The organism is Sinomonas atrocyanea (assembly GCF_030811715.1).
Lineage (GTDB): Bacteria > Actinomycetota > Actinomycetes > Actinomycetales > Micrococcaceae > Sinomonas > Sinomonas atrocyanea_A.
In genome coordinates, this window is the sequence record NZ_JAUSRH010000005.1 from 225,473 (window position 1) to 281,219 (window position 55,747).

The following is a 55,747-nucleotide window of genomic DNA, read 5'->3' on the forward strand; positions in this document are numbered from 1 at the left end:
CCCAGGGATCTCTGTGGTCATGAGGAGATCGCCACCACCTTGGGCTGGGTCATGTCCTCGTAGGCGAAGCGGACGCCCTCGCGGCCCATGCTGCCGTACTTGGATCCGCCGAAGGGCATCGCATCGAACCTGTAGTCGGAGGAGTCGTTGATCATGACGCCGCCGGCGTCGATGGCCCGCGCGGCGCGGAGGGCGCGGTCCAGGTCACGGGTGAAGAGGCCGGCCTGGAGGGCGTACTCGCAGTCGTTGGCCGCCTGGATTGCCTCCTCCTCGGTCGCGAAGGGCTCGAGGAGGACGATGGGGGCAAAGGCCTCCTCGCTCCAGAGGGCGCAGTGGTGGGGGACGTCGGTGAGGACCGCGGGCGTCAGGACGGGCCCGTGCAGCTCACCGCCGGCGAGGAGGGCCGCGCCGGCGGCCACGGCGTCGTCGATCCTCCGCTTTGCGGCTGCCGCGGAGGCGGTGCTGATCATCGGGCCGACATCGGTTGCCATGCTGTCGGGGTTGCCGACGACGAGGGCCTCGGTGGCGGCCACGAAGGCCTGCCTGAAGTCCTCGTAGACATGCTCCTGGATAAGGATCCGCTGGGTTCCGATGCAGTTCTGCCCGGCGGCCCAGAAGGCGCCAGAGACGCAGGAGGCGACGGCGGCGTCGAGGTCGGCGTCGTCGAAGACGATCACCGGGGCGTTCCCGCCCAGTTCCATGGCGAGCCGCTTGATGCCGGCGTTCGCTGCGATGGCCCGGCCGGTGGCGAAGCCGCCGGTGAAGGAGACCATCCGCACCAGCCGGGACGAGATGATCGTCTGGGCCACGTTCCGGTCGCCGAGGACGACCGTGATGACCTCGGCGGGGAGGCCTGCCTCCACGAGGAGGTCCACGAGCATCAGCGCGGTCAGGGGGGTGAGCTGGGAGGGCTTGAGGATCACGGGGTTGCCGCCCGCGATGGCCGGACCCAGCTTGTGGGCCACGAGGTTGAGCGGGTCGTTGTAGGGGGTGATGGCGGCGATCAGTCCCAGCGGTTCGCGGGTGAACCAGCCGTGACGGTTCTCGGAGCCTGCGAACGCGTCGAACGGGATCACTTCCCCGTGGCTGCGCCGGGCCTCGGCCGCGGAGAGGCGGAGGGTGTTGACCGCACGGGCGACTTCCTTCCGCGCCTGGCGGAGGGTCTTGCCGGCCTCGGAGACGATGAGCCCGGCAGCCTTCTCCGCTCGTGCTTCGAGGAGCTCGGCAGCCTTGTCGAGGATCCGGCCGCGCTCGTGCCGGGGCAGGGCCGCGGCCGTCCCGGCGGCAGCGGCGGCGTGCTCGACCTCCATGAGCGCCTCCGCGGGGGTGCGCTGGGCAAGCGAGGCGAGCAGGGCCCCGGTGTACTTGTCGGTGACCCGCAGCTCGGCGGTCGAGGAGGTGGCAACGGCATCGAGGGTCATGGGCTCAGGCATGGACGGACCCCTTCGTGGAAGCGTCGACGGCGATGATGTCGGACAGGAGGGCATAGGCGGTCTCGGTGCGGCCGGCGCCGGGCCCGGAGACGGTGACGGGGCCCAGGAGGTCTGTGTCGAAGGCGACGGCATTGGTGGCGCCTGAGATGCCGGCCAGCGGGTGCCCGGCGGGCAGCGCGAGCGGGGAGACGGTGGCCTCGACGGAGCCGTCCTCGAGCCGGGTGGCCTGGCCGATGAGCTTCCAGCGCCTGCCCTCGCCGAGGGCGCGCACGACGTCGTCCGGGGTGATGTCCTGGATGCCCGTGGTCGTGACGTCTTCAGGCTTGAGGTCGGCACCGAGCACCTCGTTGGCGAGGATGGCGACCTTCAGGCGCACGTCGGAGCCGCCGATGTCCGCCGTAGGATCGGCTTCGGCGTAGCCGAGCTCCTGCGCGTCGGCGACGGCCTGGCCCAGGGAGAGGCCCGTCTCCATCTGCCCCAGGACGTAGTTGCTCGTGCCGTTCAGGATCCCCTGGACTCCCTTCACCTCAAGCCCTGCGAGCATCTGCCGGGCCAGGCGCAGCACCGGGGTGCCGCTCATGACCGCGCCCTCGAATTCGAAGCGCACCCCATGCTTCCGGGCCAGCGACGAGAGCTCCTCGCCGTAGAGGGCGGCCGGGCCCTTGTTGGTGGTCACGACGTGCTTTCCAGCCTCGAGCGCCCAGCGCACATGGGACACGGCGGGCTCGCCGTCGACGGGGCTGGTGAACGTTGCCTCGACGACGATGTCGGCGGTGCTGTTCCGGATGACCTCCTCGTTCCGGGGCTCGGCGCTCCCGCCCGGCATGCCCTCGAAGGACGCGCCCCGCGGCAGCGCGAGGACATGGGCCAGATCGATGCCCTCGGCCTGCACGAGCGAGCCGAGGCCGAGGTCGGTGATCGCGACGACCTTCAGGTCGAAGCCGAGGGCCTCGAATCGGCCGCTGTGGTCGCGGATGAGCTCGGCGAGGGCTCGATTGACGCCGCCGAACCCGATGAGGGCGAGGCTGTAGGTGGTCACTGGGTCTCCTTCAGGTGTGGCCGGTTGAGGGTGCTTCCAGCCTCGCCTGCAGGAATGTCAGCGTTCCATGGGCCATCTGCCCATTCGGGATGTCGGAACGCCCAAAAGACCGCTCCCGACGAACAGGGCGCCCGATGTCCGGCTCAGGAGTGGATTCGGGGGCCGGGCGCGGGTGACTCCAGCAGCTCGCCCAGCGTCCGCGCGGCGGATTTCAAGGACTGGCGAATGGCCTCTTCCTGCGGTACCACGTCCTGCTGCCTTCCCAGGACTGCTATCGCTCCCCAGATACGGGAATGCGAGTCCCGAATGGGCGCGGCGTACTCAGTGATCCCGTGCTCGAACTCGTCGTGGGCGGCGGTCATCCCCTGAGGACGGTCGCGTTCGTTGGCAGCCACCAGTTCGTCTGCTGAGTGGGCAGCGTTGGGGCCACCGACCCCGATCAGCTCGTAGCCATCGAGCACCGAGAGGACGTCTTCGAGGCTGTGGTCGAGGAGAAGGGCGCGACCGGCGCCGGTGCACCAGCACGGCGTCACGAGACTCGCCGCCGCGGGGCGTTGCTCGGCGGCGGATTCAGTGCGCAGGGCACGCACGAGCACCCCGTCGAGCACGGACAGGCGAGCGCTCGCCCCGAACGCGACAGCGAGGCGTCGCAGGATCGGCCGGCTCTGGGCGAGGACGCCGTGCGCCAGCGATGCCGGCAGGGCGAAGAATCCGCGGGACACGCGCAGGGTGGAGTCATCGCTGCGCTCGAGGAAGCCGCGGTCGCAGAGTTCCTGGCTCATCCTCGAGGCCTTGCTGCGCTCGATTCCGACTTCGTCAGCGAGCCTTGCGACGTTGAAGCCTGAGCGTCCGGACATCTCACGGTGGAGGACCGTGTTGATGATCTGCAGTCCGGTCCTCAGTGAGGAAGCGCCCAGAGCCCTCGGAGGATGTGCCGTCACGTCTTCGAATATAGCGAGCAGGGAGGGCCCTACCGAGCATCGGCCCGCGGTGCGGACCCGCTCAGGTGGAGGACTGACGGTTGCTGCTGCGGTTGACAACCTGGGCGAGCGTCAGTGCGGTGACGGTATCCCTGACGCCGGGCATCTGGGCGATCTGTTCCCAGATGGCCCGGACCCGATCGAGGGAGGGCGCCTCGATCCGAACCATGAGATCGAGTTCGCCGCTGAGCACGTCGCACAGGACGATCTCGGGGATGCCCTTGAGCGCGGCAAGGACCTCGCCGCCGCGCATCCGGTCCCTCCGGTGGACGAGGACGAGGGCAGAGGCGAGGTTGTTCTCGGCCTTGCCTTCGCCAGCTCGGATGATGGTGTAGCCCTGGATATGGCCATCCCGTTCGAGGCGGTCGATCCGTTGTCGGACGGCATTTCGCGAGAGCATGACGCGGCTCGCAAGCTCGGCGTGCGGCAGCCGCGCATTGCGGGCAAGCTCACTGATGATCTTCTCGTCGATAGCGTCGAGGCGCTCTGGCCGGTGCATGCGTTCCTTCGTCGTGATGTTCAGAGGGTGTCCCCGGCAGCTGCCCCACCGGGGACACCCTTGACCCGGTCAGCGGGCAGGGCAGATGGCAATCACCCGGGCCGGGAAGCCCGATCCTCCCCGCGGCTTGGGCCACGTGGCGATGAGCAGCGCGCCTGCTTCCGGCACCTCCTGCAGGTTTGCCATGAGTTCGATCTGCCATCGGTCGCGTTCGAGCACGTAGCGCTCCAGGCTGTAGTCGCCTTGCGAGGTGGCTGCGCCCGGATCGGTATCCGTCTGCTCGTGGCCGATCGCCGTCGCCCCTGCTTCCTCGAGGAGGTACTGCAGCACCTCGGCCGACCAGCCCGGACAATGGCTCACGCCCGCCTGGTCCACGTTCGCCATCGCGGCACGATCCGGCCATCGCAGACCCCATCCAGTCCGGAGCGCCACGAAGGCGCCTCGCGGGATCTGCCCATGGCGTTCCTCCCACGCTGCCACGTCGGCCAGCGTCGGTGTCGCGTCCGGATCGGCGACCGCACGCTCCGAGATGTCGAGGACGACCAGAGGCAGGATCATCTCCTCGACCGGAATCTCGTCCACGGTCCTGGCACCCTCGATGAAGTGCACGGGAGGGTCCACGTGGGTTCCCCATTGGCCGACGATCGTGTACTGGTGCACGTTGAATCCGGCACCGGCGCTCATGTCGAAGAGCATCTCCCGATGTTCGTCAGGGAAGGCAGGAAAGTGGGGCTGACCCGGATGGAAGGCGTGGGTGAGGTCGACGAATCGGGCGTTCGCTGCCAGGTCCCGGCAGACGGACCACAGGGCGTGTTCAGTAAGGCTCTCCATGACGTCTCGTCCTCTCTTTCGTTTCAGGCGGTGGCACTCGTGGACGCCAGCAGAAGGGCTGCCAGCTCTGAGGGGCTGCGTACGGAAGTGGCCGCACCGACTGCCTCGATCGGTGACCCGTATCCCCACTGCACGTAGACGGTGGGGAGTTGTTCAGCCGCCGCGCTCGCGACGTCATAGGCCCGGTCACCGACCATGACGGGACGAGCCACGTCGACGCCGCTGCCGGAGAGGCGGGCGAGGCACTCTCGGATCACCGACCTCTTGGACGTGCGGCCTGCCTCATCCGAGGTGCCGCAGACAGTGGTGATCAGGTCTCCGAGACCGTGGTGCCGGATCATCCGCACCGCCTGGTCTTCGACCTTGGAGGTGGCGACCGCCATGGGCATCCGAGCCGCATCGAGGGTCTCGATTGCCTCTCGTATTCCGGCGAAGAGGGCGCTGTTCACGGCACCTGCCCGAGCGTACTCAGCCCTGTAGGCCTCCAGAGCCGTCCTTGCGGTGGGTTCGTCCAGGCCGAGGACCTCTCGGAAGGACTGGTACATGGGCGGTCCGACGAACGTGCGCAGGACTCCTTCGTCGGGGACCACGGCCCCGACACGGATCAGCGCGGTGCGCGCGCTGGCGATGATCCCGGGGGCCGAGGCCACCAGGGTTCCATCGAGGTCGAGCAGGACGCAGGTGGGGTTCATCGCCCAGCCTTCGCCCGGCGCCCGTGGCGGAGGTAGAAGTACAGGTAGCAGGCCCCCACGAAGGGAACCCCGAAGTAGAGGGCAGTGACCTGGGTGGGGTCCGTGGCGACACCGACGAGTGAGAGCAGGCACAGCCCGAAGGCGAGGACGGGGACCACGGGGTAGAACGGCGTCCTGTAGAGCAGGGCGCGAACGTCCCCGCCGCCGCGGACGAACGCCCGCCGGTGGAAGAACTGGGAGGCAGCGATGGACATCCAGACGGCGACGACGGCGAATCCGGCGATGGAGACGAGCACCAGATAGACGGTCTCCGCGGAGACCACGCTGCTGAGCAGGGAAGCCAGGCCCCCGAGCATGCTCACCACGAGGGCGACCATCGGGACTCCGCGCCTGTTCAGACGGCCCAGGGCCTTCGGCGCGTGGCCCTCTTCTGCCAGGGAGAAGAGCATCCTGGCGCAGGAGAAGAGCCCACTGTTCCCGGCCGAGAGCAGGGCCGTGATGATGACGAAGTTCATGATGTCCGCCGCGTAGGGGATGCCGAGGGCGGAGAGCACCGTCACGAAGGGGCTCTGGTCGAGACCGACCTGGTCGAACGGGATGATCGCCGCGATCACGGTGATCGATCCGACGAAGAAGATCAGCAGCCGCAGCACCGTGATGCGCAGGGCCTTGGGTATTGCCGTCTCCGGGCTGGCGGTCTCACCCGCGGCGACGCCGATGAGCTCCGAACCGGAGAAGGCGTAGAACGCCGCCAGGACAGTCGCGAGGACGCCCGTGACTCCGCCGGGGAAGAGCCCCTGCGGCGTGGTGAAGTTCGCGAAGAGGACCGGGAAGGATTGGCTGCTGCTCGCCAGAGGGTGGAACCCCACGAGGGCGGCGCCGCCCAGGACGATGAGCACGACAACAGCGCTGACCTTGATGAGCGAGAACCAGTACTCGGTCTCGCCGAAGACTCTGGATGAGATGGCATTGACGGTGAAGACAACTGCGACAAAGACCGCCGCCCACACCCAGACGGGGACGTCGGGGAACCATCGCTGCATGAGGATCCCGGACGCGGTGAACTCTGATCCGAGCGCCACCGCCCAGCACAGCCAGTAGAGCCAGGCTGTAGTGAACCCCGTGGCCGGGTTGATCGAGCGGGAGGCGTAGATGTGGAAGGCGCCCGAGACCGGGTAGGCGACGGCGAGCTCACCGAGGCAGGCCATCACCAGATAGACCACGAGGGCACCGACGACATAGGAGATGACCGCCCCGAGGGGACCGGCCTGCGAAATCGTGTATCCGGTGCTGAGGAACAGACCGGATCCGATGACGCCGCCCATGGCGATCATCACGAGGTGGCGGGTGGTCATGGCACGACGGAGCGTGCCGTGCTTCTCGGCCACCTCGGGAGTGGGCGGCTCGTCGTACCGGGAAGTTGTGGGCATGGACATGCTGCGTCCTTTGGGAAGGAGGGCTGTTGGGGGTCAGAACGGCATGATGGCGCGCGCCTTGGGGGCAGGCCCGGCCGTGGATGTCCGGCGAGGCCGTTCGGTAGCGAGGGTCTTGGGGATCACCCGGCGGTGATGAGGTCAAAGGGGGCTGTGAGTTCCAGGACGGGAACCTCCCAGGGGTGCGCCGCCAGAATCTGGCCGAGGACCTGGGAGATCTCGTCTTCGGGGACGGAGTGGTCCACGTGGACGGTCACCGTCAGCGTCGGGGAAAGAGTCCTCTCCCCGATGGCGCCCAGCGCAGGGGTGGCCCCGCTCCGGGTCGTGAATCCCTCGGCGCCGAGTCCGACCTCATAGACGTCGCCGTAGACCCCGAAGTCCCCCACGCAGGAGGAGGACTCGAGCACGTCGATGAAAGCGCCGAAGGAGTCGTCGCTGCGAAGCGCGCCGAGGTCGCCGGCAGAGACGCGAGCCAGCGTGCTGTGTGAAACCGGCCAGTACACCTTGATGGCCCGGACCTTCCGACGGGTGATCGGGCCGTCGGCGATCTTTGCGTCACGGTGGTGCATCCGGGGGCTCGCAGTCATGGGCTCGTCTTCCTCTTGGCGCCCGAAGGGGCTCGCGTGATGGGTGCGCCACACCGTGGGTGTCGCGCAAGTCACAGCCTAACCGTGCGTTATCCGCATGACAAGATGCTTTTAGTGCACCTTTCCCGGTTCGATCGTGTCCCTTAGGGTTCAAGGAGGGCAAAGGAGACCCCCTCCGGCGGGCCCTCGGGAGAAGAGAGCGCGGTGGCATGGATTCGAGCATGGGCAGGGGACTCGACATTCTCGAGGCTCTCGCGCAGACGACGGCGGGCGGCCTCCTGGGGACCTCTCCTGCTGGCCTGTCCAAGCACATGGGACGCGACCGCAGCCAGATCTCGCGGAGCCTCGCAGTCATGGCAGAGGAGGGCTACGTCCTTCGAGCATCGCGGAACGCCTCTTTGAACTGGCGGCTCTATGCCGATGCCCAGGAGCTGACCGCCCATCGCCTCCGCACTGACGGACAGACCGCCCTGGAAGGCATGGTCGAGGACACGGGCGAAAGCTGCTATCTCGGAGTCCTCATCGGCGACACCACCGTGACGATCGCTGAGCGCGTGCCGCCCGGGAGCAATCAGGTCGGCTCCTGGATCGGAAGGCCCTACCCGGCCTACTGCAGCGACTGCGGCCAAGCTCTCCTCAGCGACGCCGACGATGCGGAAGTGGCGGCAGTCCTCGCCCGGACCGACTTCGCCCCTCACGGCCCGAACACCCCAGCCGACCTGGATGACTTCCTGCGACGGCTCGAGGGGACGCGTCGGCGAGGCTATTCGATCGTCGACGAGGAGGCCGAGCCCGGCCTCTACTCCGTCGCGGCCCCGGTGAGGGACTTCAGGGGGGAGGTCGTCTCTGCCCTCCAAGTCGTCGGGCCCAAGGCACGCATTGCCCCCATGCTCGAGACCTGTGCGGGCGCGGCACTCCGATGGGCGCGCTGGCTCGAGGGATGTCTCCAAGCACCACCCGGCGCAGCATCCGGGCCCGCGCGGGCATAAGCTACGCTCCTGGCTTGCTGTTTCGTCTGGCCCATGGCCCAGGTGGGTACAGTCACCGCATGGATGCAGCACGGATACGAACAGAGGCATGACTTGGCAGGGAACGCGACCTTCCGCCACAGCAACACTGCGCTGCTCTCGGTGAGCAGCGTCGAGGCTCCGAGGATCGTGAGCTCCACGGACTTCGACCGGAGGCTCGCCTCCACGCTGCGGCGGCTGAAGTTCCCCCCGCGGCTGCTGGAGCGCGTTGCCGGCGTGACGCACCGCCGCTGGTGGGCCGCCGGGACGTCGTTCGACGACGCCGCCATGGAGGCGGGCGCCAAGGCGCTGGCGGAGGCAGGCGTCGAGGCGTCCGAGGTCGGGCTGCTGATCAACACCTCGGTGACCCGGCGCAACCTCGAGCCCTCCGTCGCGGTGAAGATCCACCACGGGCTCGGCCTGCCCTCGTCGGCGATGAACTTCGATCTGGCCAACGCCTGCCTCGGATTCGTCAACGGCGTCATCCTCGCGGCCAACATGATCGACTCCGGCCAGATCAGGTACGCAGTCATCGTCAACGGCGAGGACGCGCAGGCCACCCAGGAGGCCACGCTGGCTCGGCTGCAGCGGCCCGAGACCACCCGTGAGGACTTCAGCCGCGAGTTCGCCACGCTCACGCTCGGGTCCGGGGCGGCCGCCGCCGTCCTCGGCCCCGCGGACGAGCACCCCGGCGCGCACCGCCTCGTCGGCGGGGTGATGCGCGCCGGCACCGAGCACCACGAGCTGTGCGTGGGCGGCGTCGACGGCATGACCACGGACACGAAGGGCCTGCTCGACGGCGGGCTCCGGCTCGTGGTGGACGCCTGGCACGAGGCCCAGCCGGAGTGGGACTGGGCTGCCATGGACCGCTACGTCACCCATCAGGTCAGCAACGCCTACACCCAGGCGATCATCAGGGCCATCGACCTGGATCCGGACAGGGTCCCGATCACGTTCCCGCACTGGGGCAACGTGGGCCCCGCTTCCCTCCCCATGACCCTTGCCGCCGAGGCGCAGTCCCTCACCGCCGGGGACCGGGTCCTCTGCATGGGGGTCGGCTCCGGGCTCAACACGGCCATGATGGAAATCGTCTGGTGACTCCGCAGTGGCCCGGGGTGGACCCGGACTGGTCCCGCACCGTCTCCGTGAAGTCCACCTCGGCCGTCGACGCGCCGGGCACGGTGCGCCGCTGGCACCTGCTGGACAACGCGGCCGAGCTCTCCCGCCGGGGCCTGGTCCCGGCGGGCACCCTGCTGTGCGTCCACGGCAACCCGACGTGGTCGTACCTGTGGCGCACGCTGCTGGCCGCCGGGTCAGACCCGGCCCATCCGTGGCGCGTGGTGGCGGTGGACCAGCTGGACATGGGCTACTCGGAGCGCACCGGCACCTTCCGGCGTCTGGCAGACCGGATCAACGACCTCGGCGACCTCACCGACGCGCTGGACCTGGACGGGCCCGTCGTCACGGTAGGCCACGACTGGGGCGGGGCGGTCAGCCTCGGCTGGGCCCTCGCGCACCCGCGGGACCTGGCCGCCGTCGTGCTGACCAACACGGCCGTCCACCAGCCGTCCGGCTCGCCGATTCCGCCGGCGCTGCGCCTCGCGCTGCACCCGGCCGTGCACCGCTGGGGCACGACGACCTCGGACGCCTTCCTGCGGGTGACCCACGCCTTGGCCCGGCCTGCGCTGCCGGCCGAGGTCCGCCGGGCCTACATGGCCCCCTACCGCGGCGCCCGCCGGCGCGCCGGGGTCGGGAATTTCGTGGCGGACATCCCCCTCGGCCCCTCCCATCCGAGCTTCGGAATGCTCAGCGCCGTGGCGGAGGGGCTGCGGGACCTGCAGGTTCCGGCCCTGATGCTGTGGGGCCCCCGGGACCCCATCTTCTCCGACCGGTACCTCAAGGACCTCGTCGGCCGGCTTCCGCACGCGGATGTGCACCGCTTCGAGGGCGCGGGCCACCTCCTGGCCGAAGACCGGGACATCGCCGCACCGATCTTCCAGTGGCTCGGCGAACGGAACGTCGCCCGCGCCGGCGAGCCGCCGGCGTCGGACGCCGCGCTGGCCCCCGAGGAGTTCCGCCCGCTGTGGAACCAGCTCGCCGAGCACGCCGCAGGGCCGGCGGCCTCAGATCTGGCGGTGGCGGAGATGTCGCCGGAGGGTGCCGTCAGCCGCTCGCTCAGCTGGAAGCGGCTGGACCGGGACATCACCGAGCTCGCCGCCGGGCTGCGCGAAGCCGGCGTCCGCAGTGGCAGCCGGGTGAGCCTGATGGTTCCGCCCGGCGTGGACCTCACGGTGGCCCTGTACGCGTGCCTGCGGCTGGGCGCCGTGGTCGTGGTGGCCGACGCCGGACTGGGCACCCGCGGCCTGAGCCGCGCCGTGAAGGGCGCAGCCCCCGACTTCCTCATCGGCATCGACAGGGCGCTCGCGGCCGCCGCGGTGCTCGGCTGGCCGGGACGTCGGATCAGCGTGCGCGACCTCCCGGCCGCGCGCCGCCGCCTCCTCGGCGTCGAGACATCCCTCACTGCCCTGGCCCGCCGCGGCGCGGCGCTCGGATCGGACCGGCGGATGTCCCTTCCGGACCCCGAGGCTCCTGCCGCGGTCCTGTTCACGTCCGGCTCCACGGGCCCCGCGAAGGGCGTGGTCTACACGCACCGGCAGCTGGCGGCGATGCGGGACACCGTGGCCCGGACGTTCGGCATCGGTCCCGGTGCCCGGCTGGTGGCCGGGTTCGCCCCGTTCGCCCTGCTGGGGCCGGCGCTCGGCGCCGTGTCGGTGACGCCGGCGATGGACGTCACGGCCCCGCGGACCCTGACCGCCCGTGCGCTGGCTGACGCCGCCGCTGCCATCGACGCCACGGTGGTCTTCGCCTCGCCCGCGGCGCTGCGCAACGTCCTTGCCACCCAGGACGGTCTGGGTGAAGCAGGACGGGAGGCTCTGGAGCGGGTCGAGCTGCTGCTGTCTGCCGGGGCGCCCGTGCCCGGACCGCTCCTGGCCGAGGTGCAGCGGCTCCTGCCGCACGCTTCGCTGCACACCCCGTACGGGATGACGGAGGCGCTGCCGGTCACCGACATCAGCCTCGGACAGATCCAGGCGGCCGACGCCGATGCTGCCGCCGGCACCGTGGCGGGCGCCGGCCACGGCGTGTGCGTCGGGCTGCCCGTCCACGGCGCCCGCGTCGCCGTCGTCCCGCTCGCGGCGGACGGCACGGCCCCCGGGTCCGACCCCGTGACCGAGGCCGGCGTGACGGGCGAGATCCTGGTCAGCGCCCCGCACGTCAAGGACGCCTACGACAGGCTCTGGCTGACCCAGCGGGAGAGCGCCAGCCTGCCCGGGTGGCACCGCACCGGGGACGTGGGGCACTTCGACGCCGCCGGCCGGCTGTGGGTGGAGGGGCGGCTCGCCCACGTCGTGACCGCGCCGGGCGGCGTGGTGACGCCCGTGGGCGCCGAACAGGCGATCGAGCGCCTGGACGGCGTCCGGCTGGCGGCCATCGGCGGGGTCGGGCCCGCGGGCACGCAGGCCGTGGTGGCCGTCGTGGAGACCGTGCCGCCCACGCGCACGGCCGGTCCTGCGGCACCGGGGCTCGCGGGACAAGTCCGCGGCGCGGCCCGCCAGGCCGGCGTCGGGGTCTCCGCCGTGCTCGCGGTCCCCGCGCTGCCGGTGGACATCCGGCACAACGCCAAGATCGACAGGACGCGCCTGTCCCGCTGGGCGGCGCGGGCGCTGGCCGGCGGCCGCCCGGGGACGCCATGAGGGTCCTCGTCACCGGGGCCAGTGGCCTGCTCGGACGGGAGGTGGCCCGGCTCCTCGTCCGCCGGGGGCACGCCGTGACCACGTTCCAGCGCCGCCCGTCGGGGATCGACGGCGTCACGGACGTCCGCGGGTCCGTCACGGACGATGCCGCGGTCCGCTCAGCGGTCGAGGGCGCCGAGGGGATCATCCACCTGGCCGCGAAGGTCTCCTTCACGGGCCGCGCCGCAGAGTTCGACGAGGTGAATGTCGAAGGGACCCGCCGGCTGCTGCGCCTCGCGCGGGAGGCCGGGGTGCGGGACGTGGTGTTCGTGTCCTCCCCGTCGGCCGCCAACTCGGGAGCGGCCATCGCCGGTCTGGGCGCGGAGCCGGCAGACCCGGAGCGTGCGCACGGCGACTACTCCCGCACCAAGGCCGAGGCCGAGCTGCTCGCACTCGCGGCGGACGCCCCGGGGTTCCGGGTCACGGCGGTGCGGCCCCACGTCGTCTGGGGCCCCGGCGACACCCAGCTGGTGGAGCGCGTCCTGCAGCGCGCGGCACGCCACCGCCTGCCCCTGCTCGACGCCGGCGCCGCCCTCATCGACACCACCTACGTGGACAACGCCGCCGCGGCCATCGTCGCCGCGCTGTTCCGCATGGAGCACGTCCACGGCAGGGCCGTCGTGGTGACCAACGGCGAGCCCCGCCCGGTCGGCGAGCTGCTCGCGGGGATCTGCGCCGCCGGCGGCGTGCCCGCACCGGGCTGGGCCGTGCCGGGCACGGTGGCGCGGGCGGCGGGCGCGGTGGTGGAGAAGCTCTGGATCCGGGCAGGGCGGAAGGAGGAGCCCCCCATGACGAGGTTCCTTGCCGAGCAGCTCTCCACGGCCCACTGGTACGACCAGCGCGAGACCCGTGAGCTCCTCGACTGGACGCCTGCTGTCTCCCTCGACGAGGGTCTGGCGCGGCTGGCCGAGTACTACGGCGGCCGCGGCGCTGGCGGGGGCTCCCTCCCGTAGCGGAGGAAGGACCGTTGCCCTTGCGGGCCCGCTACTTCTTGCGGCTCTGCGCCGTCTTCCTGGTGTTGGCCTTCTCCAGCGCCTCGACCAGCTGCTCCTTCGTCATGGTGGAGCGGCCGGGGACGTCGAGCCTCTTGGCGAGGTCGTAGAGGTGCTTCTTCGAGGCATTGGCGTCGACGCCGCCGTGGGTCTCGCGCCGGGTCGAGGCGCCGCCGGCGGCCTGCTCGTCGGACGGGCCCTTGCCCTCCTTGGGCTCCCAGTGGTCGCCCACCTTCTCGTGCGTGTGCTTCAGGGCCGAGTACCCGACGCGGTGGGCCCTCTCCTCGTCGTGGTAGGTCTCCTCGGCCGAGTCGTGGGCCTTCGCGAAGGTCTGCTGGGCCTTGGCGCCGGAGCGCTGGATGGTCGAGGGGAGCTCGTCCTTCCTCGCCTTGCCGCTCTTGTCCGTCTTGGGCATCGTGTCCTCCTCTGACTGGTTCGGCAGAGTCCGCTGTGCACGGTTCTTACCCGCGCCGGGAGAGGTCAGACGAGATCGGGTTCCGCGGACGACGGCGGGTGCCCACCCGCCGTCGTCCGCTCCCCTGCCCGAGGATTTCCGCAGGTTTGCGGCAGGACGGCGCTCCTGTGGCTGGTGGTGCGGTGGACTGGATGAGAGGATTCCCCTCCCCTGCCCACGTTCCGGAAGGCCCGCTCCCCCATGAAGACGACCATCCGCCGCCGTGATGTGCTCCTCGGCGCCTCGCTGGGGGTGGCCGCCGCCGCCCTGGGCGGCACCGCCGCGAGGGCATCCGCCGGGGCCCTCGCGCTCAGTCCGACCTCCGGTCCCACCGGCACGGTCGTCACCGTCACCGGAACGAGCTTCCCGAAGAAGACCAAGGGCAGCGTGACCCTGGGCTCGGCGACGGCCACCGTCACCACGTCCGCGTCCGGCTACTTCCAGACCACCATCACCGTTCCCGGCGGCCTGTCGGGGACGGCGTACGTCGCCGCCACGGTGGGTCCTTCCTCCGCGCAGGCGCCCTTCACCGTCACCGCCGCCACCACGGTCCCGGCACCCAACCTGAACCACCCGCTGCGCTTCGGTGTCGCGACCGCCAGCGGCTACAGCTCCGCCGCAGAGCTGGACCACGTCGCCACGATCGCCGGCGAGGGCCCCTCGATCGTCCAGGCGTACTGCGACTGGACGAGTCCGCTGCCGACGAGCGGCCTGGCCTCGGTGGCCGGCCGCGGCGCGACGCCGCTCCTGACGTGGGAGCCGTGGGACGCCTCGGTGGGTGGAACCGCCCAGCCCGCGTACGCGCTCAGCGCGATCTGGGGCGGGGCCTACGACGCGTACATCGGCCAGTGGGCGAGCGGCCTGAAGGCCTACGGCGCCCCGGTGCTGCTGCGCTTCGCCCACGAGATGAACGGGAACTGGTACCCGTGGTCCGAGCAGGTCAATGGGAACGCCCCAGGCGACTACGCGAGGGCCTTCCGGCACGTGCGGGACCTCTTCACGTCAGCCGGCGTGACGAACGTCCAGTGGGTCTGGTGCCCCAACGTCCCGTACGCCGGCTCGACCGATCTGCCCGGGCTCTACCCGGGCGACGCGTACGCGGACCTCGTGGGCCTCGACGGCTACAACTGGGGCACCACCCAGTCGTGGGGAAGCACGTGGGTGATGCCGGACGCGCTGTTCGGGCAGGGCCTGTCCGAACTGGCTGGTCTGGCCCCGTCCAAGCAGGTGCTGATCGCGGAGACCGCCTCGGCCGAGCAGGGCGGGGACAAGGCCGCGTGGAACCAGTCCCTCATCCAGTACCTCTCCGCGAATCCCGGCATCATGGGCTTCGCCTGGTTCGACCTCAGCAAGGAAGTGGACTGGCGGATCGATTCCTCCTCGTCCTCCGCATCGGCGTTCGCCGCCGCCCTCGCTGCGAGGCCGTGAGCGGCGCGTCTGAGCCGAGAGCCTCCCCAGGGGTTGACGCCGTCGCTGAACCGGTTTAGTTTGGACGGACTAAACCGGTTTTGTGGCAGCGGTCACAGGAAGGGAGGAACTCGCGGTGGCAGTAACCATCAGTGATGTCGCGGCTGCTGCCGGCGTCAGCAAGGGTGCGGTGTCCTTGGCCCTGAACGGGCAGAAGGGCGTCGGAGAGGAGACCCGGAGCCGCATCCTGGCCGTCGCACGAGGGCTGGGCTGGACACCGAGCCTGAGGGCCAAGGGATTGGCCTCTTCGCGGTCCTTCGCCATCGGGCTGATCCTCGAGCGCGACCCGCGGCTGCTCGGAACCGACCCGTTCTTTGCCGGCTTCATCGCCGGGATCGAGACCGTTCTCGCAGCCCATGAGTACACCTTGGTCCTGGCAGTGGCCCATGGGGAGGCTGCGGAGGCGGGCTACCGCAAGCTCGCGGCGGGACGGGTGGACGGCTTCATCCTGACCGACCTCCGCACGGACGATCCCCGAGTGGAACTCCTCAAGGGCTTCGGGCTTCCCGCAGTGACCCTCAATCGACCGGCCATCGCTTCGCCCTTCCCGGCGGTCTGCATGGACGGAAGCGAGAGCGTCAAGGAAGCTGTGCGCCATCTGGTCGGCCTCGGCCACCGGCGCATCGCCCACGTCGGCGGACCGCAGGGGTTCGTGCACGGGCGCGGCCGCCGGCTCGCCTGGACTGAAGCGATGGCCCAGGCAGGTCTCGAGCCTACGTTGTTCCTTGAAGCCGACTTCACCGCTGAGGCAGGCGTCGAAGCCACTGCCCAGCTCCTGGCCCTCGCAGAGCCTCCGACCGCGATCGTGTACGCGAATGACCTCATGGCGACCGCGGGCCAGTCGAAGGCACAGACCCTCGGCTTCTCAGTTCCGGGGGAACTGTCGATCGTGGGCTACGACAACGCCGAGTTTGCGCAGTACCTCAATCCCCCTCTGACCACCATCGCTGCCGATCCCATTCCGTGGGGGCACGAGGCCGCGACCGCGCTCCTCTCGCTCATCCACGGCACCAGTAACGGCGAGGACATCACGATGCCCCCGCCCCGCCTCATCGTGCGGGCCTCCACGGGACCGGCTCCGGTCACCGCAGACGCCTGAACTCTTTCCAAGAACTCCATCCCCACCACTAGGAGACGCAATGGTGCGTGCGATCACGCCTGCTCGAATTCTGTCCGCTGCCGCTGTCGCGGTGCTCGGAGCCAGCCTCGCAGCCTGCGGCGGCGGCTCGTCGGCGCAGTCGGCCGCAGCGACCGCGAAGGGCCCCATCAAAGTCTGGTACTCGAACAACGCCGCCGAAGTGAAGTGGGGCAAGGAAATGGTCTCCGCCTGGAACGCGGCGCACCCCGATCAGCAGGTCGAGGGGCAGGAGATCCCGGCCGGCAAGAGCTCCGAGGAAGTCATCGGTGCGGCGATCTCTGCCGGGAGCGCGCCGTGCCTGGTGTTCAATACCTCGCCCGCAGCGGTCCCACAGTTCCAGAAGCAGGGCGGACTCGTCCCGCTGGACTCCTTCCCGGACGGCGCGCAGTACATCAAGGACCGTACCGGGGCGCTGGCGGACCAGTACAAGTCCGCCGACGGCAAGTTCTACCAGCTGCCGTGGAAGTCGAACCCGGTGGTGCTGTTCTACAACAAGGACCTGTTCAAGAAGGCCGGCCTTGACCCCGACCACCCGCAGCTCGCCACCCAGCAGCAGTTCCTCGACACCGCCCGAGCACTGGTCAAGTCCGGGGCCGTCAAGACCGCCGTCTGGCCTTCCCCCGCCAGCGACTTCTACCAGTCCTGGTTCGACTTCTATCCGTTCTACGCCGCGGCCACCGGCGGCACCCAGCTGGTCAAGGACGGCAAGGCGACCTTCGACGACGACCAGGGCAAGCAGGTCGCGAACCTGTTCCAGACCCTCTACAAGGAGAACCTGGCCTCGAAGGAGACCTACCAGGGCGACTCCTTCGGAGAAGGGAAGTCCGCGATGGCGCTGGCCGGCCCATGGGCGATCGACGCCTACAAGGGCAAGGTCAACTGGGGCGCCGTGCCGATCCCCGCTCCCCAGCAGCAGGACAAGGTCTCGACCTTCTCGGACGCGAAGAACGTTGCCATGTACACCGCCTGCAAGAACCAGGGCACGGCGTGGGAGGTCCTCAAGTTCGCAACCAGCAAGGACGAGGACGGCAAGCTCCTCCAGGAGACCGGCCAGATGCCGATGCGCCAGGGGCTCACCACGGCCTACGCGGACTACTTCGCAAAGAACCCGTCCTACAGCCAGTTCGCGGACCAGGCCTCGCGCACCGTCGAGGTCCCCAATGTCTCCAACTCCGTCCAGGTGTGGCAGACGTTCCGCGACGCCTGGTCGAAGTCCGTGATCTTCGCCAATCAGAGCGTCGACGACGCGTTCAAGGGCGCCTCGGACAAGATCAACCAGCTCGTGTCGCAGAAGTAGCATGATGACCCACCCTCAGACGACATCTCCCGTGCCGCCCGCTGCGGAGGCGAAGCCCGCCTCCGCAGCCCGGCGCGGGGGCGGACGCCCCCGGGCGAGACTGCTCGGCCAGCACCCGCTCGGAATCCTGTTCTCCCTCCCGTACGTGGTGTACGTGATGGGCGTGCTCGCCGTCCCGTTCGGGTTCGCGGTCTACATCTCGGTCCACCAGTACTACTTCACCGCCCCCGGTGTGGACGTTGACCGGCCGTTCGTGGGACTGGACAACTACGTCAGCGTGCTCTCGGACCCGGCTGTCCAGCAGTCGTTCCTGAACATCCTGGTGTTCCTGGTGATCAACGTCCCGCTGACGGTCGGCCTCTCCCTCGTCCTCGCGACCGCCCTGAACCGAGTGCAGTGGCTGCGCACCTTCTTCAGAGTCTGCTACTACGTCCCCTACGTGACCGCCAGCGTCGCCGTCGTCGGTGTGTGGCTGTTCCTGTTCCAGCAGCACGGCCTCGTGAATTCGGTGCTGGGCCCCCTCGCCCCCGAGCCGTCCTGGCTGGTCAACTCGTGGCTCGCCATGCCCACGGTGGCACTCTTCGTCACGTGGAAGCAACTGGGGTTCTTCATCCTGCTCTACCTGGCCGCTCTGCAGAACATCCCGAACGAGCTCTACGAATCCGCTGCCGTGGACGGCGGGGGCAGGTGGGTTCAGTTCTGGAACGTCACCGTGCCGGGCGTGCGATCCGCCAGCGTCCTCGTCGTCATCCTGGCCACCATCACCGGAGCAAACCTCTTCACCGAGCCGTACCTCCTCACCGCGGGCGGCGGCCCGGACGGCGCCTCCTCCTCGCCGGTGTTCCTGATGTACCAGAAGGGAATCCTGCAGGGGAACCCGGACATCGCCGCCGCCCTCGGTGTGGTGCTGGTCGCCGGGATCCTGGTGGTCACGCTCATCCAGAAGAGGCTCGTCGGGGGGAAGGAAGAATGACCATGGGCACCAACACCACCAGCACCGCCGACGCGGCGCCCCGCCGCGCCGCGCGCCGTCGCCTCGGCGCCGGGAGCGTCATCCTGCTCTCCCTCGGGGCCCTGGCGTTCCTGTTCCCCTTCTACTACATGGTGGTCGGGTCGCTGCAGTCGAGCCCGGACACGAGCGTCGCCGGGGCCTTCCCCCATCCGGGAAACCTCACCGGGCAGAACTACGCCAACATCAACGACTCGATCAACCTGCTCCGGGCCCTGGTGAACTCGGGGATCTTCACCGGCGGGGTGATCCTGTGCACGGTCGTCTTCGGCATCCTCGCCGGGTACGCGATGGCACAGATGCGATTCCGTGGGCGCGGGTTCGTGTTCGCCCTCATGCTGCTGGTGCAGATGATCCCGTTCCAGCTCCTGCTCATTCCCCTCTACATCATGATCGTGCGCGACTACGGCCTCGGCGACAGCTACCTCGGAATGATCCTGCCCTTCGCGATCAACTCGACCGCCGTGTTCGTCTTCCGCCAGTACTTCCTCCAGGTTCCGGCATCCCTGTTCGAGGCCGCCCGCATCGACGGCGCCGGCGAGCTGGGCATCCTGTTCAGGATCGCGCTGCCGCTGGTGCGCCCGGCACTGGTCACGGCGGTCCTCCTGACCTTCATCGGTCCGTGGAACGAATTCCTCTGGCCGTTCCTCGTGACCAAGGACGCCTCGATGCAGCCGCTCGCCGTGTCCCTGGCCAACTACATCTCCACCGTCGCTTCGGCCACGTCCAACCCCTTCGGCGCGATCCTGGCGGGCGCCTGCGTGCTCGCCCTGCCCGCCGTGGTGCTGTTCATCGTGTTCCAGAAGCAGTTCACCGCCACAGACCTCGGCTCCAGCATCAAGGGCTGACCCGGAAGGACCCATGCACCCCCTCACCACGGCAGCGCTCCAGGACGGCCTGGCCCGCGCCCTGAGCCACACGAACGCATCCACCGACGCGCTCTCCACTGACCAGTTCTCCGCCGACTGGGACGACCGCCCGGACTGGGCGATCGGGCCCTTCCGGAAGGACGAGGGCCTCACCTTCAAGCCCCAGGGCCAATGGCCGGATCCGACCGGCATCGGCTGGACGAGCGCCTCGATCTTCAATCCGAGCCTGATCGAGCGCGACGGCGTGCTCCACCTCTTCTACCGCGCCTCACCCCGGAAGGAGAGCCTCGAGAGCCGCATCGGCACCGCGGTCCACACCCCGGGCCACGGATGGGCCGAAGGCCAGAACCCGGTCGTCTACCCGACGCTGGACAATGAGCTGCTCGGAGTGGAGGACCCCAAGGTCTACACGGCCGCTGGGCGCTACTACCTCTTCTACAACGGGATCTGGCCACTGGCCGGGACCAGCGAGGCGGAGGCCTACCCCTCCCCGGGATGGCCCCTCGGAGACGTGGGCTGCGACATCAACCTCGCCGTCTCCGACGACCTCGTGCACTGGGAGAAACGCGGACGGATCGTTCCGCATGAGGTCTCCCACCTCTGGGCGAAGGGCGCCGTGATCCCGACCGACGGCACCGGCGAAGCGGTGAAGATCGGGGGCGACTACCTGATGTTCCTCTCGGAGGGATGCGACGGCAGGGCCGTCGTCGGCCGGTCGAAGGACATGGAGCACTGGGACTTCGCCGAGCAGCCGTACCTGGACATCTCCGCCCTCGGCTCCCTCCACGAAGTCGCCTGCGCCGTGGTCACCGAGGGCAACCTCGTCCTGGACTTCTTCTACGGCGACCACGACGGGAACTTCGCGGCAGCCCAGGCGCTCTACTCGCTCGAGGACCCTTTCACCCAGATCGCCCTCCACCGCGGAGGCTCGCTCGCCTGGGGCGGCCTGATCCGCTACGGCGATCGGTGGACCTTCGCCCAAGGATGGGACGCCCCCGCGGGCCAGCGGGAACTCTACCTCTACCGCTCAGAGAACTGACCGCGCTTCTCCCCGACCGCCTCCCCCGTATCGAGACTCCTGGAGCACCACGCCATGACCACCACCCAGTTCCCCTATGCCCTCACCCGCGCCGGCGTCATCATGTCCCCCGAACCCGACAACGAGCTCGAGGCCGAGGGCGTCCTCAACCCGGCCACTGTCCGCGGCGCGGACGGCACCCTGTACCTGCTGCCCCGCCTGGTCGCCGCAGGGAACGTGTCCCGCATCGGCCTGGCCGAGATCAAGGTCGCCGACGGCATGCCCGTCGACGTGGCGCGCGAGGGCGTCGTCCTTTCCCCGGACCGCTCCTGGGAGCACGGCGCACAGAACGCGGGCGTCGAGGACCCGCGCGTCACCTTCATCCCCGAGCTCGGGCTGAACGTGATGACCTATGTCGCCTACGGGCCCCTCGGCCCCCGCACTGCCCTCGCCGTCTCCCACGATGAGAGGTCCTGGCGGCGGCTCGGCCCGGTGTCCTTCGAATATGACGACGGCCTCGACGTCGATCTGGGCCTCTACCCGAACAAGGACGCCGTCTTCTTCCCCGAGGTCGTGCGCGATCCCGACGGGGTGCCCAGCTTCGCCGTCCTGCACCGCCCCTCGTGGGACCTGCAGGACGTCCGTCCCGGCGAGGTGGCCATGCCCCCGGCAGGCCTGCCTGATGAGCGGCCTAGCATCTGGATCAGCTTCATCCCCGTCGACGAGGTCCAGGAGGACATCAGGGCACTCGCACGCTGGCGCGGGCACCGGGTCGTCGCATCGCCCGAGGCGCCGTTCGAGCAGACCAAGATCGGAAGCGGCCCCGCGCCCATCCGGGTGGAGGAAGGCTGGCTGCTGCTCCACCACGGCGTCGTGGGCGAGCTCGTCCCCGGCGTCGCCCAGCAGAAGAACGTCAACTACGCGGCCGGCGCGATGATCCTCGACTCCGAGCAGCCGTGGCGCGTCACGGCGCGCACCGACGCCCCGCTGCTCTCCGCCGACACCGACGACGAACGCGAAGGAATCGTGCCCAACGTCGTCTTCCCCACCGCGATCGAAGAAGTCGACGGCGCCCTGTTCGTCTTCTACGGCATGGCCGACTCCAAGATCGGTGTCGCCCGCCTTGAACGCAGCGCCTCCCCGCGCTGACCCCCCCTAAGACGTCGGACCGGCCCGCACCCCCCTGCGGGCCGGTCCGACCCCTCCATGCCCGCCCGGGACCGCCCGGCCGACCCCGGAGCCTCGAATGAAACGCACCGCCATCTCCCACGGTTGGGCCCTCTCCCACATCGGGGGCCCCCGCCCCTCGTCCTCGGGCCGCCTCAAGGACGTCCCCGCCACCGTCCCGGGTACCGTGCACACCGACCTCCTGGCAGCCGGGATCATCGAGGACCCCTACCTCGACGGCAACGAAGCCCTGCAGGCCTGGGTAGCCCAGTCCGACTGGCGCTACACGACCTCGTTCGAATGGGTACCCGGGGACGAGCGGAGCGAGCTCGTCTTCGAGGGCCTCGACACCGTGGCCGCCGTCGCCCTCAACGGGCATCCCGTCCTCCACGCGGAGAACATGCACCGCACCCACAGGATCGACGCCACGACGCACCTCGTGCCGGGCACCAACCACCTCACGGTCGAGTTCTCCTCCGCCGTCAGGGAAGCCGACCGGCGCTCCCTCGAACTCGGCTACCGGCCCCACGCCAACCACCACCCGTACAACGCCCTGCGGAAGATGGCGTGCAGCTTCGGCTGGGACTGGGGAATCGACACGGCCACGGCAGGGATCTGGAAGCCCGTGCACCTGCAGCAGTGGTCGACGGCGCGCCTCGCCTCGGTGCGCCCGGTCGCCACCGTGGACGGGGCCGACGGCGTGGTGCAAGTCCATGTCGAGGTTGCCCGGGCCTCCGGGCACGAGCCCCTCCTGATCACGGCAGGAATCGGCGGCGCGACCGCCCGCGCCGTCATCTCCCCCGGGTCATCGTCGGCCGTCCTCACCCTCAGGCTCCCGTCCGTGGACCTGTGGTGGCCGCGTGGCTACGGTGAGCCGGCGCTGTACTGGCTCGACGTAGGGCTCCGCCCCGCCGAGGACGGAAACGGGCAGGCCCTGGACACCTGGAGCCAGGCCATCGGCTTCCGCACCGTGACGCTGGCCATGGCTGAGGACAGCGCGGGCACCGGCTTCGGCATCGAGGTGAACGGCCGGCCCGTGTTCGTCAAGGGTGCCAACTGGATTCCCGACGATGCCTTCCCCCACCGCGTGGATCGCGCCCGCTATGCCCGGCGCATCGGCCAGGCCGCTGAAGCCGGCCTGAACCTGCTGCGTGTGTGGGGTGGGGGGATCTACGAGTCCGAGGACTTCTACTCACTGTGCGACGAGCACGGCATCCTCACCTGGCAGGACTTCCTCCTCGCCTGCGCCGCCTACTCGGAGGAGGAGCCCCTCCGCTCGGAGATCGAGGCTGAGGCGCGCGAGGCGGTCGCCCGGCTCGCGGCCCATCCCTCCCTGGTCGTCCTCAACGGCAACAACGAGAACCTCTGGGGATACACGGACTGGGACTGGCAGACCCTCCTCGGAGGACGTTCTTGGGGCCTGGAGTACTACTGCGCCGTGCTGCCCGGCATCGTGGCCGAGCTGGCCCCGCACGTCGCCTACACGCCGGGGTCCCCTTTCACCCCCGCCCCCGCTGGCTTCGACCCGCAGGCAGACCCCAATGACCCGTCGAGGGGGACCATGCACATCTGGGACCTGTGGAACGAGAAGGACTACCTCCACTACCGCGACTACCGGCCCCGCTTCGTCGCCGAATTCGGCTGGCAGGGGCCCCCGGCCTGGTCCACGCTCACCCGTGCGCTCAGCGACGATCCGCTCACGCCCGAATCACCCGGCATGATCTCGCACCAGAAGGCCTCCGACGGGAACACCAAGCTCACCCGCGGGCTCGTGGCACACCTGCCGCTGCCCGATGAGATGCACGACTGGCACTGGGCCATGCAGCTCAATCAGGCCAACGCCGTGAGGACGGGCGTCGAATGGTTCCGATCGCTCGCACCGCACTGCACCGGATCGATCGTCTGGCAGTTGAACGACTGCTGGCCGGTCACCTCGTGGGCCGCCATCGACGGCGACGGCCGCGAGAAGCCGCTCTACGCCGCCCTCCGTGCCGCCAATGCGGACAGGATCCTGACCATCCAGCCCGCCGATCCCTCGTCGGCGCGCCCCTCGCTCGAGGCCGCCGCCGTCAACGACACCGACCAGGCCTGGGAGGGCGAGCTCCGGATCGAACGCCGCACGCTCTCGGGCCAGGTCCTCGCCGCCGAGCGGGTGGACGTGCGGGTCCCGCCGAGGTCAGCCACCAGGACGCCCCTCGCCGAGCACCTCAGCCTCCCGGCCGACGCCGCGTCGGAGATGCTGGTCGCCGTCCTGGCCGGAACTCGAGCGCTCTGGCACTTCGCCGAGTACCGCGACCAGGACCTCGACCCCGCCGATTTCTCGGCTGAGACGGAGCCGCGCGACGACGGCATCCTGCTCCGGATCACGGCGCGCACCCTCCTGCGCGATGTCACGGTCCTCGTCGACAAACTCGACCCCGACGCCACGGTCGACCAGGCGCTCGTGACGCTCCTGCCCGCAGAGACAGCCGAATTCCGGATCCGGACCACGCAGCCGCTCACCCTCTCCGAGCTGAGCAACCGCCGCGTCCTCCGAAGCGCCAACCAGCTCGTCGCGGCGGACGACGGCGGGCAGGCGGCGGGGGCCTGACGGCAGCCTGAGCCCTGCGTCTTCCTGCTCAGCGCCGTCTTCCGCTTGTTCGCCTTCTCCAGCGCCCGGACCGGCTGGGCTTGGCCATGGTCGAGCGGCCGGGGGCGCCGAGGCTCCGGGCGTAGTCCACGAGGTGCCGCTTTGAGTGGATGCCGTCGACGCCGCGGTGGGTCCTCGTCGGGTAGTCCACACGGTTGGGGAGCGCGGACGACGGCGGGTGGCGCCAGAAGATGATCTTCCGGCGCCACCCTCGATCACCAGTGCCTCACACGGCCTCCGAGACCGCGGGGTCAAGATCAGCGGCGTTCTCCGGACCGAGAGACGACGGCTCGGCCGCAGCCTCAGGCCCCCGCGGCTGGGCGGCGTGTTCGGCCAGGATCATCGTCTTTCCCCGCAGCCGGAACCAGTAGTAGCCGAATCCGAGGACCGTCACGGTCGCGATCGCGATCACGCCGCCCCAGGGGTAGTCGCCGTAGAGCTCCTCGCGCGGCCAGACGAGGTTCAGCGCCATGCCCGCGCCCCACACGACCGCGATGATGTTGACGGGAAGACCCCACCTGCCGAGGCTGAAATAGCCCTTGCCCGGCCCCTCGCCCGGCCATTCGCCCCGCAGGCGGCGGACCAGCATGGGCAGGGTGACGCAGAGGTACCCGGCGTAGATGAAGACCACCGCGACGCTGGTGACGACGGTGAAGATCTGGGGCTGGCCCACGTTGACCACCAGGATCAGGATCCCGATGGCTCCGACGACGATTGCCGGCAGGACGGGCGTCTTCGACACGGGGTGCACCTTGGACAGCTGCCGGGCAAAGGGCAGGTTGTTGTCGCGTGACATGGCGAAGACCGAACGGATTGCTGCGGTGTGGACCGCGAGCCCGCAGACCACGATGGCGATGGCGACCGCCGCGAGGAAGACCTTGCCGAGGCCGTCGCCGAGGACGCTGAGCACGATGTACTGCAGGCCCCCGTCCCCGCTCGCGATCTTCGGGTCCTTGATGTCCTTGGCAGCGAGGATGCCGAAGAGGAGGATGGCGCCCCCGAGCCAGAAGGACGCGTTCACCGCGCGGAGGACGGACTTGGGAGAGCTCTTCTTGGGATCCTTCGCCTCTTCGCCGAGCGAGGAAGCGGTGTCGAAGCCGAACATCACGAAGCCCGAGGCCAAGGAGGCGACAAGGAAGGCCCCGAGGAAGTCGGTGTGGTGCTGCGCGGGGGCGTTGTTGGAGTCGAAGATCACCGTGATCGGCTGGTTGATGTGGAAGGCCAGGACGACGATCAGGAGCACGGCGGCGACAAGCTCGATGAACACGCCTGCGCTGTTGATCATGGCCATGAGCTTGACTCCCCACGCGTTGACGAGGGTCGTGAAGACGATCAGGATTCCGCCCAGGAGGGCGCCGTTCAGGGCGAAGTCGTAGGGCCCGGAGCCGTCACCGATGATCTGGAACCCGCTCCAGATCTGGGGCAGGGTGATCTGGAGGGCCAGCGCGACGCCTGCCAGCGTGAAGATGCTCGCGAAGATCAGCAGCCAGCCGCCGATCCACGAGACGTGGCCGTTGCCGAGTCTCTTGGCCCAGTTGTAGACGGAACCGGCCACCGGGTACCGGGCTGCCAATTCGGCGAAGCAGAGGGCGACCATGAGCTGCCCGACGAACACCATGGGCCAGGTCCACCAGTAGGCCGGGCCGCCGAACCCGAAGCCGAAATAGAAGAGCTGGAAGCAGCCGGTGAGGATCGAGATGAAGCTCACCCCGGCGGCGAAGGTGTGGAAGCTGCCGAGGCTGCGCTCGAGCGTCTGGGTGTAGCCGAACTCGGCGACGCCATTGTCGTCATGCCCGCTCGGGTGAGGAACGCGGGAAGTGCGGTCTTTCATGGGAGGCTCTTTCGTCGAGAGAGGATCAGGCGAGGAGGGCGCGGGTGTGGTCGTTGAGGAAGACCCCGTTGGGGTCGAACTCGCGGCGAATCTGGACGAAGGTGTCGAACTCGGGGTAGAGCTGGGCAACGCGGTCTCGGGTGAGGAAGTGGATCTTGCCCCAGTGAGCACGGGCGTCGTACGGCTGAAGGGTCCGGTCGACGTCACGGAGGTAGGGCCAGTAGTCAGTGCCCGGGGCGCCGGAGACCGAGATGACCGTGGTGTCGCGGTGGTAGAACGGCGAGAGGTAGCCCTCGTCCTGCTTCACCCAGCGCACCTCCATGGGGTACTTCTGGTCTGGGTGGACGGTGCGGATGAGGTCTTGGACCGCTTCAACCGCCTCGATGCCCTGCTCCGCCGGAACATAGTACTCGAGCTCGTGGAAGGGGATCATGAATCCGCCGGGGTAGATCCGGTAGGACCGGTCCCTGCGCCTGCCCTCGGTGAGGTCGATGGCGCCGCCGGCCTCGTCGAGGTGCACGGCGTTGTATCGCTTGGTGTAGCTGCGGTTCACCATGGAAAGCCCGGCGGGGGTGGGCAGCTCATACAGGCCGGCGGATTCCTCGCTCTGGCACCAGAGGAAGGAATAGTGCCGATTGCCTGCGATGTCCGCGGCGATGGTGGAAAGTGTCTCCTCCCACGTCGGGTAGGTGATCTGCTCCTGGAGGTGGTAGGCCTCCGCGACCTCGAGCTCGACCTCGAGGAAGATGCCCAGCGTCCCCAGCGCGACCTGGGCCGCGCGCAGCTCGCGGATCTGGTCCTCGCCGATCTCGACGATGTCTCCGCGGCCGTCGACGAGCTTGACCCAGCGGAGGGCAGAGGAGAACGACCCGAGCTCGATGCCGGACCCGTGGGTGCCCGTGGCGATCGCTCCGGAGATCGACTGCTTGTCGATGTCGCCCTGGTTGGACAGGGCCAGGCCCTGCTCCCAGAGCGGGTCGCCGAAGGCGTGGACCGGCGTCCCGCCCAGGGCGCGTGCCCGGCGCCGCCCCGTGTCGGTGCCGGTCACCCCGGAGACGGCGGAGAGGTCCAGCTGCACGCCGCCGGTCTGCACGAGCGGGGTGAACGAGTGTCCGGCGCCGACAGCCCGGACGGGCAGGCCCTCCCGGATCGCGAAGCGGACGGTATCCACGACTTCCTGCTCGTTCCGGGGACGGACGGTGAAGGCAGGCGTTGCGGTCTGGTTGCCGCCCCAGTTGGACCAGGGACGGTGCGTCTCGAAGGGCGCTGAGGGGGTTGGAAGGTGCTGGCGGGGAGCAGCCGGGGCAGTGGTCATTGGTGGACTCCGTGGTGGGTGGTGGCGCTCACGCGCCGCGGTTGAGCATGACGTGCTTGGTGCGGGAGAAGTCCTCGAGGGCGTACAGGGAGAGGTCCCGGCCGTAGCCGGATCCCTTGAAGCCGCCCCAGGGGACCTCGCTGGCGATGACGAGGTGCGAGTTGACCCAGACGGTGCCGAAGTCGAGGCGCCGCGGGACGCCGAGGGAGCGCGAGGAGCTGGCCGTCCAGACCGAGGCGGCAAGGCCGTAGACGGTCTCATTGGCGCGCTCGACTGCCTCGGCGTCGGTGCTGAAGGTCTCGATGGAGACGACGGGGCCGAAGATCTCGGTGCGGGTGATGGGGGCGCCGGCGGGCACGTCGGTCACGACGGTGGGTTCGATGAAGTAGCCCGGTGCCTCGAGGGCGTGGCCTCCGACGGCAATGGTGTGCCCTTCCCGGCGCACATCCTCGAGGCCGGCAAGCACCCGCCGGTAGTGGGCGGCCGAGATCATCGGGCCGAGCTCGACGTCGTCGCCCGCGCCGGGAGCTCCGATCACCATCGCCCGGACTTCCCGGACAAGAAGCTCGGTGAACTCCTCGGCCACCGACTCGTGGACCAGGATGCGGCACGCCGCGCCGCACTCCTGGCCGGCGTTCCAGAATCCGGCGGCACGGACGCCCTGGGCCGCGGCCACGAGGTCTGCGTCGTCGAAGACGATGACCGGGGCCTTCCCGCCGAGCTCGAGATGGACGCGCTTGACGGTCGAGGAGGCCGCGGCGGCGACCTTCTGGCCGCTGCCCACGCTGCCCGTGATGGCGACGAGGTCGATGTCGGGGTGCTCGGAGATGCGCTGGCCGACCACGCCACCGGAACCGGTGACGATGTTCAGCACCCCGGCCGGGACCTCGTCGGCGATGAGCTCGGCCAGCTTCAGCGTGGACAGCGGCGTCTGCTCCGAGGGCTTCAGGACCATCGTGTTCCCCGCACCGAGGACCGGAGCGATCTTCCAGGCCGCCATCAGCAGCGGGTAGTTCCACGGCGTGATGACGCCGACGACGCCCACTGGCTCGCGGATGATCACCGAGGTGTGGCCCTCCGCGTAGTCGCCTGCGGCCAAGGATGTCAGGGTGCGCGCAGCGCCGGCCGTGAAGCGGAACGTGTCGATGGCGCTTGAGACGTCGTCCTCCGCAACGGCCGCGGGCTTGCCGGTGTTCGCCGACTCGAGCTGCTCGAGCTCCGTGCGGTTCGCCTCGATGATGTTCGCAATCCGATGCAGGACTTCCGAGCGTTCCTTCGGCGTGGTTCCGGCCCAGGCGTCCTTCGCCGCGACGGCCGCTGCCACCGCCGCGTCGACATCCTCGACGGAACCGCACGCCACGGAGGCGATGGCCTCCCCGGTGGCCGGGTTCTCGACCTCTTCCGTCAGCGCCGACCGCGAGGGAACGAACTCTCCCCCGATGAACTGGCCGCGTGGAGGAAGCGCTACCGCCGCGACGGAGGGTGCTCTGCGGACTGAGAACTGCTCTGTTGGGGCAAGGGTCATGGTCTTCCTGAAACCTCCAGATCGGACGGTGTGACGCGAATCACCGTGGAACTGGATTCACCCTAGCGACCGAGGCAGCCTAAACGCAATAGTCTTCACGATTAACGTTTTAAATCCCGGATGCCACCGGGAGACGCCGGAGTCAGCCGCCGAGGGCGATCTTCCAGGTCTGGGCCACGTTCGTGAAGGGCACCACCACGCCGTCATCGATCTGGGCAGGTGCCACCCGGCCGGCCGCATACCGGCCCGTGTTGGACGCGACGACCTTGCCGCTGTCGGTGAGGAGCACCACGTCGGGCTCCTGGCGCCCGAGCGAACGCAGGAAGAGGAGCTCGAGCTGCGCCATGGACAGGTCGGCCCCGACCACGCTGATCTGCCCCTGCGAGTCCACCGGAAGAGATGCCGTGACGATCTTCAGGTCGGTCCCGCCGAAATCGATGTACGGCCCAGTCAGCCGCGACTCATTGGAGTCGGCCGAGGCCCGGAACCAGCTCATGTCGGTGTAGTCGTAGTAGTTGACCGAGGCGGGATTGAGGCTGTGGGTGGTGAATTCGAGCCGGCCCGACTTGTTCCGCCACCACTGGAGCCAGAGTTCGGCATCCGAGAGCAGGCCTGGCGCCACGGCCAGCCCGGCGCCGTCGATGAGGCTGCCGTGCCTCTGGGTCAACGCCAGGACCGCGGGTTCGAGGCCGCCGAGCCCCGCTCGAGAGGGCCGGTCCACGGCCAGGGCAGACATCGCGGCAGCGCGGACTTCCCGGAGGGAGTCGAAGACACTGTCGATGCATTCGGCGATGGCACGGGCGGTGGCCTCCACGGCGCTGTCGAGGGGACTGTTCACACTGTCTCCGATTCCGTCGTCAGGAGTGCCAGGTGCTGGTTGATCAGCAGGATGCCCTCCTCCTCGAAGTGGGCCAGCGTGAGCTGTTCGGCCTCCTCCGGCTTGCCCTCGGCCATCGCCGCGATGATTGCTCCGTGCTCGTCGGCGGCCCTGGCCTGCCGGCCCTCCCAGCTGTCTCCCCACGACAGCGGGGCAAGTTCCGCCTGGACCTGGATCAGGAGCGCCGTCAACCGCCGCGACTGGCCGGCGACTCCCAGCCCGATGTGGAAGCGGCTGTCGGCCCGCCGGAGCTCTCCGGAGCCGGAGGCGCCGGCGAAGCGCCGGGCGAGGTCGCCGATCCTCCGGATGTCCTGGTCGTCGGCGCGCGCAGCCGCCAATCGCGCAGCTGCCCCTGCGCCTGAACCGGCAAGGTCGATGAGATCGCGCAGGTCGTCGGTGCCCAGCACGCGCAGCCGCTCTTCGATCTGGGCGTTGGAGACGTGGACCTGACCGCTGACGTAGCTCCCGCCGCCCCGGCCCCTGCGGGTGTCCACAAGTCCCTTGCTGCGCAGCAGTGCGAGCGCTTGGCGCAGGGTGAGCGGCGAGACGCCCAGGTGCTCCGCGAGGACCGCTTCCGGGGGGAGTCGCTCCCCGCTGTTGAGGATGCCGATCCCGATCGCCGCCTCCAGCTGCCGGCTCACCTGCTCGGGGCGACCGAAGGCTTCGAGATGGCCCGGGAAGCGCACCTGGGTGACCATCTCGAGCGCACGGGCCGAGACGAAACCCTCCTCGACCGCCCGCTCGCCCATGGGCCATAGCCTAGCCGTACGCCTCCCGGGCCCCGGCCTGACCCGGACGACGGCGGGTGCGCGCCCGGCGTCGTCCGCTCCCCCTTGCCCCTCCCGCGCCGCCCGCAGAGACTGGGGAGCGTGCCGGCGCCGTCGAGCAGTGCGCCGGGCCTCGAGGACGAGACGACCAGCGGGAGGCAATCGCCATGACCTTCACCATCACCCTGCCCCGACTGATGACCGTGGGCGCCGGTGCCGTCCGCGAGCTCGGTGCCACCGTGCGCAGCCTCGGCTCCGCACGGCCGCTGGTGGTGACGGACCCGTTCATGAAGGAGGCGGGCACGGTGGACGCCGCCCTGGCCTCCCTCCGGGACGCCGGGCTCGAGGCCGGCCTGTACGCCGAGTGCGTCCCCGACCCCACCACCGACTCCCTCGAGGCCGGCCTCGCCGCCGTGCGGGAGCATGGCGCGGACCTCCTCGTCGGCTTCGGCGGCGGGAGCTCGATCGACACGGCCAAGGCCCTCGGCTTCCTCTCCCGCAATCCGGGCCCGATGCGGGACTACAAGGCGCCGAAGGCCAACACGGGCCCTGCCCTGCCCGTCGTCGCGGTCCCGACCACGGCGGGCACCGGCTCCGAGGCCACCCAGTTCACGATCATCAGCGACTCCGAGACCGACGAGAAGATGCTCTGCACGGGCCCGTCGTTCCTGCCGGTCGCGGCGGTCGTCGACTACGAGCTGACCCTGTCCATGCCCGCCCGGCTCAGCGCGGACACCGGCGTCGACGCCCTCACCCACGCGGTCGAGGCGTATGTGAGCCGCCGCGCCAACCCCTTCTCCGACGGCTTCGCCCTCTCCGCGATGGCCGCGATCGGCGCGAACCTCCGCGAGGTCTACAAGGACGGCTCCAACCGCGCCGCCCGCGAAGCGATGATGCTCGCCGCCACCCAGGCCGGCATCGCGTTCTCCAACTCGAGCGTGGCCCTCGTCCACGGCATGAGCCGGCCCATCGGCGCCCAGTTCCACATCGCGCACGGGCTCGCGAACGCCATGCTCTTCCCGGCCGTCACCGAGTTCTCCGTCCCCGGAGCCGAGTCCCGCTACGCGGACTGCGCACGGGCCCTCGCCGTCGCGGGAGAGGAGGACGACGACGCCGCCGCAGCCCAGGCCCTCGTCGACGAGCTCAAGGCCCTCGCCCGCGACCTTGCCGTGCCCACTCCCGCCTCCCGCGGCATCAGCCGCGAGGACTGGGACCGCGCCGTCCCGGTCATGGCCCAGCACGCCCTCGCCTCGGGCTCCCCGGCCAACAACCCAGTGGTGCCCACGGCCGAGGAGATCGAGGAACTCTACGCGCGGATCTACGGCTGAGCGGGGACCGCGCCCTCGCGCAGCGCCTCGGCGAGGACCTGCACGAGGTGCCGCCCCTCGAGCCCGGCGAGGTCGGCCACCTGGGTCCGGCACGAGAACCCGTCGGCCAGGATCTCCCGGTCCGGCGACGCCTGCGCGCGGGCCAGGATCCCGCCGCGCGCGATCTGCTCGGACACCTCGTAGTGGCCCGCCTCCATGCCGAAGTTGCCCGCGAGCCCGCAGCACCCGGCCGAAACCTCGACGTCGCAGCCCATCGCGTCCAGCAGCTTCCGGTCGGCGCCGTAGCCCATGATCGAGTAGTGGTGGCAGTGCGGCTGCACGAGCAGCTTTGCCGCCGAGCGCGGCGGCACCCAGCCGATCCCCGTCAGGAACTCGGCCACGGTCTTCACCGAGCGCGCCACCTCGGCGGCGCGCGGGTCGCGCGGGAGCAGCTCCACCAGGTCCGAGCGCAGCGTCGCGGTGCAGCTCGGCTCGAGACCCACCACGGTGCGCCCGGCCTGGACGTGCGGGGCGAGCTCGTCGAGCGTCCGGTGCAGGCGGACCTTGGCCGCGTCGAGCTGGCCGGTGGAGATGTACGTGAGGCCGCAGCACGCCTTCCCGGCCGAGACCTCGACGTCGCATCCGGCGGCCTCGAGCACCGCGATGGCGTCCCGGGGGATCTGCGGGTCGAGGGCGTCGGAGAACGTGTCCACCCACAGGAGCACCTTCGGCGCACCGGGCCGCGCACCCGCCGCCTCCGGCCCTCCTGCTGACGCACGACGCCGGCCCCGCGCCTCCCAGCGGAACGGTGCCGCGGGCAGGCGGGGCAGGGAGCGGCGCCGGTCGGCCCCCATGAGCGTGAGGGCGGCGGCGCGCAGGGCCGGGACGCGCGCGGCGAGGTTGGCGAGCGGCGCGAATGGGCCCGCGAGCCGCAGCCACCGCGGGAGCCGGCCGAGCGTGTAGTGGCTCAGGGGCCGCAGGCGCCGGCGGTAGGTCTGGAACAGCGTCTCGGACTTGTACCGGGCCATGTCGATGCCCGTGGGGCAGTCGCTCGCGCACGCCTTGCAGCTCAGGCACAGGTCCAGGGCCTCGTGCACCTCCGGCGAGCGCCACCCGTCCCGCACGAGGGTCCCGTTGAGCATCTCCTGCAGCGCCCGCGCCCGCCCCCGGGTCGAGTCCTTCTCGTCGCGGGTGGCGATGAAGGAGGGGCACATGAACGCCCCGGCGTCCCGCGCGTCGGCCCGGCACTTGCCCACGCCGACGCAGCGGTGCACGGCGGAGGTGACGCTCCCGCCGTCGTCCGCGAACGCGAAGCCGGACCCGACCCGCAGCTCGACGGCCTGCGGCCGGCGGAGGTCGGCGTCGACCTTCGCCGGGCGGACCACGATGCCCGGATTCATCAGGTCGTCGGGATCGAACAGGGCCTTGAACTCGGCCATCGCGGCGAGGGCGTCCGCGCTGTACATCGCGCCGAGGAGCTCGGAGCGGGCGCGTCCGTCGCCGTGCTCGCCGGAGAGGGACCCGCCGTGGGCGGCCACGAGCTCGGCGGCCCGCTCGAGGAAGCGGCGCAGCACCGCGCCGTCGCGCTCCAGCGGGAAGTCCAGGCGGAGGTGCACGCACCCGTCGCCGAAGTGGCCGTAGGCCATGCCGCCCACGCCCTCGCTGTCCATGAGCCCAGCGAGGGCCCGGAGGTACTCGCCGAGGTACTCGGGGGGCACGGCGGAGTCCTCCCAGCCGCCCCAGGCCTGGCGGTCATCGTTGGTGCGGCCAGCATGCCCCGAGGCGTCCTCGCGGATGCGCCAGAGCCGGCTCGCCTCCTCGCCCGCCGGGAGGACCTGGACGGCGTCGGTCGCGGCGGCGTCGGCGAGGCGGCGCGCGGCCTCCGCGGCGTCGTCGGGCGTGTCCCCGGGCAACTCGGCGATGAGGAGGCAGCCGCCCTCGGGCAGCTCGGGCACGCTGCCCGGGCCCTTGGCACGCCGCACAGCGTCGAGCAGCCCGGTGTCGAGGGCCTCGAGCGCGAGGGGGCGGAAGGGCAGGAGGTTCGGCACGTCGTCGGCCGCTGCGGCGAGGCCCGGGTAGCCGAGGACCGCGAGCGCTGGCGCCTCCGCGCGGGGCACGAGCCGGAGCGTGGCCTCGAGGAGCACCCCGCACGTGCCCTCGGTGCCCACGAGCGCGGCGGCGAGGTTGGAGCCGTTCTCGGGCAGGAGATGCTCGAGCGAGTAGCCGGAGACCTGGCGGCGGAACCGGCCGAACTCGGTGCGCAGCAGCGCACGCCACCGGTCGACGAGGCCGGCGAGGCCCGGGACGGCGTCGAGCGTCCCCGCGCCGGAGCCCGCCGTGATCACCTCGCCAGCCGGCGTGAGCCACGTCAGCGAGAGCACGTTGTCCGCGGTCCTGCCGTAGGACATGGCGTGGGCCCCGCACGCGTTGTTGCCGATCATCCCGCCGAGGGTGCAGCGGGTGCCGCTCGCCGGGTCGGGTCCGAAGCGCAGCCCGTGCTGGGCGCAGGCGTCCTGGAGGTCCTTGAGGACGACGCCGGGCTCGACCACCGCCGTCCTCGCCTCCGGATCGAGGCTCACGATCCGGTTCAGGTATCTGGAGGTGTCGATCACCAGGCCCGGCCCGATCGAGTTGCCGGCCATCGAGGTGCCGCCGCCGCGCATCGTGACCGGCACGCCGTGCCTGCGGGCGGCCGCGACGGCCTCGATCAGGTCCTCGCGGCTGCGCGGACGCACCACCGCGCCCGGCACCACGCGGTAGTTCGCCGCGTCCGAGGTGTAGAGCGCCCGGGTCAGTGAGGAGTCGTCCACGTCGCCGCGGAGGCTGCCGCGCAGCTCCTCGACGAGGGGGCGGATGTCCTCGGGGATCCGGTGGCTGCTGTCGGGACGCTGCACGGTCGACGTCATGCTCCAGTGCTACCCCGGATCAGCGCCGGATCACAGCCCAGCGCGCGGACACAGCCCGGCGGGGAGAGAGCGCACGCCCATCCCACGATCGCGGGGTGAGGGGCAGGGCTCCCTTGACACGATTCCGTGCCCTGCATCACACTGTATCTAGTGATAGTGCCTATCATACAGTGATATCGAGCAGCCGACGACGGCTGATCATCCAAGGAGAGATGTCAATGAAGAGATTGATCCGCACCACTGCCACGATGGCCGCCGTGGCGTCCCTGGCGCTCGGCCTCGGCGCCTGCGGGAACAGCACGAGTGCCAGCAGTGCTGCCGGCGCGTCGAGCAGCGCGGACCCGAGCCTGGCCAAGCTCGTCCCGGACGACGTCCGCTCGAAGGGGACCCTCGCCGGAGGTGCCTCGTTCGACACGCAGCCCATGAATTTCTATGCGCCGGGCAACAAGCCGGACGGCGTGCTGATCGACCTGCTCAACGCGGCGGCGGGCAGGCTCGGACTCTCGATCAAGTGGTCGCAGATCCCCTATTCGGGCCTTGTTCCGGCGCTGCAGTCCAAGCGCGTCGAGATCGCCGGAGCGCAGATCAGCAAGACCGCGGAGAACAAGGGGGTAGTGAACCTGCTCGCCTTCTACAAGGCCTCCTCGAGCCTGCTGGTCCCGGCGGGCAAGGAGTACGCCTCGGACACCGATGCGTGCGGTACGCGCTTCGGCCTGACCACGGGCTCGACGGTGAACAAGAACATCGCCGACTCGATCGACAAGGAGTGCAAGGCCGCTGGCAAGCCGGAACTGCAGTACCTGTACTTCCCGAGCTTCAACGCCGGCGAGGATGCCATCAGGGCGGGCCGGATCGACTCCTTCTTGAACTCCACGCCGCAGATCCAGCTGGCCGTGAAGGCGGACAAGAGCGTCGCGGCCACCCTCGTGGGCAAGCTCGCGACCCGGGAGACGGGCGTCGCCCTCCCGAAGGAGTACTCGCAGCTCACCGAGGCGTTCCAGGCAGCGTTCAACGCGATGATCGCCGACGGGTCGTACAAGAAGATCCTGGACAAGTGGGACCTGGCGACGATGGCCGTTGACAAGGCCGAGATCAACGACCAGATCCCGATGTGATGGAGCAGGCCCTCATGCAATCCTCAGTCAACCGCCCGGACAGCCCCCCGGCCGCCCCGCCTGCCGGGGCCTCGCGGGTCCAGGTGCCGGACACCGTCGCCGTGAAGAAGCACTACGGCCGCTGGCTCGCCGTCGCCGTGCTCGTGGCGATCGCGCTCGGCGTCGTGAAGTCCCTCGCCCAGAACCCGCAGCTCGAATGGGACGTGGTGGGCCAGTACCTCTTTGACGGGCTCGTCCTGGAGGGGCTCGGGGAGACCGTCGTCCTCGCCGTGCTCTCCATGATCGGCGCGACCGTGATCGGGCTCCTGTTCGGGTTCTTCCGGCTCAGCACGAACCCGGTCCTGCGCACCCTGGGAAGCCTGTACGTCTGGGTCTTCCGCAGCGTCCCGGCGCTGATCCAGATCCTCTTCTGGGGAAATCTGGCCCTTTTCGCCCCGAGGCTCGGCCTGGGCATTCCGGGCACGGGCTGGACCCTGGTTTCGGCGCCGACCAACGACGTGCTGTCCCCCTTCGCCGCCTCGATCGTGGCACTCTCGATCGCCAACGGCGCCTATCTGGCAGAGATCATCCGCTCGGGCCTGCTGTCGGTCGACGAGGGCCAGCACCTCGCCTCCTCGGCCCTCGGCCTCACCTGGTGGCAGGCCCAGCGGAAGGTCATCCTGCCCCAGGCGCTGCGGGTCATGATCCCGCCTGCCGGCAACCAGTTCATCACCCTGCTGAAGGAGACCTCGCTCGTTTCGGTGATCGCCGGCGGTGACATCCTCTCCAAGGCCGAGAACATCTCCGGCTACAACCTGCGGACGATCGAGCTCCTGATCGTCGCCGCCGTCTGGTATCTGCTCGTGACCAGTGCGGCCACGCTCGGGCAGACCATCATCGAGCGCCGGACCGCCCGCGCCCAGCGCCAGCAGAAGCGGAAGGCACGAGCCGCCGAGACCCCCGTGAGCGCCCAGGAGGCCACGCGATGAGCAGCGTCGACATCGTCAACGTCCACAAGAGCTTCGGCGAGAGCGAGATCCTCAAGGGCATCGACATGCACGTCGGCCAAGGCGAAGTCGTCTGCCTCCTCGGCCCCTCCGGCTCGGGGAAGAGCACCCTCCTGCGCTGCGTCAACGGGCTCGTCATGCCGGACAAGGGCCACGTCACAGTCGGCGGCACCCTGATCGGGCGCAAGGTGCACGGCGGGAAGCTGCACGGCCTCGGCGGACGCGAGGCCGCGGGCCAGCGCGAGCAGATCGGGATGGTCTTCCAGCAGTTCAACCTCTTCCCCCATCTGGATGTCCGCGACAACCTCATGCTCGGCCCCCGCGCCCACAGACGCGGCGGCCGTGCCGAGCTCGAGGAGAAGGCCCACGCCCTCCTGGGCAAGGTCGGGCTCGCAAACCGTGCCAAGGCCTACCCGGCCCAGCTCTCGGGCGGCCAGCAGCAGCGGGTCGCCATCGCGAGGGCCCTGATGATGGAGCCGGACCTGATGCTCTTCGATGAGCCCACCTCCGCCCTCGACCCGGAGCTGGTCGGCGAAGTTCTCGACACCATGCGCTCCCTGGCGCAGGACGGCATGACGATGATCGTCGTCACACACGAGATGGCCTTCGCCCGGCAGGTCGCCGACCGTGTCGTCTTCATGGCCGACGGGCACATCGTCGAGGACGCCGCCCCCGCCCAGTTCTTCGACAGTCCCGAGACCGATCGCGCCCGGGCCTTCCTCCGCCTCGCCTGACCCCCACCCCTGCACTACCGGAAAGACCGATCATGACACTGACAACAGAGCAGCTCAGCCACCGCCTCGGTGCGCTGCCCACCCCCAACATCGGCGACGCCATGGAGCGCCTCGGTGTCCTCGACTCCGCGATCAAGCCGATCTGGACCGGCGGCCGCGTCGCCGGACCGGCCTTCACGGTCTGGACCCGCGCCGGGGACAACGCCTACATCCACCGTGCCCTGGCCGAAGCAGCGCCCGGGGATGTCATCGTCGTCAACGGCCAGGCCGACGAGTCCCGGGCCCTCCTGGGCGACCTCATCGGCGCCCGGGCACGGAACGCGGGCATCGCCGGGTTCATCATCGACGGCGCAGTGCGTGACGCCGCGGGCCTCGAGCACGTGGGCATGCCCGTGTTCGCCCGCACCACCTCACCGGCCGGCCCCTACAAGAACGGCCCCGGGGCACTGGGGTGTGCGGTGGCTGTCGGGGGCGTCGCAGTCCTGCCGGGCGACATCGTCGTCGGCGACGACGACGGCGTCGTGGTCGTCCCGCGCGCCAGGGCAGAGGAGATCCTGCTGGGCGCCGAAGCGGTCCAGGAAGACGAGGCCGGACGGATGCGCACCATCCTCGCGGCGGCGAACGACGTGAAGGAGGCGCCCGCATGCGCTGCACGGTAATCGGCCTCGGCGAGGCCGGACGCATCTACGCCCAAGCCCTCCAAGGCCTCGGCCACGAGGTCCTGGGCTACGACGTCGCACCCATCCCGACCCCCGAACTCCCCCGCGCGGCGACCATGGCGGAGGCAGTGGGACAGAGCGACGCGGTCATCATCATGACGACGGCGCGCGCCTCGCTCCCGGTGGCCCGCGAAGCAGCTCCGCACCTGTCCCCCGGCACCCTCTACGCCGACTTCACCTCGGCCGCACCAGCGGCCAAGCTCGCCCTCGAGCAGGTGCTGCCCACCGGGGTGGAGGCAGCCGACATCGCCATCCTCGGACCCGTGATCTCCCTCGGCGCCTCCACGCCCCTCATGGCGGCCGGGCCCGGGGCAGACCGCATCGCGGACCTGCTACGGCCCATCGGCGCCCCCGTCGAGGTCGTCCACGGGGAGCTCGGGGACGCGATGGCCCACAAGCTCCTGCGCAGCATCGTCATGAAGGGCCTCGCCGCCGTGGTCTGCGAGGCCGTCGAGGCCGGACGGCGCGCCGGGTACGAGGACTGGGTCCGCGGACAGATCGCCGCCGAGCTCTCCGGAGACGGGCAGTCGACCATCGACCGCTTCATCACGGGCTCGGCGAAGCACGCCGCGCGCCGGGCCGATGAGATGGCCGCCGTGGCGGACTACTGCCAGGCCCTCGGGGCTCCCGGCCACATGAGTGCGGCGGCGCGCGAGTCCCTCCTGAGCCTTGCAGACTCAGAACTGAAGAGCGCATGAGCGCCCTCTATGCCATCCGGGCAGGAGACCCCGGGCAGCGGCGGGAAGTGACGGCCGCAATGCCGAGGCTCGCCGAGCTCGCCCCGGGCCTGCGCGAGAAGGCCGTCACGGCGTGGGTCAGCGCCTGGCTCTCCAGCACGCACAGCACGCTCGAGCAGATGCCCTATTCACTCCAGGCCCCGGACTACCGGCTCCTCGACCACACCAACGAGGTCGCCGACGCCGGGATCCTCCTCGCCGACTACGCCTACGCGCGGTGGAGTGTTGCCCTCGACCAGGACATCCTGCTGGCCGCACTGCTGCTCCACGACATCGACAAGGCCCTCCTCTACACCCGCGTCGGCACCGACGTGGCCCCGGATCCGTCCCGGGCGGGGCTGCCGCACGGGGTCCTCGGCGCGATGCTGCTGAAGGAGGCCGGCCTCCCGGACCAGGTCGTGGCACTGGTCGGCACCCACACCACGACAAGCCCGGTCAGGAACGACGGCCCCGAGGCATGGGTCCTCCACTACGCGGACCTCTTCGCCTGCGACCATGCGTTCCGCCTGGCCACCGGCACTGTCCCCTTCTTCCAGCGAGTCTGAAGGACCATGAGCGACACCATCCCCACCTACGATCGGCTGCTCCTGCGCACCGATGCCCCACCCGGATCCAGCTGGGGGCTCTTCCCCGACCCCGAGCGGGGCATGGCGAACTTCGCAGGCCCCGAGCAAGTCCTCCGGGGCAGGGGCGCGATCCGCAGCGGCACCGCATTCAACCTGGACTACCCGGCAGACGCCTTCGAGCCCTCGATGTCGCGCAGCCGCCGGCCGCCCGCCCAGACAGTGACCTCGGCTCATCCGGACAGCTTCGACGACGTCTGGGACGGCTACTGGCCCCAGGCGAGCAGCCACGTGGACGGGCTGCGCCACCGCAGAGCCCACGGCCACGGGTTCTACAACGGGGTGCCGGACAGCAGCGTGGCGGCGGGCACACCCCAGCTCGGGGTCCAAGCCTGGGCCGAGAAGCCGATCGCCGGGCGCGCGGTTCTGGCCGACGTGGCACGCCACCGGGAGGACGCAGGCCGGCCGATCGACCACGAGGGTGGTGAACCCCTCACACTGGCCGACATCACCTCGACTCTGGCGGCCCAGAGGTCCTCCCTCGAGCCAGGGGACATCCTCCTGCTGCACACCGGCTGGGCAGACTGGTTCCTGGGCCTCGACCCCGCCCACCGTGCTGCCGCCAAGGCCAGGCGCCACACCACCGGCGTCGCCCAGTCGACCGAGTTCCTGGCGTGGTTGTGGGACAGCCACATCGCACTGCTCGGCACCGACACCTTCGCCGTCGAGGCCCTCCCTGCCAGCCCGGACAGCCCGTTCCGGGAGACCGGGGAGGACGGCGGAATGATGCACCAGGAGCTCATCGCCAAACTGGGCTGCCCGCTCGGAGAGCTGTGGCACCTGGCCGAGCTCGCCTCGGAGTGCGCCCGCAGCGGGCTCTACGACGCCTTCCTGACCGTGAAGCCCCTCAACCTGCCGGGCGCCGTGGGCTCCCCGGCCAATGCCACGGCGATCGTCTGACCAGGCCCACCATGCCGGCCGCCCCCAGTCCGGGCGGCCGGCATCCAGGGGACTGTGGTCAGCAGATGGTGTTCAGCGGATCCGGGCGGCGATGCTGGCCCCGGCGTTGACGACCTCTCGGGTAGCGCCGGCCAGCCGATCGTCGGAGAGGTCCTCCTCACGACCGGACACCTGCACGACGCCGAGGAGGACGCCGTCCCTCGAGCGGACCGGCGCGGCCACGGAGACCGCCCCCACCACGCGCTCGTTGCGTGAGACCGCGTACCCCTGGACGGCGATTCCATCAAGTTGGGACATGTACTCGTCCATGGGGACCGCAGGGCCCGCTGCTGTCTCGACCCTCTCCATCCCTGCCAGGACCTCCGCGCGGGCCGCACCGTCCATGTAGGCGAGGAAGACCTTGCCCGCCCCGAGGTGCAGAGGGAGCCTGCCGCCGACAGGAAGCTGGTAGCGAAGGGGACTGCTCCCCTCGACCCTGGCCACGAGGACACGCGCGGAGCCCACGCGCACCGACAGCGACGCCGTCAGGCCCAGCGCCTCAGCGAGCTCCTGCAGGACCGGCGTGGCGGTCAGCACCAGATGGTTCCCGACCAGGAAAGAATGCGCCGCGGCCAGTGCCGCAGCGCCGACGCTGTATCCGGCAGAGTCCTGCGCGACGTAGTTCCGACGCTCGAGCACCTTGAGGATGCGCTGAGCCGTCGCAATGTGGAGCCCGGCGCCCCGAGCGACCTCGGCCAGCCTGAGCGGCCGTCCGCTGTCCGAGAGCAGATCCACCACATCGAACGCGCGCTCCACCGAGCGCATCGTCGACCGCTCCTGGCCGGAGCCGCTCTCGTCTGCCATCGTCCCTCCTAGGATCATGAAGAAATCTATGCCATCGCCCCGCCCCGGCCCGAACCGGTCCTACAGCCAGCGGTTGCGGCGCTCGCCAGCTGCGGTTGACAACGCAGTATGGGACACATCACACTGGGCTATGCTGATAATCACTATCATAGAGTGATATCGATACGAGGGCGTACGCTCCTCCGAGGAAGAGAAGTTCGATGAAGAGACTGACTGCGACGCCCGGCGTCACGGATGGAGCACCCATCAGCACCGCAGACCGCGGACCGGCGCGGGGGCCGGCCGTGTGGAAGACGGCGATAGCCGGCGGGGCGGGCTCCGTCATCGAGTACTACGACTTCTCCCTCTACGCGAATCTCGCCATCTACATCTCCACCGCGTTCCTCTCCCGGAGCGACCCCGGGACGGCCCTGCTGGAGACCCTTGCCGTATTCGGCAGCGGCTTCCTGATGCGTCCGGTCGGCGCCCTCTTCTTCGGGTGGCTCGGCGACCGGCACGGACGGCGCACCTCGTTGCTCGTCAGCGTGGTCCTGATGGGACTGGCCAGTTCGGCCGTCGGCATCCTGCCGACCTACGCGGCCCTCGGCGTCGCAGCACCCCTGCTGCTGCTGGCCCTTCGGCTGCTCCAGGGCTTCTGCGCCGGCGGCGAGGCGAGCGGTGCCTCGACCTACATCGCCGAGACGGCACCGGCCCGGCTGCGCGGCTTCTTCGGCGCCTTCAACCCTGCCGGCATCGCGGTCGGAACCGCTGCCGCCGGCGGGCTGGCCGCCGTCATCGGCACCGTGATCGGCGGCTCGGCCATGGCGGAGTGGGGCTGGCGCATCCCGTTCCTGCTGTCTCTGCCCCTGTCCCTCGCCGTCCTCTTCCTCCGCACCCGCCTGCCCGAGTCAGCGCAGTTCACCGAGAATGTGCGCACCGGCGCCGCCGCGGGCAGCCCCTTCCGCGCAGCCCTCATGGACGAGTGGCCGGCCGTCCTCAAGCTGGTCCTGCTCTCGTTCTCCATGACCTGCACCGCGTACGTCGGACACGTCTACCTCAACACCTACCTCACGGCCCAGCTGCACCGCCCAGCCAGTGAGGCGCTGGGCACGAACTCGGCCATCACCGTCGTGTTCGCCCTGCTCATGCCCTTCGCTGCCTGGTCCTCGGACCGCTTCGGCCGCCGGCGCATCTACGCGGCAGCGATGGCCGGGTACGTCGTGCTCGCGATCCCGGCGTTCCTCTGGATGGCCCCAGGCAGCGGTGTTCCCCTCGCTCTGGCCATGGCAGTGGCCTTCATCCCCTGGGTGTTCGCCCAGGCAGTGGGCTACCCGCTCTTCACCGAGCTGTTCGGAGCCAAGGCCCGCATGACCGGGGTGGCCTTCGGATTCGCCCTCGGCACGATCCTCGGCGGCGGGTTCGGGCCCTACATCGCGCAGCTCCTCACGACCGCCACCCACTGGAACCTCGCCCCGGCCGCCTACATGGCCGCCTCCGCCCTCGTCGGCCTCGTGGCGCTCCTCTTCGTGGGCCGGTCCAAGCTCGACGAGCCCGCAGTGGCCCCGGGCGAACCGGAATCGCGAGGCTGACCATGGGTGAGCTCGCCGAGCTGCTCCGGGGGGCCATCGACCTCCATACACATCCGTCCCCGGACATCGTCCCGCGCTCCCAGAGCATCGCCGAGGCCGTGGCGGACTTCACCGAGGCCGGCTTCGCCGGGTTCGTAGCCAAATCCCACGTCTCCTCCACCGCCGCACTCTGCGCCGCCCACGACGCCGGCTTTCAGGCGCAGCCCATCGGGTCGATCGCCCTCAACCGGCCGACCGGCGGCCTGAACGCCGGCGCCGTAGAGGTCGCAGCCCGCCTCGGCGCCCGCGTGGTCTGGCTCCCGACCGTCGACAGCAGAAGGCAACGCGAGCAGGCAACCGCTGCCGGACCGGCGCCGGTCTGGGCGGAGACCCAGGCAGAGCTGGCCCGCACACCCGGCTACGGACCGCCCATCGCCGTCCTCGAGGACGGCGGCGGAGTGGTGCCAGAGCTCCACGACGTCCTCGACGTCGTCAAGGAGCACGGCCTCCTGCTCGCCACCGGGCACCTGGACTGCGACGAGGCCTTCGCCGTCATCGACGCGGCCCAAGGCCATGGCGTCGAGCGCGTCATGGTCACCCACCCAGACCTCCCGAGGCAGCGCATCACCATCGACGCCCAGATCGAGATGGCACGCCGCGGCGCATGGATCGAGAGGACCATGGCCTCCGTCCTCGAGGGCAAACTCCCCCTCGAGCGCGCCCTGCACGGCATCAGGGCCTGCGGAATCGGCTCGACCCTCCTCACCGGAGACCTCGGCCAACCCCACAACGGCCCCATCATTGCCGGGATCCGGCGCTGGGCCGGCGACCTCCACGAGGCCGGGTTCGACCCCGAAGACATCCACCGGCTGCTCGTCGTCAATCCCACCGCCGCGCTATCCGGCCGCCTCGCCGCCCCCGCACCCGGGGCCTGAGCGACAGCGCCGACGGCTGCCACTCCCTCGGGGCGCCCTGCGCCTCAGCCGGCGAGCCCCTTCTCCTTGAGCCACGCGTCCGCGGCGGCCTTGGGGTCCTGCTTGGCGCTGCCCGAGACCTGGTCGTTGAGCTTGACGAGGTCCGCCGTGGTCAGCGCGGCCTGGACCTTGCTCAGCACGCCCTTCGCCTTGTCATTGATCCGGTCGGTGCGCACGAGGGGCACGACCTGCTGGGCGGCGAAGTTGTTCTGCGGGTCCTCGAGCGTCACGAGGTGGTTCTGGGAGATGAGCGGCGAGGTCGTGAACACGTCCGCGGCCTGGATCTGGTTGTCGAGCAGGGACTTGACGGTGACGGGGCCGCCGCTGTCGCTGAGCGGGACGAACTGCTTGGGCGTGCAGCCGTACTTGGCCTTGAGGCCGGGCAGCCCCTGGGGGCGATCCTTCGCCTCGGGCGGCATGCCGAGGGAGATCTGGTCGCAGACCTTCCCGAGGTCGGCCAGCGTCTTGAGGCTGTACTTGTCCGCGGTGGCCTGGGTGACCACGATGGAGTCCTTGTCCTCGGCGTTGGCCGCGCCCAGGACCGTGAGGCCCTGCGGCGTGGCGGCGGGCAGTGCCTTCATGACGTCCGCTGCGCTCACGGCGGTCGCGTTCTTGTCGAAGTAGCGCAGGAGGTTGCCCGAGTAGTCGGGCACGGCGTCGATCGAGCCGTCCTGGAGGGCCTTGACGTAGACCTCGCGGGAGCCGATCCCAGTCTTCGTGGTCGCCTGCACCCCGGCGCCGTTGAGCGCTCCGGCGTAGATGTCCGCGAGGATCTCGCTCTCGGTGAAGTTCGCCGAGCCAACCACGATCGGGCCGCCCGCGCTGGCCTGGCCCGAGGCCGGCGCGGTGGAGAGCGGGTTGGAGGCTCCGCCGCACGCGGACAGGGCGAGTGCGACGACGGGGACGGCCGCCAGGGCGGCCCTGCGGGCAAGGCGTCGGTAGATGGTCACGGGCGGATCCTCCTGCGGTCGGTGCGGTGACGTGCCGAGCTCCCGGACCGGTGCTCGCACCCGGGTCGAAGGCCATCATCCCCTCTCATTCGGAGCAGGCCGGGGAACGGATGGCCAGTGGCGCGGCGCGGGTGCCGCGGCGCCTGCCGCCGAGACCGGGCCCTACGCGGCAGGCCCGGACTCGACCGCCTGCCCGGCGAGGCGCCACTCGAGCATCCCGTCCTCGAGCCGGTGCGCGGTGACGCCGTGGGCGCGGAGGAGGTCCACGGCGTCGTACGCCATGACGCAGTAGGCGCCGCGGCAGTAGGCCACGACCTCGGAGTCCGGGGGCAGCTCGGCCAGGCGCGCCCCGAGCTCGTCGAGCGGGATGGAGAGGGCGCCGGGGAGGTGCCCGGCCGCGAATTCCTCCCGGGGGCGGACGTCGAGCACCGTCACGGTCCCCGAGGCGGACCGCTCGGCGAGCTCCTCTCGGGTCAGCCCGTGCTCCGAGGCCCGCTCCCCCGCGAGGCGGAGGTAGGCGACCCGCCGGGGCTCGACGCCGGCTACCCGCTCCTGCGCGACCCCCCGCAGGAGCGCGTACAGACGCAGGACGTCGTGGCCCGCCGCCGCGTAGAAGATGCGGGTGCCCTCGCGACGCGTGGCCACGAGCCCCGCCTGCCGGAGCGCCTGCAGGTGCGCCGACGCCGTCGAGAGCCCGAGCCCCGCGGCCTCCGCGAGCACCTCGACGCTCCGCTCCCCCTGCGTGAGGAGGTCGAGCAGCTCGAGCCGCTTCCCGTTGGCCAGGGCCTTGCCCACGCGCGCGAACTCCTCGAACAGTGCCGCCTTGTCAGCCCTGCGGCCGGCCGACCCGTCTGCCATCCAGTCCTCCAAAGATCCGTGTAATACTGAATCCAATAATATTCCATGTTTCCTTGGAGAATCAGTGAAGACCACCGCTCCGCCAGCCCTCGGCCTGAGGCAGAACCTCGCCCAGTTCGTGCTGCTCGTAGCGGTCAACGCCCTCGTGGGCGGCGCCCTCGGGCAGGAGCGCACGGTCCTGCCGCTGCTCGCCACCCGCGAGTTCCGGCTCGACCTCTACACGAGTGCCCTCACCTACATCCTCGCCTTCGGGGTCGCCAAGGCCGCGATGAACTACTTCGCCGGCACCCTCTCGGACCGGTTCGGGCGCAGGCCCGTGCTCGTGGCCGGCTGGCTCGTGGCGATCCCCGTGCCGCTGATGCTCGTCGCAGGCCCGGACTGGGCCTGGATCGTGGCCGCGAACGTGCTCCTCGGCGTCAGCCAAGGCCTCACCTGGTCCACCACCGTGGTGATGAAGATGGACCTCGTCGGGCCCCGGCAGCGCGGCCTCGCCATGGGCCTGAACGAGGCGGCGGGCTACCTCGGCGTCGCGGTGACCGCCCTCGCCACCGGCTGGATCGCCGCCCAGTACGGCCTCCGGCCGGGACCGTTCCTCCTCGGCGCGGCCTACATCGCGCTCGGGCTTGGCCTCTCCGTCCTGACCGTGCGGGAGACCCACCACCATGCCAGGCTCGAGGCCGTCCAGCACGTCTCCGCCCGGCCCGCGGCCCACGGGGACCTCACTACCGGGCAGGTCTTCCGGCTCACGAGCTTCACCGACCGCTCCCTCTCCTCCGTGAGCCAGGCCGGCATGGTGAACAACCTCAACGACGGCCTCGCGTGGGGGCTGTTCCCGATCCTGTTCGCCTCGGCCGGGCTGAGTCTGGGCCAGATCGGCCTGCTCGCCGCCGCGTACCCCGCCGTGTGGGGCGCGGGCCAGCTGGTCACCGGCGCCGCGTCGGACCGCTACGGCCGCAAGTGGCTCATCGCGGCCGGGATGGCGGTCCAGGCGGTCGCCCTCGGGATGGTCGCGGCCGGGCACGGCTTCGGCATCTGGCTCGCCGCAGCCGTCCTGCTCGGCATCGGCACCGCGATGGTGTACCCGACGCTGCTCGCCGCGATCGGCGACGTCGCGCACCCCGCCTGGCGGGCCCGCTCGGTGGGCATCTACCGGCTCTGGCGCGACGGCGGATTCGCCGTGGGCGCCCTGCTCTCCGGGATCCTCGCGGACGTCTACGGGCTGCCGACGACGATCGCGGCCATCGCGGTCCTCACCGCCCTCTCCGGGGTGGTCGTCGCGGTGCGCATGCGCGGCGGCGACCACGCGGCGGTGTAGACGGACGACGGCGGGCGGGCACCCGCCGTCGTGCGTCACCCGACCTAGGGGACGGGTCAGCCCTTGAGCGAGCCGGCGGCGATCCCCTCGATGAAGTAGCGCTGGCCGAACGCGAAGATGACCATCATCGGCAGGGTCACCAGCAGCGACGCGACCATCACGAACTGGTAGTCGCCGTGGCCGCCGGCGGTGGGCGAGTACATGGTCATCGCGTAGGCGATGCCGAGGGGCACGGTGTACCCGTGGGGGTCGCCGAAGTTGAGGTAGATGAGCGGGCCTGCGAAGTTGTTCCACGAGGCCTGGAACTCGAAGATGAACACGATGATCGCGCTCGGCAGCGCCAGCGGGAACGCGATCCGGCGGAAGAGCCCGAAGAACGAGCACCCGTCGATCCGGGCCGCCTCGAACAGGTCGCGTGGCAGCGAGAGGTAGAACTGCCGCATCAGGAAGATGTAGAAGGCCGACCCGAACAGCGTCCCGCCCCACAGGGGCACGGTGGTCCCGAGCCAGCCGAGGGTCTTCCAGATCAGGTAGTTGGGGATGAGCGTCACGGCGCCGGGCAGCATCATGGTGCCGAGCAGCACGCTGAAGAGCACGTTCTTCCCCGGGAACCTGAAGTAGGCGAAGCCGAAGGCGATGGCCGAGCTCGTGAGGGTGACGATGGTGGCCGCCGCGAGCGCGATGAAGACCGAGTTGAAGACCCAGCTGAGCAGGGGCAGCTGGTTCCAGACGTCCGCGTAGTTCTGGGGGGTGGGGGTCAGCGGGATCAGCCGGTTGTCGAACACCTCGCCGCGGGGCTTGAGGGAAGCGGCGAGCAGCCACGCGAACGGGTACATGAACGCCAGGGCGAAGCCGGTGAGGAGCACCCAGCGCAGGGTCTGCCCGAGCCGCCGGAGTGTCCGGCTGCGGCGGTCGGCAACGGGGCCGGGGACAGGCGGGCGCGGGGCTGCCGGGCGATCTGGAGTGCCCGGGACCGGTCCGCGGGCGGCGACGAGGGGCGCGGCCGCCGCGGAGGAGGACGGGTCGTCGGCCGCGGTGGGTTCGAGGCCGGGGTTGGCGTTGGTCACGGGCGGTCGTTCCCCTCGTAGTGGACGAACCGGTTGCCGACCTTGATCTGGATCACCGTGATGACCATGATGATCGCGAACAGCAGCCAGGCCATCGCGGCCGCCGGGCCGAAGTTGAACTGCTGGAAGGCCTGCTGGTACAGGTACACGCCGTAGAAGCGGGCCGCGTCGGGCACGGACGAGTTCCCGTCCCGGTAGAACAGCAGGTACGCCTGGTCGAACACCTGCAGCGCCGCGATCGTGTTGACGATGACGAGGAAGAACAGCGTCGGGGAGATCATCGGGATCGTGATGTGGAAGAACTGCTGGACCCGGTTCGCGCCGTCCGTCGCGGCCGCCTCGTACAGCTCCCGCGGCACGGCCTGGAGCGCCGCGAGCAGGATCACGGTGGTGCCCCCCACGCCCCACAGGCTCATCAGCACGATCGATGGCTTCATCCAGGCCGGGTCCGCGAGCCACTGCGGCCCGACGATGCCGAAGAGGCCGAGGAACTTGTTGACGGCCCCGCTGTTGCCGTTGAGCAGCAGCAGGAAGACGGCGGCCGTGGCGACCCCGGGCGTCATCTTGGGCAGGAAGTAGACCACCCGGAAGAAGCCGGAGGCCCGCTTCACCCCGTTCAGGAGCGAGGCCAGCAGGAGCGCGAACGCGATGTCGAGGGGGACGGCCATCGCGGCGTAGATGAACGTGTTCCCGAGCGAGGCGAGGACATTCGGGTCCTGCACAAGCCGGGTGTAGTTCTCGACGCCGGCCGGGCTGCTGGCGCCCGTGGCGAGGTCGAAGTTCTGGAACGAGAGGACCAGGCTCCAGCTCATCGAGATCACCGTGAAGATGAGCAGCCCTGCGATCCACGGCGCGATGAAGAGGTAGCCGGCGGCCGACTCCCGGAGGTTGTACTTCCTCCTCCGGCCCGGTCGACCCCCGCGCGCGGCGCGGGGGGCCCCGGGTGTCCGGCCGCTCGTCTCTGCGGTCATCAGCCGTTCTTGCCGGCCGAGGTCTGCTGCCAGGCCCGCAGCGCCGTGGCCTGCGCGTCCTTGAGGGCGGTGGCCGGATCCTTCTCGCCGGAGAGCGCGACGGCGACGGCGTTGGAGAGCGCGTCCTTGATGGACGAGCCCGCAGGAGAGCTGCCGAAGGACGCGGTGGTGTCCAGGGTCGAGTACGCGGTGCTGATCAGCTGGTCGAAGTCCGCGCTGCCCGAGGGCACCACGTGGGCGTCGCGCACGGCCTTGTCCGCGGCCGGGGAGCCGGTGAACAGGCCGGTGTTGATCGAGTTCTTCTCCTGGACGGTCTTGGCCCGGGCGTCGCCGGCCGCCTTCCACGCGTCCAGGGACGTGGCCTTGATGGCCCACGCGCAGGCGGCGGAGGGGTTCTTGGCCGCGGTCGGAATGGCGAGGGCGGTGCCGCCGGCGTAGCCGAGGGCCTTGCCGTCGGTGGTCTTGATGGGCACGCCGACCACGCTCACCTTGTCCTTGGTCGCGGAGAGCACGTTGATGTACCACTGCCCCCACGTCTGGGCGCCGACCTCGTTCTTCACGTACTGGTTCTCGTTGCCGAAGGCGTCCATGGAGTCCTTGAAGGACTTGATGGCCGCGTACCCGCCCTGGGCGTCCATGAGCTTCTTCATCCAGGTCAGGGCCGTGACGTTGGCCGCGGCGTCAAGGGTCGGCTTGCCGTTGGCGTCCATGGCGCTCCCGCCGAAGACCTGCAGCCACAGGTCGGCCGATCCGGGGAGGTCGGCGTCGAACCCGATGACGGAGGGCTTGCCGCCCGAGGCCTTGTACATCTTCTGGGCGGCCGCGACGATCTGGTCCGGCTTGGACGTGTCGAGCTGGTCGGTGCTCACGCCGGCAGCCTGCATCACGTTCTTGTCCGCGATGACCATGGACGTCTGGAAGAACTGGGGGACCCCGTAGACCTTGCCGTGGTAGGTGACGCTCTTGGTGGCCGCCGGGTAGTACTGCGTCGCCGGGTCCACGCCCCACAGCGAATAGCAGGCGTCGAGGGGCTGGATGAGGCCCTTGTCCGCGAGGGTGGGGACGATGCTGCGGTCCACCTGGATGAGGTCCGGGACCTGGCCGGAGGCCGCCTGGGCGGAGAACTTCTGGGCGTCGAAGTTGGTGGTGTCCATGGTGACGGTGGCGGGCGAGACGGCCTTCGTGGCCAGATCCGAGCGGGACTTGCCCACCTCGTCGGAGGGGTTGAACCCGCTGGTCTTGAGGCTGCCCGAGAGGTCCTTGCTGAAGGATCCCGCGCCGGCGGAGCCGCTGGGGGCGGCGCTGCCTCCGGACGCGGCGGGGTTGCATGCGGTGAGTGCCACGAGCACCGAGAGGGACAGCGCCGCGGCGCTGAGCTTGTTCCTGTGAGTCGACATTGACGTCCTCTTCCTTCAAGCCCTTGAAGCCCCCGGGTGCGCAGGGGGACTTACGGAATTCCGGGTGTTCCCCCTGCCTGAGAACGAAGCCCCTTCTAAGGCGAAGGCTACAGAGGAGAAGCGGAGGAGTCCTGCACCCGGCCCGGCCGTGTCGGAAGCGGCCCGCTTGCCGGGCGCTGGACCGATCCCCTACAGTAGGCATACCCCTAGGGGTATCTGACGAACGAAGGAGAATCCCATGTGCAGCCCCGCAACGTGCCCCACCTGCGGCAAGGTGACCTGGACTGGCTGCGGCCAGCACGTCGACCAGGTGTTCGCGGACGTCCCCGAATCCCGCCGCTGCCCCGGCCACGACCAGGCTCCCGGCTCCGGCCCCGGCCTGCTGGGCACATTCCTCTCCTGGCGGTGAGCGGCCGGGAGCCGCACGCCTCCGCGTCCGACGCCGGCCCCCTCCTCGCGCTCCCGGCCGCCGGGCCGCGGGCCCTCCCCTCGAGGTGGTCGGTCCTGAGGACCTGGACGGGTGCCAGGCGGGCCGCCGCCGCGGCGGCAGCGGCCCTCGCGGCGGCCGCCCTGGTCTTCGCCAACGGCGCCTTCGATGCCGCCCCGTTCCCGGGTGCCCTCTGGACGGTCGCCCCCGTCTGGACGGTGGCCCTCGTGGCCGCCGGCTCGGCCGCGTTCGGGCTGCTCGTTGGCAGCCTCGTCATGGCCCCCATCGGGGCCGAGGCGACCGCGTGCGATGTCCGCGGGCCGCTGTTCGGGATGACGGGCCTGCTGCTGGCCACGACGCAGAGCCGCTCGAGCCTGCTCGTCCAGCTGTTCGCGGGCCTGCCCCCGGACACGATCCGCGCCGTGGTCCAGCCCGCGGTGGGCGCCGCCGCCGTCGCGCTCATGGTGGCCGCGCTCTCGGCGCGATGCCGGCTCGAACGCGACGCCCTCGCGGATTCGGCTGGCACCCAAGCCTGCGCGACCTGCGCGCCGCTGTTCCCACACCGCCCGCACCCCTAGCCGCGAGCGCCCCCGGCGGGAACCCCGCCGGCGGCCCTACGGGATCTGCGGCGCCTGGGCCTTTGCGGCGAGCAGGCCGAGGAGGAGCCTGTCCCGCTCGGCCAGCACGGCACCCCAGTCGCGGCCCTCGAGCTCGGCGGCGACGCCCGCTGCCATCGTCGCGATGTAGTCGTCCGTCTCGGGGTACTCGCCCAGGTCCGCAGCCCACTCCCGCATGGCCGGCCCCAGATGCTCGAGGAAGTGGGTGATCCCGCCGTCCCCGCCCCCGGCGTGCATCGTGAGGAACGGCCCCAGCAGCGCCCATCGGAGGCCCGGGCCGTACGCGATCGCGGTGTCGATGTCCGCGACGCTCGCCACCCCGGTGCTGACCAGGTGGAACATCTCCCGCCAGAGGGCGTCCTGCAGGCGGTTGGCCACGTGCCCCGGGACCTCGCGGTTGATCCGGATGGGCTTCTTGCCGATCCCGGTGTAGAAGGCCAGCGCGCGGTCCACGCTCTCGAGTGCCGTCTGCGCCCCGCCGAGCACCTCGACGAGCGGAATGAGGTGCGGCGGGTTGAACGGGTGCCCGAGCACGAGCCGCTCCGGATGCCGCATCCCCTGCTGCGCCTCCGAGACCAGCAGTCCCGAGGACGAGCTCGCGATGAGGACCTCCGCCCCGGCACCCTCTTCGATCTCGGCGAGGATGGCGCGCTTGAGCTCGAGCCGCTCGGGCCCGTTCTCCTGGACGAAGTCCGCACCACGGGCCGCCTCGGCGATCGAGGGTGCGAACGCAAGGCTGTCGTGGGGGGCGCCCGCGTCCCCGCCCACCGCCTCGGCGCCGAGGGCCGCGAGGGTGGGCCAGAACGCGTCGACGTGGGCGCGGAGCCGGTCCTCGGCACCCTCGGCAGGGTCCGAGGCCGCCACGCGGAAGCCGCGGGAGAGGTAGTAGGCGGCCCAGCTCGCGCCGATGGTGCCGGCGCCGATCACGGCGACCGTCCCCGGGATCGTGGGGGTCATTGCGGTCCTTCCATGGGTCAGAGCGCCTTCACGGCGCCGAGGACCTTGGTGAGGGAGTCCTTCGCGTCGCCGAACAGGAGGGCGGTCTTGGGGTCGTAGAGCAGCTCGTTCTCGATTCCGGCGAAGCCCGGCCGCATGGACCGCTTGAGGAAGACCACCTGCTTGGCGTCGGCGACCTCGAGGATCGGCATGCCGTAGATCGGCGAGCCGGGCGTGGACTTCGCCGCGGGATTGACCACGTCGTTCGCGCCCACCACGAGCGCGACGTCGGCCTGCCGGAACTCGCCGTTGACCTCGCTCATCTCCTTGAGCGACTCGTACGGCACGTTCGCCTCGGCCAGGAGGACGTTCATGTGCCCCGGCATGCGCCCTGCCACGGGATGGATCGCGAACTCGACGTCGATCCCCCGGGCCTCGAGGGCGCCCGCGAGCTCTGCCGCGGTGTGCTGGCCCTGCGCGACGGCGAGCCCGTACCCGGGGACGATGATGACCTTCTGCGCGTACCCGAGCAGCACGGCGACGTCCTCGGGGTTCGAGGAGCGCACGGGGCGGTCCGAGACGGCGGTGGAACCCGCCGTCGACCCTCCCCGGAACGCACCGAACATGATGTGCACGACGCTGCGGCCCATGGCGGCGGCCATGAGCCGGGTGAGGATCGTGCCGGACGCCCCGACGAGCGTGCCGGCGACGACGAGGAGCACGTTGCCGAGCACGAGGCCGCTCGCGGCGACGGCCAGCCCCGTGAACGCATTGAGCAGCGAGATGACGATCGGCACGTCCGCACCGCCCACGGGCAGGACGAGGAGGACGCCGGCCACGAGCCCGAGGGCGAGGAGCACGACGGCGAGCGGCATCGAGCCCGTGGCGACCACGGCCCCGGCCGCGACGAGCGCAGCGAGCAGCACGGCGCCCATGAGCACGGGCAGGCCGAGGAAGGTGACGGGCCGGGTGGTCATGAGCTCCTGGAGCTTGGCGAACGTCACGGCCGAGCCGGCGAAGGAGACGGCGCCCACCAGGAGCGTGAAGACGATCGCGAGCCGCACCCAGCCGTCCCCGGGCCCGTCCGCGTGGGGCAGCTCGAGCAGTGCCACGAGGGCCGCCGCGCCGCCGCCCACGCCGTTGAAGAGGGCCACGAGCTGCGGCATCTGCGTCATCTTGACCCTGCGGGCGACGGGCGCCGCGACCGCCGCGCCCACCGCGATCGCGCCGAGGATCCATGGGATGTTCGCGAGCCGGCTCGAGAGGAACACGGTCACGAGGGCGATCGCGGCGCCGAGGGCGCCGACGAGGTTGCCGCGGCGGGCGTGCTTCGGCGAGGACAGGCCCTTGAGGGCCAGGATGAAGCAGACGGCCGCGGCGAGGTAGAGCAGGGCCGTCCACGTCGGGTCGAGGAGTGGCGCCAAGGCGGTCACCGGGCCTCCTCCTTCGATCCGGGGGCCGGCCGCCGGCCCTTGAACATCTCGAGCATCCGGTCCGTCACCACGAACCCGCCCACGAGGTTGGCCGTGGCGAGCACCACGGCGAGCAGCGCCACCGCGAGCACCCACCCGTCCTCGGCCTGCCCCGCCACGACGATCGCGCCCACAAGGATGATCCCGTGGATCGCGTTGGCCCCGGACATGAGCGGGGTGTGCAGGATACTGGACACCTTCGAGACCACCTCGAAGCCCACGAACACCGCGAACACCAGGATCGTGAGCACCTCCACGCCGCCCATCAGCCGGCCCCTTCCTCGATCTCGTCCGCGCCGCCCGGGGGGCCCTCCCGCCGTGCCGTGCCGGCGCCGACCGTGCTCCCGCCGGCGCCGCCGGCCGGTGCGGTGGCCGCAGCGGTGGCCGCAAGGGCAGCGAGCGCCTCCGCCGTCGGCTCGTGGCGCACCTCGCCCGCATGCGTCAGGCACGCGCCGGCCACCACCTCGTCGTCGAAGTCGGGGCTGATCTCGCCCCCGTCGCCGGGGCCGCGCGGGACGAGCAGCTCGATGAAATTGGCGACGTTCTTGGCGTACAGGCGCGAGGCGTCCGCCGGCATGGTCGAGGCGGCGTCCTTGAGTCCGACCACGGTGACCGCGCCGGCGCCATCCGCCGTCGGCACGGCCACGTCCTCACCGGGGACGGAACCCTCCACATTGCCGCCGGACTCGGCGGCCATGTCCACGACCACGGAGCCGGGCCGCATCGCCGCGACCATGTCCCGCGTCACGAGCAGCGGCGCGCGGCGCCCGGGGACCGCAGCGGTGGTGATGAGCACGTCGGCATCCGCAACGTGCGGTGCGAGGAGCCGGCGCTGGAGGGCGCCGCGGTCGGCGGAGAGCTCCCGGGCATACCCCCCGGCCGCCTGCATGGCCTCGGCGGAGTCGACGTCGAGGTGGACGAACGTTCCGCCCATCGAGGCGACCTCGTCCGCGGAGGCGGGGCGGATGTCGTTGGCGGAGACGCGCGCGCCGAGGCGCTTGGCGGTGCCGATGGCCTGGAGGCCCGCGACCCCGGCACCGAGCACGAGCACCTTGGCCGGCGGGATCGTGCCGGCCGCGGTCATGTAGAGCGGGAAGAAGCGCGGGAGCCGGATCGCGGCCTCGAGCACGCAGCGGTAGCCGGTGACGAGGGCCTGCGAGGTGAGGGCGTCCATGGACTGCGCGCGCGAGATCCGCGGGACGAGCTCGAGCGCGAAGGCAGTCACGCGGGCGTCCGTGAGCGCGCGGACCGTCGGCAGCTCGGTGGACGGCGAGGCCAGTCCCACGGTGACGGTGCCCGGCCGGAGGGCCGCGGCGGTGGCCGGATGGAGCGGCCGGACGTGGGCCAGCAGGTCCACGGCGGCCAGATCGAGCGCGGGCACCACCTCTGCCCCGGCCTCGGCGTAGGCGGCGTCCGCGTGCCCGGCGGCCGCCCCGGCGCCGGACTCGACCGAGACGTCAAGCCCCTGGGCCAACAGCTGCCGCACCGTCTCGGGGGTCGCGGCCACGCGCCGCTCGCCGAGGAGGCGTTCTCTCGCGATGCCCACCCTCACGTGCACACCTCCGCTCCGGCGGCGCACCGTGGCCGCCTGAGCCAGAGTCTATGCGCCCCTGCGCCGGTGTCTACGCTCCGGCTCCCTGTCCCGCCTGTCCGGCGATGTTGACGAGCCAGGCGATGCCGAACCGGTCGGTGAGCATGC

Annotated in this window: 52 protein-coding genes (2 of these 52 cut by a window edge); 25 read left to right on the forward strand and 27 right to left on the reverse strand. The window is 70.5% G+C overall.

What is annotated here, in order from left to right; all coding sequences use genetic code 11:
• From J2W21_RS10470 to J2W21_RS10510, 9 genes are all read right to left on the reverse strand, one after another.
• On the reverse strand, window positions 1–21 hold the 5' end (the start) of the coding sequence (locus tag J2W21_RS10470) for an aspartate ammonia-lyase (protein WP_307114457.1). It extends 1,368 nt beyond the left edge of the window; the window shows 21 of its 1,389 coding nt (coding positions 1–21); the start codon lies at window positions 19–21; its stop codon lies off the left edge, out of view.
• Window positions 18–1,433 (reverse strand): aldehyde dehydrogenase family protein, encoded by a 1,416-nt coding sequence (locus J2W21_RS10475; RefSeq protein ID WP_307114458.1) that lies wholly within the window; start codon window positions 1,431–1,433, stop codon window positions 18–20. The genes J2W21_RS10470 and J2W21_RS10475 overlap by 4 nt, the downstream gene beginning before the upstream one ends.
• Window positions 1,426–2,472 carry a homoserine dehydrogenase gene (locus J2W21_RS10480; protein WP_307114459.1) on the reverse strand — a complete coding sequence of 349 codons (1,047 nt, stop codon included), beginning with the start codon at window positions 2,470–2,472 and terminating at the stop codon, window positions 1,426–1,428. Before J2W21_RS10480 ends, J2W21_RS10475 begins: the two co-directional genes overlap by 8 nt.
• 143 nt (window positions 2,473–2,615) lie before the next feature.
• Window positions 2,616–3,254 carry an IclR family transcriptional regulator domain-containing protein gene (locus J2W21_RS10485; RefSeq protein ID WP_307114460.1) on the reverse strand — a complete coding sequence of 213 codons (639 nt, stop codon included), beginning with the start codon at window positions 3,252–3,254 and terminating at the stop codon, window positions 2,616–2,618.
• A 220-nt stretch (window positions 3,255–3,474) separates the two neighbouring features.
• A complete protein-coding gene (locus tag J2W21_RS10490) occupies window positions 3,475–3,951 on the reverse strand; it encodes an Lrp/AsnC family transcriptional regulator (protein ID WP_307114461.1) in 477 nt (158 codons plus the stop codon).
• A gap of 69 nt (window positions 3,952–4,020) precedes the next feature.
• On the reverse strand, window positions 4,021–4,782 hold the full coding sequence (locus tag J2W21_RS10495; protein WP_307114462.1) for a cyclase family protein: 762 nt from the start codon (window positions 4,780–4,782) through the stop codon (window positions 4,021–4,023).
• A 23-nt stretch (window positions 4,783–4,805) separates the two neighbouring features.
• Window positions 4,806–5,474 carry an HAD hydrolase-like protein gene (locus J2W21_RS10500; protein WP_307114463.1) on the reverse strand — a complete coding sequence of 223 codons (669 nt, stop codon included), beginning with the start codon at window positions 5,472–5,474 and terminating at the stop codon, window positions 4,806–4,808.
• Complete coding sequence (locus J2W21_RS10505; protein ID WP_307114464.1) at window positions 5,471–6,904, reverse strand: amino acid permease; 1,434 nt, start codon at window positions 6,902–6,904, stop codon at window positions 5,471–5,473. Before J2W21_RS10505 ends, J2W21_RS10500 begins: the two co-directional genes overlap by 4 nt.
• A 125-nt stretch (window positions 6,905–7,029) precedes the next feature.
• Window positions 7,030–7,494: a hypothetical protein gene (locus tag J2W21_RS10510; RefSeq protein ID WP_307114465.1), complete on the reverse strand. Its 465-nt coding sequence runs from the start codon at window positions 7,492–7,494 to the stop codon at window positions 7,030–7,032.
• A gap of 221 nt (window positions 7,495–7,715) precedes the next feature.
• On the opposite strand from J2W21_RS10510, the gene J2W21_RS10515 reads away from it, so the two are divergent.
• The 4 genes from J2W21_RS10515 (at window position 7,716) to J2W21_RS10530 (ending at window position 13,245) form a co-directional block, all read left to right on the forward strand.
• On the forward strand, window positions 7,716–8,483 hold the full coding sequence (locus J2W21_RS10515) for an IclR family transcriptional regulator (RefSeq protein WP_307114466.1): 768 nt from the start codon (window positions 7,716–7,718) through the stop codon (window positions 8,481–8,483).
• A 93-nt stretch (window positions 8,484–8,576) separates the two neighbouring features.
• Window positions 8,577–9,599, forward strand: coding sequence for a 3-oxoacyl-ACP synthase III (locus J2W21_RS10520; RefSeq protein WP_307114467.1), 1,023 nt, complete (start codon window positions 8,577–8,579; stop codon window positions 9,597–9,599).
• Complete coding sequence (locus J2W21_RS10525; RefSeq protein ID WP_307114515.1) at window positions 9,593–12,253, forward strand: alpha/beta fold hydrolase; 2,661 nt, start codon at window positions 9,593–9,595, stop codon at window positions 12,251–12,253. Before J2W21_RS10520 ends, J2W21_RS10525 begins: the two co-directional genes overlap by 7 nt.
• Window positions 12,250–13,245 (forward strand): NAD-dependent epimerase/dehydratase family protein, encoded by a 996-nt coding sequence (locus J2W21_RS10530; RefSeq protein WP_307114468.1) that lies wholly within the window; start codon window positions 12,250–12,252, stop codon window positions 13,243–13,245. The genes J2W21_RS10525 and J2W21_RS10530 overlap by 4 nt, the downstream gene beginning before the upstream one ends.
• 31 nt (window positions 13,246–13,276) lie before the next feature.
• On the opposite strand, the gene J2W21_RS10535 is transcribed toward J2W21_RS10530, so the two are convergent.
• Window positions 13,277–13,699: a ChaB family protein gene (locus tag J2W21_RS10535; protein WP_307114469.1), complete on the reverse strand. Its 423-nt coding sequence runs from the start codon at window positions 13,697–13,699 to the stop codon at window positions 13,277–13,279.
• A 240-nt stretch (window positions 13,700–13,939) separates the two neighbouring features.
• On the opposite strand from J2W21_RS10535, the gene J2W21_RS10540 reads away from it, so the two are divergent.
• The 8 genes from J2W21_RS10540 (at window position 13,940) to J2W21_RS10575 (ending at window position 24,293) form a co-directional block, all read left to right on the forward strand.
• On the forward strand, window positions 13,940–15,166 hold the full coding sequence (locus J2W21_RS10540) for a glycoside hydrolase family 26 protein (protein WP_307114470.1): 1,227 nt from the start codon (window positions 13,940–13,942) through the stop codon (window positions 15,164–15,166).
• A 115-nt stretch (window positions 15,167–15,281) separates the two neighbouring features.
• Window positions 15,282–16,304 (forward strand): LacI family DNA-binding transcriptional regulator, encoded by a 1,023-nt coding sequence (locus J2W21_RS10545; protein WP_307114471.1) that lies wholly within the window; start codon window positions 15,282–15,284, stop codon window positions 16,302–16,304.
• Window positions 16,305–16,344: 40 nt separating this feature from the next.
• Complete coding sequence (locus tag J2W21_RS10550; RefSeq protein ID WP_307114472.1) at window positions 16,345–17,640, forward strand: extracellular solute-binding protein; 1,296 nt, start codon at window positions 16,345–16,347, stop codon at window positions 17,638–17,640.
• A gap of 1 nt (window position 17,641) precedes the next feature.
• Entirely contained in the window at window positions 17,642–18,613 is a 972-nt protein-coding gene (locus J2W21_RS10555; protein WP_373423099.1) for a carbohydrate ABC transporter permease, read from the forward strand.
• 2 nt (window positions 18,614–18,615) lie between these two features.
• Window positions 18,616–19,497: a carbohydrate ABC transporter permease gene (locus J2W21_RS10560; RefSeq protein ID WP_373423100.1), complete on the forward strand. Its 882-nt coding sequence runs from the start codon at window positions 18,616–18,618 to the stop codon at window positions 19,495–19,497.
• 13 nt (window positions 19,498–19,510) lie between these two features.
• Window positions 19,511–20,557 (forward strand): glycoside hydrolase family 130 protein, encoded by a 1,047-nt coding sequence (locus J2W21_RS10565; protein ID WP_307114474.1) that lies wholly within the window; start codon window positions 19,511–19,513, stop codon window positions 20,555–20,557.
• Window positions 20,558–20,611: 54 nt separating this feature from the next.
• Window positions 20,612–21,685 carry a glycoside hydrolase family 130 protein gene (locus J2W21_RS10570; RefSeq protein WP_307114475.1) on the forward strand — a complete coding sequence of 358 codons (1,074 nt, stop codon included), beginning with the start codon at window positions 20,612–20,614 and terminating at the stop codon, window positions 21,683–21,685.
• Between the two features lie 97 nt (window positions 21,686–21,782).
• Window positions 21,783–24,293, forward strand: coding sequence for a glycoside hydrolase family 2 protein (locus J2W21_RS10575; RefSeq protein WP_307114476.1), 2,511 nt, complete (start codon window positions 21,783–21,785; stop codon window positions 24,291–24,293).
• Between the two features lie 265 nt (window positions 24,294–24,558).
• On the opposite strand, the gene J2W21_RS10580 is transcribed toward J2W21_RS10575, so the two are convergent.
• From J2W21_RS10580 to J2W21_RS10600, 5 genes are all read right to left on the reverse strand, one after another.
• Entirely contained in the window at window positions 24,559–26,163 is a 1,605-nt protein-coding gene (locus J2W21_RS10580) for an APC family permease (RefSeq protein WP_307114477.1), read from the reverse strand.
• 25 nt (window positions 26,164–26,188) lie between these two features.
• Entirely contained in the window at window positions 26,189–27,478 is a 1,290-nt protein-coding gene (locus J2W21_RS10585; RefSeq protein WP_307114478.1) for a D-arabinono-1,4-lactone oxidase, read from the reverse strand.
• A gap of 28 nt (window positions 27,479–27,506) precedes the next feature.
• The gene (locus J2W21_RS10590; protein WP_307114479.1) at window positions 27,507–29,003 is read right to left on the reverse strand and encodes an aldehyde dehydrogenase family protein; all 1,497 of its coding nucleotides are present in this window, start codon (window positions 29,001–29,003) and stop codon (window positions 27,507–27,509) included.
• 142 nt (window positions 29,004–29,145) lie between these two features.
• Window positions 29,146–29,841: a cache domain-containing protein gene (locus J2W21_RS10595; protein WP_307114480.1), complete on the reverse strand. Its 696-nt coding sequence runs from the start codon at window positions 29,839–29,841 to the stop codon at window positions 29,146–29,148.
• The gene (locus J2W21_RS10600; RefSeq protein WP_307114481.1) at window positions 29,838–30,629 is read right to left on the reverse strand and encodes a FadR/GntR family transcriptional regulator; all 792 of its coding nucleotides are present in this window, start codon (window positions 30,627–30,629) and stop codon (window positions 29,838–29,840) included. The genes J2W21_RS10595 and J2W21_RS10600 overlap by 4 nt, the downstream gene beginning before the upstream one ends.
• 185 nt (window positions 30,630–30,814) lie before the next feature.
• Between J2W21_RS10600 and J2W21_RS10605 the strand changes: the two genes are divergently transcribed.
• Window positions 30,815–31,975, forward strand: coding sequence for an iron-containing alcohol dehydrogenase (locus tag J2W21_RS10605; RefSeq protein WP_307114482.1), 1,161 nt, complete (start codon window positions 30,815–30,817; stop codon window positions 31,973–31,975).
• Here J2W21_RS10605 and J2W21_RS10610 read toward each other — a convergent pair.
• Window positions 31,966–34,860, reverse strand: a complete 2,895-nt coding sequence (locus J2W21_RS10610) for an FAD-binding and (Fe-S)-binding domain-containing protein (protein WP_307114483.1) — start codon at window positions 34,858–34,860, stop codon at window positions 31,966–31,968. The two genes, J2W21_RS10605 and J2W21_RS10610, sit on opposite strands and share 10 nt — an antisense overlap.
• A 218-nt stretch (window positions 34,861–35,078) precedes the next feature.
• Here J2W21_RS10610 and J2W21_RS10615 point away from each other — a divergent pair, with 218 nt between their 5' ends.
• From J2W21_RS10615 to J2W21_RS10645, 7 genes are read left to right on the forward strand one after another with little or no spacing between them, the layout of a single operon-like run.
• Window positions 35,079–35,975: a transporter substrate-binding domain-containing protein gene (locus J2W21_RS10615; protein ID WP_307114484.1), complete on the forward strand. Its 897-nt coding sequence runs from the start codon at window positions 35,079–35,081 to the stop codon at window positions 35,973–35,975.
• 14 nt (window positions 35,976–35,989) lie between these two features.
• Window positions 35,990–36,943: an amino acid ABC transporter permease gene (locus J2W21_RS10620; protein WP_307114485.1), complete on the forward strand. Its 954-nt coding sequence runs from the start codon at window positions 35,990–35,992 to the stop codon at window positions 36,941–36,943.
• A complete protein-coding gene (locus tag J2W21_RS10625; protein WP_307114486.1) occupies window positions 36,940–37,695 on the forward strand; it encodes an amino acid ABC transporter ATP-binding protein in 756 nt (251 codons plus the stop codon). Before J2W21_RS10620 ends, J2W21_RS10625 begins: the two co-directional genes overlap by 4 nt.
• A gap of 32 nt (window positions 37,696–37,727) precedes the next feature.
• The gene (locus J2W21_RS10630; RefSeq protein ID WP_307114487.1) at window positions 37,728–38,354 is read left to right on the forward strand and encodes a methyltransferase; all 627 of its coding nucleotides are present in this window, start codon (window positions 37,728–37,730) and stop codon (window positions 38,352–38,354) included.
• On the forward strand, window positions 38,339–39,112 hold the full coding sequence (locus J2W21_RS10635; RefSeq protein ID WP_307114488.1) for an NAD(P)-dependent oxidoreductase: 774 nt from the start codon (window positions 38,339–38,341) through the stop codon (window positions 39,110–39,112). Before J2W21_RS10630 ends, J2W21_RS10635 begins: the two co-directional genes overlap by 16 nt.
• Entirely contained in the window at window positions 39,109–39,696 is a 588-nt protein-coding gene (locus J2W21_RS10640; RefSeq protein WP_307114489.1) for an HD domain-containing protein, read from the forward strand. The genes J2W21_RS10635 and J2W21_RS10640 overlap by 4 nt, the downstream gene beginning before the upstream one ends.
• 6 nt (window positions 39,697–39,702) lie before the next feature.
• Window positions 39,703–40,674, forward strand: coding sequence for a cyclase family protein (locus J2W21_RS10645; RefSeq protein ID WP_307114490.1), 972 nt, complete (start codon window positions 39,703–39,705; stop codon window positions 40,672–40,674).
• A 72-nt stretch (window positions 40,675–40,746) separates the two neighbouring features.
• Here J2W21_RS10645 and J2W21_RS10650 read toward each other — a convergent pair whose 3' ends face one another.
• Window positions 40,747–41,517 carry an IclR family transcriptional regulator gene (locus J2W21_RS10650; RefSeq protein ID WP_307114491.1) on the reverse strand — a complete coding sequence of 257 codons (771 nt, stop codon included), beginning with the start codon at window positions 41,515–41,517 and terminating at the stop codon, window positions 40,747–40,749.
• 200 nt (window positions 41,518–41,717) lie between these two features.
• On the opposite strand from J2W21_RS10650, the gene J2W21_RS10655 reads away from it, so the two are divergent.
• Both J2W21_RS10655 and J2W21_RS10660 read left to right on the forward strand, forming a co-directional pair.
• Window positions 41,718–43,085, forward strand: coding sequence for an MFS transporter (locus tag J2W21_RS10655; RefSeq protein ID WP_307114492.1), 1,368 nt, complete (start codon window positions 41,718–41,720; stop codon window positions 43,083–43,085).
• A 2-nt stretch (window positions 43,086–43,087) separates the two neighbouring features.
• Entirely contained in the window at window positions 43,088–43,999 is a 912-nt protein-coding gene (locus J2W21_RS10660) for a DUF6282 family protein (RefSeq protein WP_307114493.1), read from the forward strand.
• A gap of 44 nt (window positions 44,000–44,043) precedes the next feature.
• On the opposite strand, the gene J2W21_RS10665 is transcribed toward J2W21_RS10660, so the two are convergent.
• Complete coding sequence (locus J2W21_RS10665; protein WP_307114494.1) at window positions 44,044–44,988, reverse strand: ABC transporter substrate-binding protein; 945 nt, start codon at window positions 44,986–44,988, stop codon at window positions 44,044–44,046.
• 162 nt (window positions 44,989–45,150) lie between these two features.
• The gene (locus J2W21_RS10670; RefSeq protein WP_307114495.1) at window positions 45,151–45,846 is read right to left on the reverse strand and encodes an ArsR/SmtB family transcription factor; all 696 of its coding nucleotides are present in this window, start codon (window positions 45,844–45,846) and stop codon (window positions 45,151–45,153) included.
• 64 nt (window positions 45,847–45,910) lie between these two features.
• On the opposite strand from J2W21_RS10670, the gene J2W21_RS10675 reads away from it, so the two are divergent.
• Window positions 45,911–47,161 carry an MFS transporter gene (locus tag J2W21_RS10675; protein ID WP_307114496.1) on the forward strand — a complete coding sequence of 417 codons (1,251 nt, stop codon included), beginning with the start codon at window positions 45,911–45,913 and terminating at the stop codon, window positions 47,159–47,161.
• A gap of 56 nt (window positions 47,162–47,217) precedes the next feature.
• On the opposite strand, the gene J2W21_RS10680 is transcribed toward J2W21_RS10675, so the two are convergent.
• From J2W21_RS10680 to J2W21_RS10690, 3 genes are read right to left on the reverse strand one after another with little or no spacing between them, the layout of a single operon-like run.
• The gene (locus tag J2W21_RS10680) at window positions 47,218–48,228 is read right to left on the reverse strand and encodes a carbohydrate ABC transporter permease (protein WP_307114497.1); all 1,011 of its coding nucleotides are present in this window, start codon (window positions 48,226–48,228) and stop codon (window positions 47,218–47,220) included.
• Complete coding sequence (locus J2W21_RS10685) at window positions 48,225–49,199, reverse strand: carbohydrate ABC transporter permease (protein ID WP_307114498.1); 975 nt, start codon at window positions 49,197–49,199, stop codon at window positions 48,225–48,227. Before J2W21_RS10685 ends, J2W21_RS10680 begins: the two co-directional genes overlap by 4 nt.
• Entirely contained in the window at window positions 49,199–50,596 is a 1,398-nt protein-coding gene (locus J2W21_RS10690; protein ID WP_307114499.1) for a sugar ABC transporter substrate-binding protein, read from the reverse strand. The genes J2W21_RS10685 and J2W21_RS10690 overlap by 1 nt, the downstream gene beginning before the upstream one ends.
• A 238-nt stretch (window positions 50,597–50,834) precedes the next feature.
• On the opposite strand from J2W21_RS10690, the gene J2W21_RS10695 reads away from it, so the two are divergent.
• Window positions 50,835–51,005 (forward strand): hypothetical protein, encoded by a 171-nt coding sequence (locus tag J2W21_RS10695; RefSeq protein WP_307114500.1) that lies wholly within the window; start codon window positions 50,835–50,837, stop codon window positions 51,003–51,005.
• Window positions 51,002–51,601 carry a hypothetical protein gene (locus J2W21_RS10700; protein ID WP_307114501.1) on the forward strand — a complete coding sequence of 200 codons (600 nt, stop codon included), beginning with the start codon at window positions 51,002–51,004 and terminating at the stop codon, window positions 51,599–51,601. Before J2W21_RS10695 ends, J2W21_RS10700 begins: the two co-directional genes overlap by 4 nt.
• A 36-nt stretch (window positions 51,602–51,637) precedes the next feature.
• Here J2W21_RS10700 and J2W21_RS10705 read toward each other — a convergent pair whose 3' ends face one another.
• From J2W21_RS10705 to J2W21_RS10725, 5 genes are all read right to left on the reverse strand, one after another.
• Entirely contained in the window at window positions 51,638–52,597 is a 960-nt protein-coding gene (locus J2W21_RS10705) for a 3-hydroxyacyl-CoA dehydrogenase NAD-binding domain-containing protein (protein WP_307114502.1), read from the reverse strand.
• Window positions 52,598–52,614: 17 nt separating this feature from the next.
• On the reverse strand, window positions 52,615–54,009 hold the full coding sequence (locus tag J2W21_RS10710; RefSeq protein WP_307114503.1) for an NAD(P)(+) transhydrogenase (Re/Si-specific) subunit beta: 1,395 nt from the start codon (window positions 54,007–54,009) through the stop codon (window positions 52,615–52,617).
• Window positions 54,006–54,314 carry an NAD(P) transhydrogenase subunit alpha gene (locus J2W21_RS10715; protein WP_307114504.1) on the reverse strand — a complete coding sequence of 103 codons (309 nt, stop codon included), beginning with the start codon at window positions 54,312–54,314 and terminating at the stop codon, window positions 54,006–54,008. Before J2W21_RS10715 ends, J2W21_RS10710 begins: the two co-directional genes overlap by 4 nt.
• Complete coding sequence (locus tag J2W21_RS10720) at window positions 54,314–55,600, reverse strand: Re/Si-specific NAD(P)(+) transhydrogenase subunit alpha (RefSeq protein ID WP_307114505.1); 1,287 nt, start codon at window positions 55,598–55,600, stop codon at window positions 54,314–54,316. The genes J2W21_RS10715 and J2W21_RS10720 overlap by 1 nt, the downstream gene beginning before the upstream one ends.
• A 70-nt stretch (window positions 55,601–55,670) precedes the next feature.
• Window positions 55,671–55,747 carry the final stretch of a VOC family protein gene (locus tag J2W21_RS10725; protein ID WP_307114506.1) on the reverse strand. The gene runs 361 nt beyond the window's last position, so the window shows 77 of its 438 coding nt (coding positions 362–438); the start codon falls outside the window, past its right edge; its stop codon occupies window positions 55,671–55,673.

What these genes read in the sequence shown, in the direction of transcription:
- J2W21_RS10475 (WP_307114458.1), bottom strand. Translation starts at nt 1,433, where the DNA reads ATGCCTGAGCCCATGACCCTCGATGCCGTTGCCACCTCCTCGACCGCC.
- J2W21_RS10485 (WP_307114460.1), bottom strand. Translation starts at nt 3,254, where the DNA reads ATGAGCCAGGAACTCTGCGACCGCGGCTTCCTCGAGCGCAGCGATGAC.
- J2W21_RS10490 (WP_307114461.1), bottom strand. Translation starts at nt 3,951, where the DNA reads ATGCACCGGCCAGAGCGCCTCGACGCTATCGACGAGAAGATCATCAGT.
- J2W21_RS10495 (WP_307114462.1), bottom strand. Translation starts at nt 4,782, where the DNA reads ATGGAGAGCCTTACTGAACACGCCCTGTGGTCCGTCTGCCGGGACCTG.
- J2W21_RS10500 (WP_307114463.1), bottom strand. Translation starts at nt 5,474, where the DNA reads ATGAACCCCACCTGCGTCCTGCTCGACCTCGATGGAACCCTGGTGGCC.
- J2W21_RS10505 (WP_307114464.1), bottom strand. Translation starts at nt 6,904, where the DNA reads ATGCCCACAACTTCCCGGTACGACGAGCCGCCCACTCCCGAGGTGGCC.
- J2W21_RS10510 (WP_307114465.1), bottom strand. Translation starts at nt 7,494, where the DNA reads ATGACTGCGAGCCCCCGGATGCACCACCGTGACGCAAAGATCGCCGAC.
- J2W21_RS10515 (WP_307114466.1), top strand. Translation starts at nt 7,716, where the DNA reads ATGGGCAGGGGACTCGACATTCTCGAGGCTCTCGCGCAGACGACGGCG.
- J2W21_RS10530 (WP_307114468.1), top strand. Translation starts at nt 12,250, where the DNA reads ATGAGGGTCCTCGTCACCGGGGCCAGTGGCCTGCTCGGACGGGAGGTG.
- J2W21_RS10535 (WP_307114469.1), bottom strand. Translation starts at nt 13,699, where the DNA reads ATGCCCAAGACGGACAAGAGCGGCAAGGCGAGGAAGGACGAGCTCCCC.
- J2W21_RS10540 (WP_307114470.1), top strand. Translation starts at nt 13,940, where the DNA reads ATGAAGACGACCATCCGCCGCCGTGATGTGCTCCTCGGCGCCTCGCTG.
- J2W21_RS10550 (WP_307114472.1), top strand. Translation starts at nt 16,345, where the DNA reads ATGGTGCGTGCGATCACGCCTGCTCGAATTCTGTCCGCTGCCGCTGTC.
- J2W21_RS10555 (WP_373423099.1), top strand. Translation starts at nt 17,642, where the DNA reads ATGATGACCCACCCTCAGACGACATCTCCCGTGCCGCCCGCTGCGGAG.
- J2W21_RS10560 (WP_373423100.1), top strand. Translation starts at nt 18,616, where the DNA reads ATGGGCACCAACACCACCAGCACCGCCGACGCGGCGCCCCGCCGCGCC.
- J2W21_RS10565 (WP_307114474.1), top strand. Translation starts at nt 19,511, where the DNA reads ATGCACCCCCTCACCACGGCAGCGCTCCAGGACGGCCTGGCCCGCGCC.
- J2W21_RS10570 (WP_307114475.1), top strand. Translation starts at nt 20,612, where the DNA reads ATGACCACCACCCAGTTCCCCTATGCCCTCACCCGCGCCGGCGTCATC.
- J2W21_RS10575 (WP_307114476.1), top strand. Translation starts at nt 21,783, where the DNA reads ATGAAACGCACCGCCATCTCCCACGGTTGGGCCCTCTCCCACATCGGG.
- J2W21_RS10580 (WP_307114477.1), bottom strand. Translation starts at nt 26,163, where the DNA reads ATGAAAGACCGCACTTCCCGCGTTCCTCACCCGAGCGGGCATGACGAC.
- J2W21_RS10585 (WP_307114478.1), bottom strand. Translation starts at nt 27,478, where the DNA reads ATGACCACTGCCCCGGCTGCTCCCCGCCAGCACCTTCCAACCCCCTCA.
- J2W21_RS10590 (WP_307114479.1), bottom strand. Translation starts at nt 29,003, where the DNA reads ATGACCCTTGCCCCAACAGAGCAGTTCTCAGTCCGCAGAGCACCCTCC.
- J2W21_RS10600 (WP_307114481.1), bottom strand. Translation starts at nt 30,629, where the DNA reads ATGGGCGAGCGGGCGGTCGAGGAGGGTTTCGTCTCGGCCCGTGCGCTC.
- J2W21_RS10605 (WP_307114482.1), top strand. Translation starts at nt 30,815, where the DNA reads ATGACCTTCACCATCACCCTGCCCCGACTGATGACCGTGGGCGCCGGT.
- J2W21_RS10610 (WP_307114483.1), bottom strand. Translation starts at nt 34,860, where the DNA reads ATGACGTCGACCGTGCAGCGTCCCGACAGCAGCCACCGGATCCCCGAG.
- J2W21_RS10615 (WP_307114484.1), top strand. Translation starts at nt 35,079, where the DNA reads ATGAAGAGATTGATCCGCACCACTGCCACGATGGCCGCCGTGGCGTCC.
- J2W21_RS10620 (WP_307114485.1), top strand. Translation starts at nt 35,990, where the DNA reads ATGCAATCCTCAGTCAACCGCCCGGACAGCCCCCCGGCCGCCCCGCCT.
- J2W21_RS10625 (WP_307114486.1), top strand. Translation starts at nt 36,940, where the DNA reads ATGAGCAGCGTCGACATCGTCAACGTCCACAAGAGCTTCGGCGAGAGC.
- J2W21_RS10630 (WP_307114487.1), top strand. Translation starts at nt 37,728, where the DNA reads ATGACACTGACAACAGAGCAGCTCAGCCACCGCCTCGGTGCGCTGCCC.
- J2W21_RS10635 (WP_307114488.1), top strand. Translation starts at nt 38,339, where the DNA reads ATGCGCTGCACGGTAATCGGCCTCGGCGAGGCCGGACGCATCTACGCC.
- J2W21_RS10640 (WP_307114489.1), top strand. Translation starts at nt 39,109, where the DNA reads ATGAGCGCCCTCTATGCCATCCGGGCAGGAGACCCCGGGCAGCGGCGG.
- J2W21_RS10645 (WP_307114490.1), top strand. Translation starts at nt 39,703, where the DNA reads ATGAGCGACACCATCCCCACCTACGATCGGCTGCTCCTGCGCACCGAT.
- J2W21_RS10650 (WP_307114491.1), bottom strand. Translation starts at nt 41,517, where the DNA reads ATGGCAGACGAGAGCGGCTCCGGCCAGGAGCGGTCGACGATGCGCTCG.
- J2W21_RS10655 (WP_307114492.1), top strand. Translation starts at nt 41,718, where the DNA reads ATGAAGAGACTGACTGCGACGCCCGGCGTCACGGATGGAGCACCCATC.
- J2W21_RS10660 (WP_307114493.1), top strand. Translation starts at nt 43,088, where the DNA reads ATGGGTGAGCTCGCCGAGCTGCTCCGGGGGGCCATCGACCTCCATACA.
- J2W21_RS10670 (WP_307114495.1), bottom strand. Translation starts at nt 45,846, where the DNA reads ATGGCAGACGGGTCGGCCGGCCGCAGGGCTGACAAGGCGGCACTGTTC.
- J2W21_RS10685 (WP_307114498.1), bottom strand. Translation starts at nt 49,199, where the DNA reads ATGACCGCAGAGACGAGCGGCCGGACACCCGGGGCCCCCCGCGCCGCG.
- J2W21_RS10690 (WP_307114499.1), bottom strand. Translation starts at nt 50,596, where the DNA reads ATGTCGACTCACAGGAACAAGCTCAGCGCCGCGGCGCTGTCCCTCTCG.
- J2W21_RS10695 (WP_307114500.1), top strand. Translation starts at nt 50,835, where the DNA reads ATGTGCAGCCCCGCAACGTGCCCCACCTGCGGCAAGGTGACCTGGACT.
- J2W21_RS10705 (WP_307114502.1), bottom strand. Translation starts at nt 52,597, where the DNA reads ATGACCCCCACGATCCCGGGGACGGTCGCCGTGATCGGCGCCGGCACC.
- J2W21_RS10715 (WP_307114504.1), bottom strand. Translation starts at nt 54,314, where the DNA reads ATGGGCGGCGTGGAGGTGCTCACGATCCTGGTGTTCGCGGTGTTCGTG.